Consider the following 46,952-nt stretch of genomic DNA (forward strand, 5'->3'; position numbering starts at 1 on the left):
CCACCTGGTTCTACCTGCCCGCCGGCGTGTTCTACGTGGTCCTGTTCCTCGTGCCGACGGCGGCCTCCCTCTACTTCTCCCTCACGCGGTGGACGCTGTTCGACTCGACCTTCATCGGTCTCGAGAACTTCGTCGAGTTCTTCCAGGACCCGGCGCTGACCACGGGCTTCGTCAACACCTTCATCTACGCGGCCATCACCTCGGGGCTGAAGATCGTGCTCGGGATGCTGCTCGGCCTCCTGCTCAGCTCGCAGATCATCGGGCGCGGCTTCCTCCGCAGCGTCGTGTTCTTCCCCGTCCTCGTGTCGACGATCGGCATCGGCATCACGTTCAAGGTGCTGCTCGACCCCTTCGACGGCCTGATCAACCAGGGCCTCGCGACGATCGGCGTCGCCGGCCCGGGCTGGCTGACCGACCCGCAGTGGGCGCTGCTCTCGGTCGCCCTGGTCGACGTCTGGAAGGGCGTCGGGCTGGCGACCCTCATCTACATCGCGGGCATCGTCGCGATCCCGCAGGACTACTTCGAGGCCGCCCGCGTCGACGGCGCGGGCGCCTGGCACAACTTCCGCCACATCACGCTGCCGCTCCTGCGCCCCGCGACGGTGACCGTGATCCTCCTCTCCCTCATCGGCGGGCTGCGCTCGTTCGACCTCATCTGGGCGATGACCAAGGGCGGCCCCGGCTTCACGAGCGACGTGGTCGCCTCGGTCATCTACAAGCAGTACCAGGCGGGCTTCTACGGTCTCTCGACCGCCGGCAACGTGATCCTCTTCCTCGTCGTGGCAGCGCTGATCTTCCCGCTCTCGGCCTGGCTCAACCGGAAGGACAAGGAGCTGTGACCACCACCCCGCTCACCCCGACTCCGCTCTCGACCGCCCCTCTCGAGGCCGACCCGCTCCGCGCCAAGGTGCGCCAGCGCGGTGTCGGCCGCGGCTCGCGCCTCTGGCGCTGGGGCGGAGGGATCACCGCGATCGTCCTCGCCGTGATCGTGTTCATCGTCCCCTTCGTCTTCATCGTCCTCACCGCGTCCAAGACGCAGCAGGAGGCGTCGCTGCTGGGCTTCACGATGCCGACGCAGTGGAACTTCGTCGAGAACCTCCAGGAGGTCGTCTCGGCCCGGAACTTCGTGCTGCTGCGGGCCTTCGTCAACAGTGCGATCCTGACGATCGTCTCGGTCGCGGTCATGGTGGTGCTGGCCGCCATGGTCGGCTACGTGCTGCAGCGCCGCCGCTCCAGGTGGAACCCGCTCGTCAACGGACTCGTCCTCGCCGGCCTCATCATCCCGCCCGCCGTCGTCCCGACGATCTGGGTGCTGCAGGGCCTCGAGCTCTTCAAGACCCTCCCCGGCCTGATCGCGGTGCACATCGCCTTCGGCCTCTCGTTCTGCATCCTCCTGTTCCGCGCGTTCGTCTCGACGATCCCGCGCGAGCTCGACGAGGCGGCGACGATCGACGGAGCCGGTCCGTTCCGCCTGTTCTTCACCGTGGTGCTGCCGCTGCTGAAGCCCGTCATCGTGACCGTGATCGTGGTGCAGGCGGTGACGGTGTTCAACGACTTCACCTACGCCCTGTACTTCCTGCCGGGCGACGAGAACGCGACCGTGCAGCTGACGCTGTACAACTTCTCCTCGCAGTCGGTGTCGTCGTGGAACCTCCTCTTCATGGACGTGCTGCTCATCACGATCCCGCCGCTGGTGATGTACATCTTCTTCAACCGCCAGATCGTGGCGGGCATGACCTCGGGAGCCGTGAAGGGGTGACCCCGCGCACGGCCGGGGAGATCCGCGCGCACGCGCGTGCGGTCTCCCCGGACCCGGCGCCCGGGCACGCCGCTCCGGCAGCCGGCACCGTCTGGCTCTACGGCCCGGCGCAGTTCGAGCTCGGCCTCCTCGAGCGGATCGTCGCCGAGGGACGGGCGGCGGGCCGCTTCGTCGACTACTCGGACGACCACGGGCGCCCCGACGGGCGGACCGCGTTCCGGCTCCGCGGAGCCAGTGCGGTGGAGCTGCTCCCGGGAGGCGAGTGGACGGCCGATGCGCCCGCCGCCGCCCTCCCCGGGGGGTGGTCGGCACTCGACGCCGGCGGGCGGGATCTGGTCGTCACCGTCAGGGCCGAGGGAGCCGCCGCGCTGGCGGTCGGTGACGCGACCGGCTGGGAGGTCCTCGACGGGGACCGCTGGGTGGCGGCGCGCGTGCGGCCCGGCGGCGCGACTCCTCCGCACCTCGACGACGAACCCGTGGTGCGGCTGCCGCTGGTGGCGAGCGAGGGACTGCTCGATGCGGGCCGCACCCTCCTCGGCCGACCGGTGCTCACCTACTCCGGCACTCCGCGCGTCGTCAGCGGGGAGTCGCGGGAGGAGGCGCTCTCGGACGCCGTGCCCGAGACGCGGCACGACGTCGTCGACCTGGGCGGCGGACGCTGGACCACGCGGCACCGGCTGGGCTTCCGCTTCCTCGCCGTGCACGACGCAGAGGTGACGGACGCCGCGGTGGACGCGTCGATCCGGCCCTCGCGACCGGCGGGTGCGTTCGCCTGCTCGGACGAGGGCCTGACGCGGATCGCGGCCGTCGCGTCCTGGACCCTGCGCACCTGCCTCCAGGGGCTCGTGCTCGACGGTGCCAAGCGCGACCGGATGCCGTGGATCGGCGATCAGGCGCTCGCCACCGCGGTGAACGCGTACACGGTCGCCGATCCGGGGATCGTGCGCGACGGTCTCGTCGCGCTCGGACGGCAGCGCCGCGGGTACGTGAACGGGCTCGCCGACTACTCCCTGTGGTGGGTGATCGGACAGGGGTTCCTGCAGCGCTTCTTCGGCGAGCGCGAGCACCTGGAGCGCGAAGCGGAGGGCGTCCACGCGTTCCTCGAGCGGCTCGCCGAGGAGGCGGGACCGGACGCCGTGCTGCGACCCCGGAGCCCGGGCGGCTTCTCGGAGGAGACCGGCCCGGTGCTGATCGACTGGGGTGTCGAACCGGAGCCGGGACGCGACTCGACCGCACTGCAGGCGCTCTGGTTCTGGGCGCTCTCGACGGGGGCGGATCTGCTCGCCCGCGTCGGCCACTCCGGCGAGCGCCGCTGGCGGGACCTCGCCGCGACCCTCCGCTCGACGCTCGAGGAGCGCGCGCGCACGCTCGGCGCGTGGAGCCGGTACCTCGACGACCCCCAGGAGCACCGCGGCGCACCGTGCGTCGACGACCCGCACACGTGCTTCCTCGGTGCGCTCGCCGGTCTGATCGAGCCGACGGAGCCGGTCATCGCGGCGATCCGCGCCGCCCGCCCGCGCACGCCCTGGATGGCGGCGTTCGCGCTCGGCGCTCTCGGGGCCGCGGGTCGTCGACGCGAGGCGGTGGCACTCCTCCGCTCGCGCTGGATGCCGATGCTCGACGCGGGAGCGACGACCTTCTGGGAGGAGTTCCCCGGCGACGGCGAGCCCCTCGCGATGTACGGCCGCCCCTTCGGCAGGAGCCTCGCTCACGCCTGGGGAGCCGGCCCCGCCGCACTGCTGCCCGAGCTGGTGCTCGGCATCGCACCGCTCGCGGACGGCTGGTCGCGGATCGCCGTGGACCCGGAGCTCTGCGGCCTCGACTGGGCGGCCGCCGTCGTGCCGACGCCGTTCGGCGACCTCGTGGTCTCGGCCGACCGGGAGTCGGTGGTGGTGGACGTCCCCGACGGCGCGGTCCTGGTGGCCGACGGCCGCGAGACTCCCGGCCCGGCGACGGTGGAGTGGACGCTCAGGGCCTGAGCTCATCCCCCGCTCCGATCGGCCGGACCGCGCTCCGTGCTCCGCGCGACGGCGTGGGGAGCACCGGGATCCGCGAGATCAGCGGGTCCGATCAGGCGGCGGAGCCACATCGGCCGCCGGGAACGCCGCAGCGCACGTGCCCAGCGGACGTCGGTGCGGGCCTCTCGGATCGGATCGACCGGACGGAGCTCCCCCGCCCGCCACTCCTCGATGAGGACGACGGACGCGGTGACGAGGTGCAGTCGCCGCGGCGGCTCGCGATCCGGGTGCGCGTGGCCGACGCGGGTCCGGAGCAGCTGCTCGAGGCGCTCCGGGTCGGGCGCCGACCAGGTGCTGACGCCAGTGAGCCCACCGGGCAGCGGGAAGCGCTCGGTGACGTGGAGCGGAAGAGGTGAGGGGGAGGTCATCGTCGCCTTCGAGTAGCGGGTGGAGAGGGAGGACCGGATCCCCGGCGTGCACAGGCGCCGGGGATCCGATCGATCAGGGTCGTGCGGCGGTCGAGGTCGAGCGGAGTCGACGGGCGAGGAGGAGCCCGCCGCCGGTCAGCAGGAGCACCCCCGCTCCCAGCACTCCCGCTCCGCCCGCGACACCGGTCGATGCGAGCGCACCGGTCGATGCGAGCACCGTCGGGACGACTCCCACCGGCGGCACGGCGACCTGAGCGCAGGACGCCGCCGCCTCATCGGCGCACGGGTGGCCGACGCCGGTCGGCGCGAAGCCCGCCGGCGGATCGTCGATCCGTGCGCGGTTCGGGATCGTCCAGGCGTCGACCCCGTCCGCCACGCGACCGGTGACACGGAACGTCGTCGAGGCGCCCGGAGCCAGGCTCAGTCCCTCGACCGAGAGGTCGCTGCTCGCGGGGCCGCCGTCCTGCGAGATCGTCACTCCGGACAGGTGAGCGAGCGTCGGCATGTCGACGAGGGTGAAGCCCTCCGCCGGGCGCGCTCCGGTGTTGCGGACCACGATCTCGAAGCCCGCGCGTCCTCCGTGAGCCACGGTGTCCTTCAGCGCGGTCTTCACGATCTCGAGACGCCCCTCGACTCCGGGCACGGGGATCTCGGCGCAGGAGGCGGTGGCGTCATCGACGCACGGGTCCTCGACGACGGGCGGCTCGAAGCCCGGCGGCTGCTCGGTGATCGAGGCGCGGTTGGGCAGGGTCAGAGCGTCGTAGCCGTCGGCCACGCGCCCGCTGACGTGCAGGACGATCCGCCCTCCGGCCGGGATGCTGAGGCCGGTGACCGGCTCGGTGGCCGGCTGCATTCCTCCGGTGCCGTTCTCGATCACGGCCTCGGCGAGGTGCTCGAGGGTCGGGACGTCCGTCACCGTCACTCCTGTGGCGTCGACGGTGCCCGAGTTGACCACGACGACGTCGAAGCCGGCCGTGCCGCCGTGCTCGGCCGAGGGCTGCGACGCCGTCTTCCGGATCCGGAGCTGCGCTTCGCCCACGGTGTGCGGCACGGTCGCGCACGGGTTCGCATCGGTGCCGACGGTCGACTCCGACGGCTGGAACGGGACCCCGGCGAGGCAGGCCGTGTTCAGGAGCGCCCGGTCGCCGTCGCCGCCGACGTGCAGCACGACGTCGAAGAGGAGTTCGGCGACCGTGCCGACCGGCAGCGTGCCCGCGGCCCAGTCGATGCGCCCGGTCGCGGGATCGATCGTCGCGGTGCCGTGGGAGGTGCGGATCGACGCCGCATCGAGATCGGCGTCGTCGAGGACCCCCTCGTCGAGGTGGTCGACGACCGCCGCGTCGACCACGTCGCCCGTGCCGTCCGAGGTGAGGGCGACCCGGTAGGGCACGCGGCTGCCCGGCGCGAGAGGGACGTCGGACGGCACCGACGAGGTCTTCGCGATCGTGACGTGGGGGCTCAGCGCTCCGAGCCCCGCCTCGGCGACCGCTCCGTCGGCCCCGTAGGACCAGTCGTCGATCGCACGGAGATCGCCGTAGGACCCGTGGACGGAGTCGTTGGCGTTCGGCGCACGACCGGCGCCGGAGTCGTCGCTCCGCCAGCGGTGCACGCCGCCGCGCGAGTCGGCCCCCGCGTCGCCGGAGACGGTCGGCGCGGTGACGGAGTAGCGCTCGGAGTTCGATCCCGTGAGGAGCGAGTCGTCCCAGTGCACGGAGGTGGGATCGCCGCCGCCGCCGCTGGAGCGCACGATCGAGACGCCGCCGACCGAGGTCTCGGCGTCGACACGCGTGAAGTGGAACTCGTTGGTGCGGCCGATCGAGGCGCGGAACCGGACGTCCGGATCAGCCGCGTCGACGGCGTCGCCCCGCGCGTCGAGGCCGTTCCAGTCGACGGAGAACGCACCGGGCCGGGCGAGGATCTCGGACAGGTGGACGTCTCGCTCCCCGTCGTAGGCGCCGTCGCCGTCGGCGTCGATGTCGACCGCCACGGTGCCCGGCTGGGTACCCAGCACCCCGGTGAGCGCCCCGGCGTTCGACCCGGAACCCGATCGGCGGTAGGCCAGCGACCCGATCGTCGGAGCCTCGTACGCCGGCGCGATCGACGCCGGCAGGTCGGCGGAGGGCGGGTCGAGGAAGAGCTTGTACGTCTGCAGGCCGTCGACGCCGGCGCGGCCCGACGGCTGCAGGTACTGCGCGCCGATCCCTCCCGCCTCGCTCGACTGCGGCATCGGCACCGAGAGGTACGAGGGGTCGGAGGAGCCGACCCGCACGTTGCCCTTGTTCGTCGCCTGCAGCGTTGACGCGACTCCGTCGTAGTCGCGCAGCGTCATGTCGTAGCGCGCACCCGTCTCGGTGACGGCGTGCAGGGTGAAGGAGGAGGCGCGCTGCTCCGGGCTCGCGTAGCTCTCGCGAGCACCGGACTGGATCCCGTACGACGTGGACCACACCCTGCCCGCGATCGCCGCGCCGGACGACGACGCGACGCCGACGCTCCAGACGAGGTTCACGGGGGTCGCCACGTCGTCATCCGTGACGCTCACGCGGAACACGCCCGTCCGCTCCGCGACGAAGGACCCGCCCGCCGTCGTTCCGGGCGGGGCACCCCGCGGGAACACCTGCGAGTCGAGCACGGAGCCGTCGGGTGCCGTGATCGCCGCCGTCCCGCCTCCCGTCTCGCCCTCGCCCGCTCCCGAGCCGCCCTTGAGCGGATGCAGATCGACCTGCAGCACCTCGCCGGCGCGGAGCCAGGCCGAGACCGTCGTGACCCCCTCGTTCGTCGCTCCGCCGTGGAGCAGGGTGTTGTCGATCGTGGTGCGCGGGGGCTCGCCCGCGGCCGAGGCGGGCAGCGCGAGCGCTCCCGAGCCCAGCAGCCCGCCGATGAGAGCGCATCCGGTCGCCGTCGCGGCGACCCGTCGGCGCCCCCTCCGACGGCCGGCCCGCCCCGCTCGTTCCGTTCTGCTCATCCGTAGTCCTCTCCTCAGCCGCTCGTGCGCATCCGCGCCGGCGACGGTCCGCTTCAGCCCCGTGGCAGGAGAGTAGTACCCATCCAGGTGTGGTGTCGGCGGCTCCCAGCCGACCTGTGGAGAACTCGCTCCACCGCGCGGAGGGGAGGAGGACCGCCGACAGCGACGCCACCGGAGGATCGTCCAGGCCCGCACCCGATCCGCCCATTCCTGAACGGCCGCGCTCCTCCCTAGCCTCGGCAGCATGGGATCCACCGCCGCCTCCTCCTCGCTCCTGCCCGCGCCCGCCGAGGCCGCCGCCGTCATCGCGGAGGGCGGCGCCGCCGTCTGGCAGACCGTGCTGACACTGCCCACCTGGGCGCCGGAGGAGCCGAGCCGGCTGCCGATGTTCCTCGACCGCCGCGTCTACCAGGGCTCGAGCGGACGCGTGTACCCGCTGCCGTTCATCGACCGCATCGCCGCGGAGCCCGTCGACCGCGACTGGAGCGCCGTCGTGCTCGAGAACGAGTTCGTGCAGGTCGTCGTCCTGCCCGAGCTCGGCGGACGGATCCACTCCGGCCACGACAAGACCACCGGCTACGACTTCTTCTACCGCAACGGCGTGATCAAGCCCGCTCTCGTGGGCCTCGCCGGCCCCTGGATCAGCGGCGGGGTCGAGTTCAACTGGCCGCAGCACCACCGCCCGGGCACCTTCCTCCCCACGCGGCACGAGATCGAGCGCGCCGAGGACGGCTCCGTCGTCGTCTGGTGCGGCGACCACGGCCCGCTCAGCCGCATGAAGGGGCTGCACGGCGTGCGCCTGCGCCCGGGGTCCAGCGTCGTCGAGCTCGACGTGCGCCTGCACAACCGCACCCGCGAGCGCCGCACCTTCCTCTGGTGGGCCAACGTCGCCGCGCGTGTGCACGACGACTACCAGTCGTTCTTCCCGCGCGACGTGCAGCACGTCGCCGACCACGCGCGCCGGGCGATCACCGCGTTCCCCGCGGCCGACCGCCCCTACTACGGCGTCGACTACCCGGCGAGGGCCGCCGAGGAGCCCGGCGCCGACCGCCTCGACTTCTACCGGAACATCCCCGTGCCCACCTCCTACATGGTGCTGCGCACCGAGGACTCGTTCTTCGGCGGCTACGACCACCGGGCCGGAGCGGGCTTCGTGCACTGGGCCGACCGCCGCTTCGCACCCGGGAAGAAGCAGTGGACCTGGGGCGACGCACCCTTCGGCCACGCCTGGGACGCGCAGCTGACCGACGAGGACGGACCCTACGTGGAGCTGATGGCGGGCGTCTTCACCGACAACCAGCCCGACTTCTCGTGGCTGATGCCCGGCGAGACGAAGACGTTCTCGCAGTACTGGTTCCCGATCAGCGGCATCGGAGTGGCGCACCAGGCCACCCGTGGGACCGCCGTGCACCTGGACGTGGAGGGCGGCCGGATCCGGATCGGAGTGGCGGTCACCCGGTCGCACCCCGGTGCGAGGGTCGAGCTGCACGCGGCGGGCGCCGTGCTCGAGTCCTGGACCGTCGATCTCGCGCCCGGAGCGCCGCTCGTGGCCGACGTCCCCACCTCGCGACCCGGGCCCGAAGGCCTCGCGCTGATCGTCCGCGCCGGGGGTGAGACCCTGCTCGCCTACGAGGTCCCGGAGTCGGCGGCCCAGGAGGAGCCCGCGACGGCGACCGAGCCCCCGTCACCCCGAGAGGCCGCGTCTGTCGACGAGCTGCATCTGATCGGCGTCCACCTCGCGCAGTACCGGCACCCGACGCGCTCCCCGCTGCCCTACTGGCAGGAGGCGCTGCGCCGGGATCCCGGGCACGCGCAGGTCCGTCTCGCCCTCGCCGACCACGCCTACCGCCGCGGCGAGTACGCCGAGGCGCTGGAGCACTGCGACGCGTCGCTCCGTCGTCTGACCGCGCTGAACGGCAACCCCGCCGACACCGAGGCGATGCACCTGCGCGGACTGGTCCTCGTGCGCCTCGGACGACTCCGCGAGGCCGCCGCCGCCTTCGGCAAGGCCGCCTGGGACGGGAAGTGGGCGCACGCGGCGCTCGTCGAGAGCGCGTGCCTGCTCGCCTCGGCGGGCGATCACTCCGCCGCCCTCGACGACCTGCGCACCGCCCTCCGCCTCGACACCGACGACCTGCGCGCCCGCGCACTCGCGACCGTCTGCCTCCGCGCCCTCGATCGCGACGACGAGGCGACGCGGCTGCTCCGCGAGACGCTGCGCACCGATCCGCTCGACCAGCTCGCCCGCACCCTCGACGGCCGCGACCCCGAGGACCCCTTCGAGCGGATCGACGTGGCGCTCGACCTGGCCTCGTTCGGCGAGGCGGCTGAGGCGGAGCGACTGCTCGCGTCGGTCCTGCACGGGGCGCCGGCACCGGAGGGGGCCGGCAGCGCCGCGGCGATCGCCGGCTACCTGCTCGGCCACCTCCTCGAGCGGCGCGGCCTCGCGGAGGAGGCGGCCCTCGCGCGCCGGGACGCCGCGGCGGCCGATGCCGTGCGCGCCTTCCCCGCCGGCCTCGATGCGCACGACGCGCTCACCGCGGCGATCGTCGCCGACCCCTCCGACCTCCGCGCGCGCTCGCTGCTCGGCATGCTCCTCTACGACGCCGGCCGCCGCGGCGAGGCGGCCGAGCAGTGGCGCCGCGCGATCGAGGGCGGCAGCACCGACGCGGTCACCCACCGCAACGCGGGGCTCTCGGCCTGCAACGACGCGGGCGACGACGACGCGGCGTGGTCCTCGTACCTCCGCGCGCGGGAGCTCGCCCCCGACGACGCCCGGATCCTCTACGAGCTCGACCAGCTCGCCGCCCGCCTCGGGCACGGGGACCGGCTCGAGCGGCTCGACCGCGAGCTGCCCCTCGTGCTCTCGCGCGACGATCTCACGGTCGGCTACGCGGAGCTCCTCACCTCGGCCGGCCGGGCCGCGGAGGCGCTGGACCTGCTCGAATCGCGGCGCTTCCAGCCCTGGGAGGGCGGGGAGGGGCGCGCACTCGCGGCCTGGGACGCCGCCCGCACCGCCCTGGGCCTTCCCCTGGGCACTCCCCCCGCGAGTCTCGGCGAGGCGCGACCGCAGTTCACCGCGCCCGCCGCCGTGCGCGAGGACGGCTCGACCGACTACTTCGCGACGAGCCTGCCCGAGCTGCTGCTGTTCCACCGCGAGTGAGCGCGGGAAGGGCGGACGGCCCTTCCCGCGCCGGCCCTACTCCCCCGCGAACAGCGCGTTGCACTCCATCTGCAGGGCGGCGTCGTCCCACATCGGGTGCTGCGGAGCGGCGTTGGAGCAGACGATCGAGCCCCACGCACCGACGCGCCGCGACTCCGTCATCGCCAGTCGGCAGTACTCGGCGCCGATCGGCCCCTCCTCGAAGCGCCCCTCGAGCGGCGTGTAGCCGACCCAGCCCTCGCCGAAGACGAGCGGAACGCCGCGCATCGCCGCGTGGTCGGCCGCGACCGCGACCCACTGGCGCAGCGTCGAGCGCATCTCGAGGTGGTGCCGGTCGTAGTGCTCCTCGAGCCAGCGGTCGATGGCGGAGGCGTCGCCCCAGTCGTGCGCGTAGATCTCGCCCCGGCCCACGATCGTGGCCGTCAGCTTCCACTGCGACTCGGGCGGCAGCGTCCACTCGGCGATCGGAGGGGCGCCGGGCAGCAGGAAGGCCCGCTCGGCGCGCTCCTGCTCGAACCCCTCGAGAGGCCCACGCAGGCCGAACTCGCGGATCATCTCGTTGAGCACCCCGTAGATGTAGGGGTGCAGCGCCAGCACGTCCGAGTTCCACGGGATCCCGCGCATGCCGCCGACGGGCACGTGCGCGTAGTTCACCGCGCACGGCACTCCCGGTGCGAGCTCGTGGAACCGGTCGATGCCGCGGGTCAGTCGCGGAGCGAGTGCGACGGTCGCCGCGTCGATGTCGGCGAGGTCGACGTCCAGCCCCTCGGTCAGATGACCGGCCTGCACCTCGTTGTGCAGCTCGACGTAGGCGATGCGGTCGTCGAGCCCGTGCTCCGCGGCGAACGCGACGAGGGCGGCCTGCGCCTCGGCGAGCCGCACGGCCCGATCCTCCGGATCCACCTCCATCAGGGCGTCGAACCAGTCGCGCTCGAGGGCGAAGGAGGAGGACTGCTGGTACTCCCACGACGACACGATCACGAACACGCCGTGGCGGAGGGCCGCCTCGAGCAGCGCGAGCAGGTGCGCGCGCCCGTCGAGCACCGTCTCCTCCTTCACGTCGTACCAGCGCACGCGCTGCGCGTAGTCGCCGCCGAGCGGGCCGAGCCGCAGCGCGCTCGTGTCGAGTCCCGAGCCGAAGAGGAGGAACGGCATCGCACAGATGCGGATCGTGTTGTACCCGCGCTCGAGGGCGCCGGCGAAGGCCGCGTCGAGGTCCTCGAACGGCTCGCCCGGCCCCGTCCGGACATACCAGGAGAAGTCCCAGAGCGTGATCGTGAGCTTCTCGGGCAGATGGGCGGGCAGCGGGACCGGCGAGTAGCGGGAGTCGGGGTGCAGGGCGGAGCTCGGAGCCGTCATGGCGCCAGCCTAGGCAGCGGTCCGCGCCGATCCCATGGCGGATCGGACGGGCCCTGCTGGACGATCCTCCGGTGCTCCTACACTCGGTGACGTGACGATGACGGACGGATTCCTCGGGCAGAGACTGCGGGTCCTCCCGGCCCCACTAGTGCAGCGGGCCCTGACCGAGCCGATCACCGACCGGCTCCTCGTGACGGATGCTGGACACTTCCCGCACGCACTCGCGCACAGCCGCAGCCGGCCGAGCGGGGCGGAGGAGGCGATCGTCATCCTCTGCACGGCCGGTCGCGGCCGGGTGCGGACGGGCGAGGCGACCTCCGCCGTCGCCTCCGGGCAGGCCGTCGTGATCCCGGCCTCGGTGCCGCACCACTACGGAGCCGACCCCGCCGACCCGTGGTCGATCTGGTGGCTGCACGTGCGGGGAGCGGACGCGCCGGCCCTCGTAGAGGCCGTCCTCGGCGGCTCCCCCTCCCCCGTCGTCCCCGTCGGCGACGCCTTCGCCGCCAAGGCCCTGATCGAGCAGGCCGTCCTCGCACTCGAGCGCGACGAGACCGCCTCGAGCCTGTACCGCGCGAGCGGAGCCGCGTTCCACCTCCTCGCGCAGCTCGCCGCCGACCGCTCCCGCGGCCCCGTCGAGTCCGGCGACCGCATCCGCCTGGCGCAGGAGCACCTCCGCGAGCACTTCGCCTCGCCGACGAGCCTCACCGAGCTCGCCGCCCTGGCGGGACTCAGCCCCTCGCACTTCTCGGCGCTGTTCACCCGCGCGACCGGCCTCGGCGCGGTGGAGTACGTGAAGCGGCTGCGCAGTGCGCGCGCCCGCGAGCTCCTCGTCACGACCGACGACTCCGTCGCCGAGATCGCCCGCGCGGTCGGCTACTCCGACGCCTTCTACTTCTCACGCCAGTTCCGCGCCGTCACCGGCACGAGCCCGTCGCAGTACCGGGCGGACTACCGCGCCCAGGAGTGACGCGTCCCCGCCGAGGGGACATCGACCCCCGGCACCTGGACATCGGCTGCCCGCAGTCCTAGCCTGCCCGCATCGGCGTTCCCGCCGTCGCGGTCGGAGAAGCGGACCGCTCGATCCGTCTTCGGCTCCGCCCGCACCCCGAGTGCAAAGGAGCACCTCGTGAACAAGCGCCACCTCATTGCAGCGACCGCAGCCGTCGCCGCCACCGCCCCCGGCTCCGAGATCGGCTCGGTCTCGGTCCGCGGCTCCACCGTCTACTACACCGAGGGGATCCAGGAGCAGGGAGTCGCACTGCTGAAGTCGATCCCGACCGGGGGCGGTGCGCCGACCGTGCTCGCCGACCTCGGCGCCTACGAGGCGAGCGCGAACCCCGACGCCGGGAGCACCTACGGCTTCGTCGACCTGCCGTCGGACTGCGCCGCGCAGCTGCCCGGGCCGGCCTCCTACTCGGGGGTCGTGGACGTGCACCCGTACGCCTCGACCGCCACAGCCGCCGGCGTCTACGTGGCCGACGCCGCCGGCAACGCGATCGTGAAGGTGGCGCCGAACGGAGCGGTCTCGACCGTCGCCGTCCTGCCGCCGACTGCACCGGTCGTCGTCACCGCCGAAGCGGCCGCGGCGAACGGGTTCCCCGCCTGCACCGTCGGCTCCCGCTACTCCTTCGAGCCCGTCCCGACCGACGTCGAGGTGGGCCCCGGAGGGCAGCTGTACGTCACCTCGCTGCCCGGCGGCCCCGAGGACGCGAGCCTGGGCGCCCGCGGCTCCGTGCTGAAGGTCGACCCGACCACGGGAGCGGTCCGCACCGTCGCCACGGGCCTCATCAGCGCCACCGGCCTCGCCGTCGACCGCGTCACCGGCACGATCGCGCTGACCGAGCTGTTCGGAGGAGCGCAGGGCACGGGCCGCGTCGCCCTGATCCTGCCGCGCACGTCGACGCCGATCACCGGTCTCGACGTCACCTCACCCGCCGCGATCGAGCTGAAGAACGGCGCTCTCTACGTGGCGCGCAACGCGTTCGTGATCTCGCCCGAGGGCGCTCCGCAGCCCATCGGAACCCTCACCGTCGCGAAGCTGACGGGCGCGGGAGCCCGCATGACCGCGGCCGACTGAGCACCGGCGGGTCCGCGGAGGAGTGGAGTCCCCCGCGGGCCCGCCGCCGATTCGCGGAGGGGCCGCCCGCCGTGTATAGTCGTACCTCGTTGCGTGCGCCCCCCGGGGCCACGCGATGGACTGCGCCCGTAGCTCAACGGATAGAGCATCTGACTACGGATCAGAAGGTTGGGGGTTCGAATCCCTCCGGGCGCACTCGGAATCCAGACCACTCGGTGGTTCGGAGCCACCGAGTACTGGTTGAGACAGTGCCACTCGCGAGAGTGCTGGAAGGCCCGCTTCGGCGGGCCTTTCGTGGTTCCGGGCGTACGTTTCGCGCCAATCGCAGAACGCCCTGTACTCCTCGGAGGGGACGAAGACGCCGCCGGGCATGCGTTCCGGGTCATCGGTCTCGCCGGTCAGGAACGCGATGCTCGTGTCGAGCGCCGCCGCGATCGCCTCGACGTCTTTGAGGTACCACCGCGTCTTCCCGTGCATCTTCTGGCTCAGGTACGTGCGCTGGATGCCTGACGCCCGCGCGAGGGATGCCATCGTCATGCGTCGTCGGAACGCCAAGAGCGTGATGCGCTCCGGGGTCGCGGCGTGGTCACCGCCCGGGATGCTGAAAACGTTGCTCATGCGCCAACCCTTGCTGAGAAAGTGAGGATTGTCCACCTTGGCGCTACCGTCTGGCTCATGCGTAACGAATGCTTACACCTAGGTCACAAGCAGAACGGTCAGCAGCCATCCGTCGATCGATCCCGAGCTCATCATGGCCGCTGAGTCCGAGTTCGTCCGACCGGAGTTGACCTTCGAGCGCGAGTTCGGCCAGTACCGAAGCTGGTGGACCCGCGACCGGCGGGTCGTCGGCAACGCCCTGAGCATCTATCTGTACCTCCTGAGCCACCGCCGCGACTACGCGATCACGCAAGCTCGCGCACAGCGGGACCTCGGGCTCGGCAAGGACGCGTTCCTGGCAGCGCGACGGCGGCTCGAGAGTGCTGGATACCTCCGGGCGGAGACCGTTCGCTGGCCGGCAGGGTCCGTCGATGAGGCCGGTAAGAAGATCGGCGGCCAGCCCCGGAAGCTCGTCTTCCACGTGCTGGACCCTGAACCAATTGCCGACCACCCCGGGGGCCACGCCAAGGAGGGAAACCCGACAACGGGTCGTCCTACGGATCTCCCGGTGGACGAGTCGGGTGAGTCGGGGACTGACAAGTCGACCGCACAATGCACCGACCACGACCTCGCGGCAGCCATAAGCCGAGGAGGAATACCCGCACACGGATCGACCGAAGTCCGGTCACCCGCCGCGAGGCAACCGACAACGGGCCATCCCGCTCTTAAGAAAGATCAATCTCAAGAACACCCCTCGATAAGAACTTCATCATCTCGACTACCGAAAACGCCTGCCCCCGCTCCGGATCACACCGACGAGACGGCCGAACTGCTACGTCAGTTGCACCCGAGGCTGGATCGATCGCGACTCGAGAACAGACTGATCGAGTTGCGTTCCGCTGGTCTTCTTCACAACGGCGTCCAGATGATCGATCTTCTTCAGGCTTCGAGCGCCATCCTCGGTCGAGCACGAGCGACCGTGGTCGACCCAGTCGCATTCGTGGTTGCGGGAATCGAAGCAAGCCCGTACGAGTGGCTTCGAGTGACTGACGACCGCGAGCGCCCTGCCCCTCGCGAGACGATGAACGCACTCTGTGCCACGAAAGGACACCTCTGGGAAAGGCACGGCTGGTGCCGACGATGCAGCGCTCAGTCCCCCTGGTGCGGCGGGTGCGACTCGACGACGCGACTGGTGCGTTCGGGTGACGTCTGGGTTCCATGCCCAGCATGCGAGAGCACCCTCGAGGGCCTTCAGGCGCGGGCCAACGCTGTCGCCGTGCACTGACGAAGTGCGGGCCGCCTATGGGCGGCTCGAGGACCGAACCGAATGCGGCCTGCAGTAGCTACCGCACTACTTGATGAAGGACCTACTGAAGTGAGTACTTGCACATGAACCACAAGACGCTGGCATTCGTCAACCTGAAGGGCGGAACGGGGAAGACGACGTCGACTGCTTTCGTCTCTCATCAGCTCGCCACCACCGATCGCGCCGTCCTCATGGTGGATGCTGACCCTCAGGGCTCTCTTCTTCGATGGAGCGAGAGTGCGGCATGGGCTATCCCGACGATCGCACTGCCGGTCCGGAACTTGGATTCTCGCCTCGGCGGCATCGTGCCGCCCGGCATCGAGATAGTCGTCGTGGACACTCCACCGACCGATGATCAGCGGGGGATAACAGCGGCAGCGATTGCCGACGTCCTGGTCGTCCCCATGGCGCCCACGTTGCTCGACTTCGAAAGGCTTAAAGACGTCTCAGCACTCATCGAGCTCGAGCGCGGTGACCGACCTGCAGACGCGAAGACGGTCGTACTGCTGAACAGAACAGTAACGAACGCTCGATCGACGCGGATGTACCGTGAAATCATCACCGAGCTCGGACATCAGGTTCTCGAATCGGAAGTAGCTCGACGAGAAGTGATCGCACAGTCCTTCGGGTCTCGTGTCGCATTCGGCTCTGTATTCGAAGCCGTTTCGCGCGAGGTCGCGGAACTCCTGGAATTGCCGTGAATTCGTCCGCGCAACACCTGGCAGAGCGGCTTCGCGACGCCGCCCGCACACCTTCCGGGACCGTCGAGCCGACGCGCGCAGTACCAGCAGGGCCTCCGATCCGGACTAAACCGATCAGGGTGACGGCGGATCTGCCGCCGAGTACCTATCGAACCTTGAACGCGCTGACGCACGATCTGGCGGCCGCGCTGGGTCGACCCCGAGTGCATCAAGTGGAGCTCATCCGAGCTCTGATCGAGCTCGCGGGCGACGGATCGCCGTTAGGTCAGCAGATACGCGATGCAGTAGTGCAGCAAGTCCGTAGATGAACGACCGCCGGCAGCTACTGTCCGGGTGGGCAACGACATCACGACTGCAGCGGAGCGGACCACTTCTGCAGGGCGAGGACCAGGACATCGAGTCGAGCGCGGTCCAGGACGTACTCCTGCCGATGCCAATCACCCGTCGAGGCTTGAAGTGCGCGTACGCGAAGAACGCCGAGGCTTCTGAGCCCGGCCAGGTGGAACTGGAGGGTCTTCAGATTGACGTTGAGCGCGCTCGCGATCGCGCCCCTGGTCGACGGTCCGCTCTGCACCAGGAAGTCGATGATCGCCAGCCGGACCCGGTTGCCGAACGCATCCGACGCCGCAAGGACGTCGTCGGGAAGTTCGAAGGAATCTCGGGTTGTCACACGCCAAGTTTCGCGGACGTTACGCAACGAGCGACGAACGACTCTAGGATATTTCTATGATCCTTGAATTTGCCCCCCGGTCGACCTGGACGCTCCCGCTTCAGACATCCTGATCCGGGCGGTGGTCCTCGCACCTCCTCTCCGCCTCGATTCGGGAGACTGGGCGTTCCCCATCGCGGCCGGTCGCTCCCGCGACGTCGTCCTCGGCGAGGTGCGAGTGGACGAGCGGCTGATGAGTCCGAGCCAGTTCGCCGAGCACGAAGAGTGGTGGATCGAAGGAGTCGTGGAGTTCGTGCGCAGCCGGAACGCGGCCGTAGACGAGGACATCGTCCCCGGGATGGTCACGATCTTCGCCATCGAGGCAGAGCGCGTTGGACTGAGCCCGATCTGTCCGGCCGGAGTTGACTCCGGCCGGTTCGAGGATCTCGACATCTGGAGCCAATGAATCGTGATGAGGATGGAACTGCCGCGGATCGCTCCGCGATCCTTGCCCTGCATCACTCTTCCGCCGCCTGAGCAGCCTCTCCGCCGGTTCACCAGTGAATTCTGTGGACGCAGCGACATTTTTGAGACGGCGCGTCAGCTCGCGGTCGCAGAGATGCCGGAAGGCTCGGTTAGTAACGTCGTCATGAAGCTGATGCCGTCGATGTTTGATTCGGCGACGGCCCACGGATCCCGCAGGACGCCATCGACGTGCATATGCGCGCCGATGTCATGCAGGGCCGGCCGGCGAGCGAGGCTGTCGCGCAGTCCGGTCGTGTGCACGTGCCGAAGATCAACCACGGACGTTCAGCTGCGCGCGCTCAATAAGGAAAAGCGGGATGACCGCGCGGCACCCCCGGTCCATCGCACCGGGGTGCGATCCGAGGGTGCCGCTTCTCAAGGAGATCAGGCTGCGCTGGAGGCGAGGTTCTCGCGGAAGAAGCGCTCGAGAGTGTCGAATGGGATCAGATCAGTGCGGTCGTAGAGATCGATGTGACGCGCGCCGGGGACGACGACGAATTCCGCTCGGCCACCGCTCTTCTCGAGAGCCTCGTCGCTGAACCATTTCGAATGGGCGATATCGCCGGTGATGAGAAGGATATTGCGAGGCGCGATGTCGGCGATGTTGCGAAGCGCGCCGAAGTTGACGTGGGAGGCATAGCTATTGATGGTGAATCCGCCAACAGAGCGAGGGTGCTCGCCTCGTTCCGTCATGTAGTACTCCCAGAACTCAGCCGTGTTCGCGTCGGGGGCGCCTTCGGGGGGCGTCTCAGCGGGGAAATCTCCCATGCGGACAGGCTCGTCGAGATCGAGGTCACTCCAACGCTGAGCAGCGACCATGTCGAGCATCGCCCTGCGGTCCGCATCGGTCCCGGCGTGCTGCCATCCATCGCGCACTGCGCCGCTGATGTCGTACATCGCCGATGTCGCGACCGCCTTGATTCGCGGATCCACGCTGGCCTGGCTGAGCACGAAGCCCCCGGAGCCGCAGATGCCGATCGCACCGATCTGCTCCCGATCGACGAAAGGAAGGCTGCCGAGCAGATCTACCCCGGCGCTGAAATCCTCGGCGAAAAGTTCTGGTGAAGTGAGATGACGAGGCGAACCCGAGGATTCTCCATTGTGCGAGGGGTCGAAGGCCAGCGCGACAAACCCGCGGCGAGCAAGCTCCTGCCCGTAGATGCCCGCACCCTGTTCCTTCACCCCTCCGTGCGGCGGACCAATCACGATCGCCTGATGGGACTGCGACGTATCAAGGTCGGCACCGTAGTACAGGTCGCCGGCGAGCGTGATGCCGTAGCGGTTCAGGTAGCGAACGGGAGTGCGGGTGATGCCCTCGTCGAGAGCAAAGGTGTAGCCCTCGAGCTGCTGGGGGCCGGTGACGCTCTGGTCGCGCAGGAGCGAACCCGGTCCGGTTCGGTCAACGGCAGCCTCCGCGGTCGGCTCCTGAGCGTCCGCGCCCGCGGTGCATCCGCTCAAGGTGAGCGCGCCAGCGGCCGCCCCCAGACCGGCGAAGTGCAGGAGGCGTCGCCGCCCGAGCCGCATACCGTTCGGAGTCTCAGCGTTCGTGGAGATCAGCTTGGTGTCAGTCATGACGTCTCTTTCAAACTCGGGAAAGTCGCGGATGGATGACATTCATCTAGCCAGTCCCGAGCGATGTCAGCCAGGTTCCACCAGGGCCTGCATAAGGACCGCTGAACGCTTCCCGATAGAACGCCTGGCCGATTGGACCTCCACACAGGCATCGCGATACCATCACTGACTACTTGAAGTGGCGGCTTTTATTTTCTCGCCTAATTGATAGTCAGTGACTACAGCCACAAAACCGATGACGGACGCGACGACCCAGATGGCTTGATCACGTCGTTGGAGGGGACAGACGCAGTCAATCCTTGTCGGCTACGCCTCCAAGAGGATAGGAAACGACAACAGGACCGATGCCAGCCGCTTCCGTCCCGTCGGCTTCTGGTGCGGGATGACGAAATCTCGATCAACTAGGTGCTCGTCGCGAAATGGTCGGCGGATCGGCCCGAGTCGCGGTCCCCGTCCGACGCCTTCGACCAGCGCCCGAGGTCCTGTCGGTCGCTCGCTTCGGCATGAGGAGGCCGATGAGAGCGTCGCTGCTAACGTTGTCATTCCAGGCGGACGGCAGCGACCGAGAGCGTAGCGAAGTGACATCGGGAGAACCAATGGCGAGGGCCCCGGGCATGGTGGATGTGGCTCGAGTGGCTGGTGTCTCGCACGTCACGGTGTCGCGTGTCCTCAACGGCCATCCTCCGGTGCGACCCGAGACCCGCGCGAAGGTGTTGGCGGCGATCGAGGAGCTCGGCTACCGCCGGAACAGCTTGGCGCGGGCGCTGAAAAGCGGCAGAACCTCCACGATTGGTGTCGTCATTGCGGGGTCGGAGCTGTTCGAGTTGCCGCGGATCCTTCTTGGCGTCGAGAGCGAGGCCAAGAGCGCCGGCTTCTGGGTGACGCTCGCGAGCTGGCAGGGGGGCGACCAGGGTGACTTGGAGGAGACGCTGAGCAGACTGTCCGACCAGGCGGTGGAGGGCATCGCGGTCATCGCCGACCGCCCGCTCGCGGTGGAGGCACTCGCCTCCGTTCACACCCGCGTCCCCACGACGGTGGTGATGTCGGGTCAGGTCGAGGGAACCGGGTTGAGCTTCGTGGAACTCGATCAGGTGCTCGGTGCTCGGCTTGCCGTCCGACACCTGCTCGAGCTCGGACACCCCTCGGTCGCGCATATCAGCGGTGCTTTGCGCACCTTCGATGCGCGCGCTCGCGTCGAGGGGTGGCGCGCCGAGCTGCAGGCCGCCGGTCTCGGTGAGGGCCTGCTTCTGGAGGGTGACTTCACGGCCGACAGCGGGTTCCGCCTCGCGACCGAGCTTCTCGAGCGCCACGAACCGCTGCCGTCGGCGATCTTCGTCGGAAACGACCACATGACGATGGGTGTCTTGGCCGCTTTCGCTCGTCGAGGCGTCAGAGTGCCGGAGGACGTGTCTCTGGTCGGCTTCGACGACATCGCGGGAGCGGGTTACCTCGTGCCGGCGCTGACCACGATCCGTCAGGATTTCGTGAATCTCGGATCGCTGTCCATTCGGATCCTGACCGAGATGATGCGTGGGGACTCGCCGCGCGTCGCGCGGATCCCCCCGGATCTCGTTCTGCGTGCGAGTACCGCCGCACCGCGGAGCGGTGAGGCCGGTCAGACCACCGGAGTCAGCCTCGCCGTGGACTCTGCGAAGGCGCTGCGCGCACCCTCCTCCTCGCTCACATCGCTGTAGCCGAAGTCCGAGAACCGCGCCAAGGTCGTCGACGGGCGTCCGTTCGCCGTCGCGTAGGGCCCCAGGAGAACCCCTACGAATCCGCCGGCCGTCTGCGTGCTGAGCAGTCGTCCGTCCGCGCAGCCGAGCCGCGTAGCGACCGGCTGCCCGGAGGGTCGGAAGGAGAACGTGTAGTCGAGACCTGTGCCGTTGACGAGGATCTCGACGTCGCCGTCCGGCAGGTGCGAGACGGCCGACTCCGATCGCACGCCGTCGGTGAACTCGGACAGGACCAGCTCGCGACCCTCAGGGCCGAGACGAACAGTCGCTGTGACGTGCCCTCTCTCCCCTTGGTGCAGGGCCAGGCCCGCCTCCTCCCCCGCTTCGAGCGGGGCGAAGTCGACGACGAGTCTCGCGGTGAAGTGCATCGACGTCTGCCTGCAACCGACGAAGGACGGGCGTCCGCGGTCGGCGAGAGTCGCAGATCCGGCTGGCAGCACCAGCACGCCGTTGTCACAGAGGGGCGGAAGTGCACGGAGGGAGAGCCACTCCGGGGGCAAGACGCCGCTGGCATCCTGACCGAATCCCGACCTTCTCATCTGATCCTGGGGCCTCAGCTCGACGGTCCCGTTTCCCGCCGACGCCCGCGGTCGGGTTTCCAGGCTTCGGACGCGTCCAGAGCCTGGAGCGAACACGGGTCCTGCAGAACTCCACGTCACGGGCACCAGGAACACCTCGCGACCGAGCACGTGATGCCCCTCGGTCGGTCGGGTGCCGAGCAGTACCGCCCAGGTCTCCCCCGACACCGTGTCCACCAGGTCGGCGTGGCCGACGTTCTGGATCGGCTCCTCCGGCACGTGATGACGGTGGGTCAGGAGGGGGTTCCGGGGGTCTCCGACGTACGGGCCGGTCACGGTCGCGGCTCGAGCGACAGTCACCGAGTGGTTCCCCTCGGTGCCCCCTTCGGCTGCGACGAGGAAGTACTCGTCGCCGCGTCGGTGGATGTGCGGTCCTTCGACCCAGGCTCCGCGGACAGCGCCGTGCCACAGGACGTGCGTCGGGCCTGTCAGGCTCAAGGTATCGAGGTCGAGCTCGCGCATCCACAGCTCACCCGGCCCGCCGACCGCGGGATGGAGCGTGTCGCGGCATCCGGTGAACCAGCAGCGCCCATCGTCGTCGAAGAAGAGGGACGGGTCGATCCCTTCCGCGTCGAGCGTGACGGGGTCGGACCAGGGTCCGGCGGGGTCGGTCGCCGTCGCGAGCAACGTGACGATTCCCTGCCGTTCGCGGGCGATGGTGGTCACGACGTAGAAGACACCGCGGTGGTGCCGGATCGTCGGGGCCCAGAGCCCGTCCGAGACGTCGAGGCCGTCGAGGTCGATGACGCCCGGGCGATCGAAGACGTGACCGAGCGGCGTCCAGGACACGAGGTCCGTGCTGTGGAAGACGGGGATGCCGGGAAGGTACGCGAACGAGGAGACGACGAGGTAGTAGTCGTCATCGACGCGGCAGACGGACGGGTCGGGATGAAACCCCGGAAGGACGGGATTGGTGAAGACGGCCATGGCTTCCCTCTAGGTGCGGCGCAAATGCGCTTGACAGATGACAACGTTAACATCAGCATAGGTCCGGGCACCAAGAGCCCCAACAGCACCGCACCGCTCCCGGGATCCACCGGGGCGAGTACACGTCGAAGGAGATGTGGGATGTCCGCAGCCCGTTCCGAAACAGCACACGCATCGGCAGCCACGCGCCGCCGCAAGCGAACGATCCGAGCGGGCGGAGTGCTCGCGACCGCAGTACTCGCGTTCTCGCTCACGGCCTGCTCCAGTGGAGGCGGCGCCGAGGCCGGCGGTCCGGTCGAGCTCGAGTTCTGGACGTACAGCCTCAAGGGTGGTGACCCCGCCGCTCAGGCGATCATCGACCGGTACAACGAGGAGAACCCCGACGTCACGGTGAAGCTCTCGGAGGTGGGCGGCACCGCCGAGACGGCCTCGAAGCTCCTCGCCGCCGACCGTGCGGACGAGGCGCCCGATGTCGTCCAGGTCGAGTACTTCGCCCTGCCGTCGCTCGTCGTCTCGGGAGCGGTGAAGGACATCACCGAGGACGTCGCCGACGCGAAGGGCGGCGTCGAGCAGAACATCTGGGACCTCACCACGTTCGGCGACGAGGTCTACGGGGTCCCGCAGGACATCGGCCCGATGATGCTGACCTACCGCGCCGACCTGTTCGAGCAGTACGGCGTGGCCGTCCCCACCACCTGGGCCGAGTACGCGGACGCCGCCGAGAAGATCCACACCGCCGACCCGGAGGCGTACATCGCCAGCTTCTCGGCCACCCAGTTCGAGTTCTTCGCCTCGCATGCCGCGCAGGCCGGCGCTCAGTGGTGGACGAACGACGGCGACTCCTGGTCGGTCGACATCGACAGCGAGGAGTCGCTGCAGACCGCCGACTTCTGGCAGGACCTGGTCGATCGCGACCTCGTCACGGTCGAGCCCCTGCTCACTCCGGAGTGGAACGCGAAGGCCAACAGCGGCAAGATCCTCAGCTGGGCCGCCGCCTCCTGGGCGCCGAGCGTCATCTACTCCGTCGCCCCGGACACCGCGGGCAAGTGGGAGTCCGCACCCCTTCCGCAGTGGACCGTCGGCGACGCGGCCGTGCCGTTCCTCGGCGGATCCGCCTACCTCGTTCCCGAGAAGTCGCAGCACGCGGAGGAGGCCGCGAAGTTCGCCGCCTGGCTCGGCGCGTCGGACGAGGGCTCGGAGCTGCTGCTCACCCTCGACATCTTCCCGGGCGGGAACGCCGGCCGAGAGGCGACGCTGAGCGCGGCGCCGCCGAAGCTGATGCCGCAGCAGACTGACTTCTACCAGGTCGCCGACGAAGTCATCGCGAACACGACGGTACCGGTCGTGTGGGGCCCCAACGTGAACGTCGCCGCTTCGACCTTCGGCGACGCCCTCAATGAGGCGGCTCTGAACAAGACCTCCTTCCGCGACGTCTACACGGCCACGCAGGACGCGGTCGTCGCCGACCTCGAGAAGCAGGGCTACACGGTCACCGAGTGACCACTGGGAGGGGCGGCGCCCGCCGCCCCTCCTTCCTCGCACCACTCCCCAGCACCACCGAGCAACGGAGCACGAGCCGCTGATGTCAGCCACCGTCGACAGCACCGCCCTGCGGGAGCGACCACCCGCCACCACCCGGCGCCGATCAGCGCGCAGCGCCCTCGTGCCGTGGATGTTCGCCGGACCGGCGATCGTCTTCTTCGTCGCCTTCCTGATCGTCCCGATCCTCTACGCGATCTACCTCAGCTTCCGCGGCTTCGTCGTCGACGGGGGCGGCGCCTTCGGCCGGCGCGTGGAGACCTGGGTCGGCTTCGACAACTACGTCGCCGCGCTCACCGATCCGGAGTTCGTCGCGGGCCTCGGCAGGGTCCTGCTCTACGGACTCATCGCGATCCCGAGCGTCCTGGGCCTGGCCCTGCTGTTCGCGCTCCTGCTCGACACTCCGCGCGTGAGGGCCCGAAGCTTCTCGCGGACCGTCATCTTCCTGCCCTACGCCGTCCCTGGCGTCATCGCGAGCCTGCTCTGGGGCTTCCTCTACCTGCCCAGCACGAGCCCCGTGAGCTGGATCACCCGGGCGCTCGGCGGCGGATCCGTCGGCTTCTTCGAGGGCCCCGCGCTGTACTTCTCGTTGGCCAACATCGCGCTCTGGTCCGGCGTCGGCTTCAACATGATCATCATCTTCACGTCGCTCCGAGCGATCCCCACCGAGATCTATGAAGCGGCCCGTATCGACGGGGCGAACGAGCTGCAGATCGCGTGGCGGATCAAGATCCCGCTCGTGACCCCGGCGCTCGTTCTGACCGGCCTGTTCTCGATCATCGGCACCATCCAGCTCTACAGCGAACCCGCGACCCTGCGGCCCCTGACGACGACCATCTCGTCGACCTGGGTACCTCTGATGAAGATCTACCGCGAGGCGTTCACCAACGACAACCTCGGAGGCGCCGCAGCCGCCTCCGTCGTCCTCGCGATCGGCATCCTCGGCTTCTCGCTGCTCGTCCTCCGCTTCTTCCAACGCCGCACCTTCGGAGAGAACTGATGAGCACCGCACTGCACTCCCCCGCCCCCACCGACGCACAGGAGAAGCGGACACCGTCTCCTCGAGGAGACCGCCGAACTCCTCCCGGGGCACCGCGCCGACCGCTCGGCTCGACCCTGGCCACCGTCGCGCTCCTCCTGGGTGCCCTCTACTGCCTCGTCCCCGTCCTCTGGGTGGTCGTCGCCGCCTCGAAGTCGCCGCGCGAACTGTTCACGACCTTCTCGTTCGCGCCCGGCTCGGGGATGCTCGACAACCTCGTCGCGCTCAGCGCCTACGGCGGCGGGCAGTTCTGGCAGTGGGGCCTGAACAGCGTCCTCTACGCCGGAGTCGGCGCCGTCGCCTCGACGCTCGTCTCGGCCATGGCCGGCTACGCACTCGCCAAGTTCCGCTTCCGAGGCCGCGACACGCTCTTCGCCGCGATCCTCGCGGGCGTGCTCGTGCCCGGCATCGTGCTCGCCGTCCCGCAGTACCTGCTGCTCGCGAGCGTCGGTATCGCCGGGACCTACTGGTCCGTGCTGCTGCCCGTCATCATCAACCCGTTCGGCATCTTCCTCTGCCGCGTCTTCGCCGCCGCCGCCGTACCGGACGACACCCTCGAAGCCGCCCGCATCGACGGCGCGAGCGAGATCCGCATCTTCGGAGCGATCGCGCTGCCGATGATGTCCCAGGGACTCGTCACCGTGTTCCTGCTCCAGTTCGTCGGCATCTGGAACAACTTCCTGCTCCCCTTCATCATGCTCAGCGACCAGGACAAGTACCCCATCACCCTCGGGCTCTACACCTTCCTCTCGAAAGGCGCCGGCGACTCCGACCTCTACCCGCTGGTGATCATGGGCTCAGCGGTCTCCGTCATCCCGCTGATCATCCTCGTGCTCGTTCTCCAGCGGTTCTGGCGAGCCGACCTCCTCGCCGGCGGTCTCAAGGGCTGATCGCTTCTTTCCCTACCGGGACGGCCGCTTCCGCCCCTCCTCCCCGCCGGCCGCCCCTCGCGCGCGTCGGCCGTCGAAAGGCACCCATGAAGTTCACCGATGGTTTCTGGCAGATGCGCCCGGGCGTCACTCCGATCCACGCTCAGGAGGCGTACGACATCGAGGCCGATGAGGGTGAGCGGCTCCTCGTCACGGCGCCGAGCACCGTCATCAACCGCCGCGGCGACACCCTGAACCGCCCCGTGCTCTCCCTCACCCTCTCGTCCCCCCTTCGGGGAGTGATCGGCGTGCGAGTCGAGCACCACACCGGCGGGCTCGACCCCTTCGGATTCGACCTCGTCGGAGCGGTGGAGGGGGCGGGCGAGGCGCAGATAGACGACCAGGGGCGAGGTGTCCTCGACGCCGGACCGCTCCGCGCGGTCATCGAGCCCGGTGCTCCGTTCTCGCTCCGCTTCGAGGCGGAGGGGCGCGTTCTCACTTCCGCTGCCGCCAAGTCGGCCGCCCACCTCCTGATCGCGGACGACGCTCAGGTCGACGGCGCACCTGTGGGAACCGCCCGGGACGGCAGTGCGCGGGCGCTCGCTCCGAGCTACACGCTGCAGCAGCTGTCTCTCGGTGTAGGAGAGCTCGTCTACGGGCTGGGCGAGCGGTTCGGGCCACTGGTCAAGAACGGCCAGACCGTTGACGTGTGGAACGCCGACGGCGGGACCTCGTCCGAGCAGGCGTACAAGAACGTGCCGTTCTATCTCACGAACCGCGGGTACGGCGTCCTCGTCGACCACCCCGGCCACGTCTCGTTCGAGATCGGCTCGGAGTCTGTCGAGCGCGTGCAGTTCTCGGTCGCCGGAGAGAGCTTGCAGTACTACATCGTCCAAGGGAGCACGCCGGCCGAGATCCTCGACCGGTACACGCAGCTCACTGGACGGCCGGCACAGGTGCCGGCCTGGTCGTACGGGCTCTGGCTGTCGACGTCCTTCACCACCAGCTACGACGAGGCGACCGTCACCTCCTTCATCGAGGGGATGGCTGAGCGGGACCTCCCGGTGAGCGTGTTCCACTTCGACTGCTTCTGGATGCGCGAGTTCAACTGGTGCGACTTCGAGTGGGACCCGCGCGTCTTCCCTGACCCGGAGGGCATGCTGGCGCGGCTGCACGACCGCGATCTGCGCGTGTGCGTCTGGATCAACCCCTACATCGGTCAGCGCTCACCCCTGTTCGCGGAGGCGCAGGACGCGGGATACCTCGTCCGGCGGCCAGACGGCTCCGTGTGGCAGTGGGACCTGTGGCAGGCGGGCATGGCCCTCGTCGACTTCACGAACCCGGCGGCCACCGCGTGGTTCCAGGACAAGCTGCGAGCTCTGCAGCGCCAGGGCGTCGACGCCTTTAAGACCGACTTCGGCGAGAGGATCCCGGTCGACGTCGAGTACTTCGACGGGTCCTCGCCCGAGCGGATGCACAACTACTACACGCAGCTCTACAACCTCGCCGTGTTCGAGGTCCTCGAGGAGGAGCGCGGGAAGGGCGACGCAGTGCTCTTCGCCCGCTCCGCGACCGTCGGCGGCCAGCGGCTGCCGGTGCACTGGGGCGGCGACTGCACGTCGACTTTCGAGTCCATGGCCGAGACGTTGCGCGGCGGGCTGTCGCTCGCGTTCTCGGGCTTCGGATTCTGGAGCCATGACATCGGCGGATTCGAGGGAACTCCCGATGCCGCCGTCTTCAAGCGGTGGACGGCGTTCGGCCTGCTGTCTTCGCACTCGCGCCTGCACGGCAGCACCTCGTACCGGGTGCCGTGGGAGTTCGACGGAGCGCTGGCAGAGGGCGAAGCCAGCGCCGTCGACGTCACGCGCACCTTCACCGAGCTCAAGCTCTCCCTCATGCCGTACCTCTACACCGCTGGGCTCGAGGCGACGCGGCGCGGGACCCCTGTGATGAGGCCGATGGCCCTCGCCTTCCCGGAGGACCGAGGTGCGGCGTATGTCGACACCCAGTACATGCTCGGCCCGGACCTCCTGGTGGCCCCGGTGCTCAGCGTCGACGGCGATGTCGACGTGTACCTGCCGGAGGGTGTCTGGACGGACTACTTCACCGGCCGGGTCGTTCAGGGCGGCGGCTGGAGACGGGAGAAGCACGGCTTCCTCACTCTTCCGCTCTACGTCAGGGCAGGGGCGGTCCTCCCGATCGGAGCGCGAGTGGACAGGCCCGACTACGACTACCTGGACGGGGTCACTCTGAGGGTCTTCCCCGGGGCGACCGGACAGGATCGCGTCGTGATCGTCGAGACTCCGGAGGGACGTCGGGCGCGGTTCGTGGTGAGCGACTCGGACGAGGGCCCCGCCGTGCTGGCGGAAGGAGTCGAGGGCTGGACGGTGGAGGTCGTACCCGCATGACCTCGCCTCGTGGTCCCGAGGATCGGCTCAGGGACAACGATCGCAGGTCGTGACTGGGGAGGCGTGGAAGAGGGAGTACTACGCCGGTGCAAGCGGGTCCGAGGGTTGCACCGACTTCCACCTCGCGCCGACAGGGCGACACGGCACCGGGTCGCCCTGGTCCCACCGGTGGAGCGGAGACGACCTTCTGCTGCGACCCTCCCGCGACCGTGTCGTCGGATCGGGTGCCCCCGCGCTCGTCGGGCGGTGTGCGGGAGGAGACGGTGCCGCCCTCGCCGCCACCGTGCGAGCGATGCCCGGCACGGCGTCGGAGACCGGACTCATCGCTTACTGGAGCCGCGATACCCACGCCTCCCTCTTCGTGACTCGCATCGCATCGGTCATTCTGATCGAGACCCGTTTCCTCCGAGGCGGACACGAGCTCCTTCTCGACCGGCGCCCGGGCGCAGGTTGGCAACGGATGGAGATCCGCAGTGATCGGCGACTCCACCAGCTCGGTACCGTCCTCGACGGCGTCTTCACGGCTCACGCCGAGATCCCCGCTCTCACGGGCGCACTGCCTCCGGGCAACGGAGCCGCGAATCCGCTCCTCGGCCTCTTTCATGTCGGAGCAGCGGGTGGCACAGCGGCACGGTTCGAGGACGTGAGGTTCTCGCCGGGGGCGGGGTAGCGCTGCGCGCTCCAGGCCGAGGTAGTGCAGCAACCGAAGCAGTGGCGACACTGCCGTCCCGACCTCCGACACTGCAAAGCCGACCGCCGCATCACCGAGAATCACACAGACTCCGAGCCCGTTCTTGGACCTGGCGCTCGGACATCGACGCCGAGTCCAACCGCTAGCGCGGCTAGGAACCTCAACCTTCATCGCTAGTCGCCGATTGTGATGTGGGGTCTCGATCCTGACTGGGACCCGTTCAAGAGCGTCTGGGTTGTGGGGTCATTCACCCTCATCTTCGCAGCCACTGGAGAGCGCCGGCCAGTAGAGCGAGGTGTCCTCGGGAGGTGTAAGAGGAGGCACTGTGGCCGAGCGCGTCGTAGACGGTGCGGCCTCCTCCGGAGCGCTCGAGCGCCCAGGCGATCGGATGATCCCGGCCTTCGTAGTGGTGGGTGGCGAGGACCCGCGAGGCGGGGTCCACGTCGAGTAGGCAGTAGCGCTCGTCCTCTACGTCGAAGTCGGTGACGTGCTCGATCACCGGATGCGGTTCGGTGGCGAGCCGGATCCGGGCGGGCCCGAAGTCCGGATGCATCGATGCACCGCGGATCCAGCGGCCGCCGAGGAGGGCCGGCCACTCCGGCGCGTCGATGAAGGTGGTCGAGCTGACGTGGATCCCGAGGACCGGGATCGCGGAGCGCTCGATGAGCGCGAACGCCGACCTGCCCTCCGGGGTCGGTGCGGGGCGTCCGTCCCGGGGGAGACCCGCGTTGACGACGAGCAGATCGGGCACCGTGACGCAGCCGGTCGCGATGTCCGAGAGTGCTCGGTCGACATCCCCTCGGACCTCGACTCGGTGGCCGCGTGCGGCGAGGAGCGCAACCACTGCGGACGTCGTCTCGGCGAACGGGTGCCAGGGATCGCTGTACCTGCCCTCGCCCGTCAGCAGAAGAGTCGTCACGAGGAGGCCCCGCGCGTCTCGCCCACCGCTCCGACCCTGATCCCCGGCGCATCCTCGCCGTTGCCGGGCTCCACGCGGAGTCGGAAGCCGGAGAAGTCGGCGGTGAAGGCCGCGTCGACCAGATCGAAGACGTCGAGGCCGGCGAACGCTCCGGTGAAGCGCAGCCGCGGACCGTGGTCGTCGGAGAGGAAGGTGATGTCCACTGCCTCTCCGATGCGGCTGGGCGTCGTGTGCGCCGGCCCGGCCGACAGGATCGCGAGGGGTCCGTCGAGGTCGGCGCGGAGGGTGACCGGCCCGGTCTCCGGGAGTGCGCGGACAGCGAGGACGGTTTGCCCGTCCGGGTCGCGTCGCGTGAGGACGAGGGCACGGTGGCCACGTCCCTCCCACTGCTGACCCTGCTGCGCCTCCCCGTCGGGTTCGCGCCAAGTGACGTGCAGAGAGAGGTAGGCGTCGGTGTTGTACCAGAGCACCAGACCCGCCGCCTGGGTGAAGGAGGTCGGATCCGCATCGACCGTGACGCTGACGGTCATCCGGTGCTCGGTGAGGGGCTGGCCGATCAGGCTGTGCTCACGGAGCGATTCAGGACCCTGACGCCCGCGCAGTCGGAGCCACCCGGGTCGTGCGTCCTGGTCGATCCAGTCCCGCGAGGCGGGCGTCCGCAGCGTCCGCCACGGCCAGGGCAAAAGCGAACGCGGAGGCGTCGGACCGGCAGCGGAGTGCGGGACGTCCGGCACCTCGAGTTCGATCCTCGGATGCCAGCCGCCTCCCTTCAGCCGGGGCCAACCGTCCCGCCACTCGATCTCCTGCAGGGCGCTCTCCCGTCCGAGGGTGTTGAACGCGCCGTCTTCCGTGCGGATCGGTCGGCTGACGAGGTGGCCGAGGTACCAGCGCCCCGACGGCGTCCGGATCAGTTCTCCGTGCCCGGCCTTCTGCAGGGGCAGGTCGAGAGCGTCGCGGGTCGTGAGCAGGGGGACGTCGTCGACCTCGTAGGGTCCGTGGAGTGAGCGGCTCCGGGCCATGAGGACACCGTGCTCGATCCCGGTTCCCCCCTCGGCGAGGGCGAGCACGAACCAGCCGTCGTGGTGGATGATCTTGGGTCCTTCGACGAGGTCGGGACGCTGCAGGAGGAGCGCGGTCGGCCCCGTCGTGCGGAGGACCCCGCCGAAATCGACCAGCTCGGTGAGGACGATGCCGTCGAAGCGGTTCCCCCCGGGGCGGTGGTCGTTCTGGATGTTCACCAGCCAGTGCCGACCCTCGTGATGGAACAGCGACGGATCGAACCCGAGGCCGCTCACGCGCTGCGGCTCGGACCACTCGCCGGGGAGACCGTCCACGTCCGGAGCGCGAGCGATGTAGGTCGCGAGGTTGAAGTACGGGCTCTGAAGCGACTCCACGATCGAGTAGACCACCCAGAACACGCCGTCCGCGTACGAGAGAGCGGGCGCCCAGATCCCCGCCGAGTCCGGGTAGCCCGTCAGCGACCGGCCGGGTGCCGCCGACTCGACCGCACCGTGGAACTCCCACGTCGCGAGATCCCGCGATCGCTGGATCGGGATGGTGGGGAACCACTCGAAGGAGCTGACCGCGAGCAGGTACCAGTCCCCGACGCGCAGGAAAGAGGGATCGGGCGAGAAACCGCGGACGACAGGATTGGCCGTTCTCACCATCAGGACCTCCTGTCGAGGTGGAGAATCCGGGCGCTCGGGCCGGGAACCGTGCGCACCTGCACCAGGCCGTCCGCGGAGCCGATGGCCCATTCGGCGTCACCGCGCGGGAAGGTGATCGTCGGGCTCCCGTCGACGCGGAGGGAGAACTCCGCGGCATGCTCGCCGCGATCCCAGACGAACAGCAGCACGTCGTCACCGTCACGGAAGCCGACGACGACGAGCTCGTCCTCCCATCCGGGCAGCCCGAGGGGCCAGAACGGCGTGGAGCGCGCCAGGAGCAGCCGGTGCTCCTTCGCGAAGGCCACCGCGCCGGCGACCAGCGCGGACTGCGACGGCCGCAGCCGGTCGAGGAAGCCGGAGAGGATGAGGCGCCCAGGCAGTCCCGTGACGAGGGTGAACACCGTCTCCTCCTCGGTCATCCCGGCGCTCGGATAGGCCCAGTTGCCGCTCTGCTCGGGGAGGACCGCCGCGGGTGATGCGGCGGCGATGACGGGGTAGCGGAGGAAGTCCTGCTGGTCCGACGTCGACTGCAGGTCGTTCTCGACGAGGTAGGCGTAGTCCATCCGCATCGCTCCGGAGGAGCAGTTCTCGAGGATCAGATCCGGATGCCGCTCGCGGATACCCCTCAACCAGCCGACGAAGGCCCGGCTGTGCGCGAGGAGGCCGTCGCCGGCCGCCGTGGCGTCCCGCTCGGTCCCCGCTCCCGGGTTGACGTTGTAGTCGAGCTTGAGGTATCCGATGCCGTAGTCGCGGACGAGTCCGTCCACGACCGCGTCGAGATGAGCTCGGGCGGCCGGGTGCCGGAAGTCGAGGTGGAAGCGCTCGTGCTCGAGGACCCGAGTGCCGAAGCGCTGGAAGAACGCCTCCTCGGGGAGGCTGCTCGCCATCGGACTCGTGACTCCGACCACCTCGGGCTCCAGCCAGGTTCCGGCGATCATCCCGGCTGACCGGATCTCGTCGAGGATCGAGAGGAATCCGCCGTCGAACCGGTCCGGGTTCTCAGCCCACTCCCCCACTGAGTTCCACCAGTCGCCGGGCCCGGCGAACCAGCCGGCATCGATGCAGAACACCTCGGCGCCCGCCGCGGCTGCTCCCGCGATGAGGGGCCGGAGCTTCTCGCTCGTCGGGTCCCCCATCAGCGTGTTCATGAAGTCGTTGTAGACCACCGGCAGTCCGCGGATCCCGCCGTGGCGGGCGACGAGCCACCGCCGGTAGCGCGTGAGTTCGGTCAGCGCCTCGTCTCTCGCTCCGTCGACGACGACCACGGCGGCCGGCGCAGCGGTGAACGAGTCCGCGGGGGCGAGGCGGTGGGCGAAGTGGTGCTCGAGGTCCGCGGGACCGGTCAGGCTCAGGAAGCCCCCGTCCAGGGTCGAGCCGAGGGACCACTGCCACGCCGTGCCCGATTCGATCTGCCAGGCGAGGCTCGACGAGGTGCCCGGATCGACGACGACGCCGAGCGGGAGGTGCTCTCCGGTCGGCCAGGCGCCATGACTGGTCAGGGCGAACCGGCCCCGGCCGTCCTGCGCATGGATGCCCAGCGAGAGCGCGGGGACGCGATCGCGGAGGCGGTCCTCGTACCAGCGGCTCTCGGCCAGCCACTCGCTGTCGGCCCAGGCGAGCACCATCGGGTCGAGGTCGGCTTCGGCGTGGCCGATGCCGACCACCGCCGACGTGACGGCCGTCAGCACGACAGGCGCTGAGCCGGCGTTCAAGACGTGCTGCGTGATCCGGAGCGCGCGCAGACCGTGCGGTCGGGTGAACGTGCTCACGACGCGCACCCCCGTCCGCGGGTCGGACTGAGTGAGGGTCACCTCCACGGCGTCCTCCCGCTCGCTCTCGACGAGGGAGTCCTGTCGGAGACGCTCCCCGACGGCGGAGCGGACGTAGCTCTGGCTCGTCCGGGCGCGCTGCTCGTCGGCGGTGAACACCTCGACGACGGGCCGCCAGGACACCAGCGAAGGAGCGGCGCCGGCGAACCCGCCGAACTCGACGGGGCCGTCGAGCCCTCCCCGAAGGAGGATCCCGGCATCGCTGCCGGCGGTGGCCGACGGTACGGACGTCTGCTTCACGGAGTCCTCTCTCATGCGATCGTCGCGAGCGACTCGGCGGCCACGGGGAACGCGGGCGGGAGTCCGTCGCGCAACCGCCTCGCCTCCTCCACCACGGCCTCCCCAAGAAGGAGCAGCTCGGTCCCACGGGACCCCGCGATGTGCGGAGTGACGAGCACGTTGGGGAAGGCGAAGAACGGATGGTCCTCGTTCAGCGGCTCGGGATCCGTCACGTCGAGCACGGCGTCCAGTCGACCGCTGCGCAGTTCCCCGAGGAGCGCGTCCTGGTCGACCAGCGCCTGCCTCGCCGTGTTGATGAAGGTCGCGCCGTCGCCCAGGAGGGCGAACTCCCGCCGACCGAGCAGACCTCGCGTCGAGGGCAGGTCGGGCGCGTGCAGGGAGACGACCCGGGATCGGTTCAGAAGCTCGTCGAGCTCGACCTTCTCGACACCGAGCACGGCAGCCTCTTCGTGAGAGAGATACGGGTCGGACACCAGCACCCGGTACGAGAACGGGCCGAGGAGGCGGATGAGATGCCGTCCGGTGCGCGACGCTCCGATGATCCCCACAGTGGAGCGGTAGGCGCCGATCTGCGGGTACTCGTTCTCGAGGTCGACGAAGGACTGGCGGCGGGCGTACTCCTGCGCGATCGGCAGTACCTTCTTCCCCGCGAGGAGGACCATCGCGAGGGCGTACTCGGCGACCGGGACCGCGTTCGCGTCGGCTGCGGTCGTCACGAGGATCCCTCGGTCCCACACCTCGGGGGTGGTCATGCCCTTCACGGAACCGCCGGCGTGCAGGATCGCTCGCAGCCGGGGCATGCGGTCGAGGACGCGGCCGTCGACCGCGGGAGCGAACCATCCTGTGACGAGCACCTCGATGTCGGCCAGGACCTCGTCGGGTTCGCTCGAGTAGTCCGAGACGGTCCGGGTCAGATCGATGTCGACGAGCCGTTCGAGCTCGCGCGCGAGCCTGTCGTCGAACAAGCGGTACTGCAGGTCGGGCTGCATCGCCAATGCCGCTTTCATGCGGATGCTCCTTGTCTTCCGACCGCGCAGGGACGGTCGTGATGGCTGAGTGAGGGGCGGACGGGTGCGGGGAGCGGAACGCGCTCTCTTGGTAGAATCCGCAGACGAACAAGGGACGAGTGAGGAATTCGATGCCGCACGAGGGAACCGCTATCCGCACCGGCCCCGCCACCCTGGAGGACGTCGCCGCTCTGGCGGGCGTGTCGAGGGCGACCGCGTCCCGGGTCCTGAACCCGTCCGCCCGGACGGTGGGCGCGGCGAACCGGAAGAAGGTGGAGGCCGCGGCGGCCGAGCTGGGATACGTGGTCAACGCCTCCGCGCAGACCATCGCGAGAGGCCGCTCCGACAGCATCGCGTTCGTCGTGAACGCGATCCCGGACGACTACCTCTCCCCCATCGCCGCCGGCGTCTTCCACGCCGCCGATGCCGCCGACCTCATGGTGACGATGGTCTCCACGAACGAGAGCGCGGCGCGTGCGCGGCGCATCGTCTCGGTGTTCCGCGGGCTGCGTCCCCGCCTCCTGGTCCTCGCCGGCAGTCGGCACGTCGACGACGCGGCCTTCGGACCCGTCGTCGACGAACTCCGGGCCTTCGAGGCCGATGGTGGCCGCGTCGTGGTCATCGGGCAGGTGGGGCTTCCCTTCGACACCGTCTCGATCGACAACGTCGGCGTCGGCCGGGCGATCGCCCGCGCCTTCCTCGACCTCGGCTACGAGCAGTTCACCGTCTTCGCCGGACCGGTCAAGGCCGTCACGCCGCGCGACCGGGCGGACGGCATCCTGGCGGAGTTCGCCGACGCCGGCATCCACCTTCCGCCCGATCGCATCATCACCGGCGCGTTCTCCCGAGAGGGCGGCTACGTCGCGGCCGGCGAGTTCCTCCGGCGCCGCAGCGACACGGAGGCGATCCTCGCGACAGCGGACGCCGTCGCCCTCGGTGCGATCGCCCGCTTGCGCGAAGCCGGCGTGAAGCTCCCCGGCGACGTCGCGATCTCCGGGGTGGACGACCTTCTCGCGCTGCGGGACGTGACGCCCGCGCTCACGACCGTCCGCCTCCCCTGGAACGAGGTGGGCGTGATCGCGCTCGAGCTCGGCCTCGAGCCGGCGCCGACGGACGGGCCCCGCACTCGCACGCTCTCCGGTCATGTCGTCCTCCGGGAGAGCAGCCCCCGCCTCGTCCCCGGCGGGTGACGGCTCGTGACGAGGCCCGGTGAGCGCGCTCCCGATGGCGACCATCGTCGCGCGGAGGTCCGCGCGGTCGCGGAGGGGCAGCGCACTCACCGGTCGCCTCACTTCGCCGCGAGGTAGGCGTTCGCCTGCTTCTCGAGCTCGGCCTGCACCTTGTCGAGACCGGCGGCCTCGACCGCCTTCTTGAGGTCGTCGAGGCCCTTGTCGACGTCGACCGCGCCCGCGTAGAGCGGATTGCCGTACTGCGCCAGCGCCTGGGTGATCTGCGCGTTCTCGGCCTCGACCGGGGCGAGGTCGGGGATGAACGAGGCGAACGGATCCGTCGTGAAGTTCTCGTAGTCCTTCGCCCAGAGGAAGTTCTGCTTCTCGGACTCGGCGATGGTGCTCGAGAGACGCTCGAGCGGGACGCGCCAGCTGAGGGCGTAGCCGGGGAAGTTGTTGTAGTCCGAGATCGACTCGAAGCTGTCCTCGCCCACGGCGTTCCAGTCCTTCCCCTCCACGCCGTACTCCAAAAGGTCGTGGTTCTCGGCGATGGAGACCCAGTCGAGCAGCTGCAGCGCCTGCTCCTGGTTCTTGCTCGCCTTGTTGACGACGACGATGTTGTCGGCCTGGAACAGCTGGTTCGGCTTCGCGGCGAGCCCCTCGGCGAAGGGCATGACGTCCAGCAGGGAGGCGCCGGGCACGGCCTTGAGCAGGCCGGGCAGGTTCGTGGTGGTCGCCGTCCCGTCCGTGATGGCCCACGTCGAGGCGGCAGCTCCGCTCTGGAACTGGGACTGGACCGTCGCCGCGTCGATGTTGAGCATGTCCGCATTGATGATGCCGTCGAGGTAGTACTGGCGGGTCGCGCGCAGGGCTTCGACGTGGGGCTCGTGCTCCCAGAACGGGACGAGCTTCGAGGACCCGGTGGCGGTGGCATCGGCGGCGGGGACGAACATGAGCGAGTCGGCCGAGAAGTAGACCGGGATCATGTCGGGCTTCTCCCAGCCCTGACGGTAGAACACGCCTGTCGGTGCGCCGATGGACGAGAAGGTGCTGAGCCGCGCCACGTAGGGGGTGATGCCCTCCTTCTGCTTGACGTCGTACCAGAACTTCTCGAGCGCGTCGTAGGAGTCGATGGTGCCGCCGGCGTACGTGTCCGCGAGGTCCCCGCGCACGCTGTAGTGGTGGATGCGTCCGGCCGAGTTGACCGCCGGCACCCCGTACAGCTCTCCGTCGCTCCAGCGGTTCGCCTCGAGAGCCTCGGTCGAGATCGTCGAGGCGAGGTTCGAGTGCGTTCCGGAAGCGAGCTGCGAGCTCAGACCGGTGAGGGCCCCGTCCGAGATCAGCTTGGAGATGTTCAGCCAGCGGGCGCTGAGCGCCGTCGCGAAGTTCTCGCCGGCGGTGAACTTGAGGAGCGACTGGTTGGAGTAGTTCTGCCAGTTGATGAACTCGGGCTTGATGGTGAAGCCCTGGTCCTTCTCGAGCTTCGTGTTGACCGCCGCGAGGACGGTGCTCCAGCCGGTGGGTGCGACGCCCGGCAGCAGCAGGCTGAGCTCGCTAGACGAGCCGGAGGAGCCGCCTCCGCCCGTGCAGGCGGCGAGGGAGAGCAGCGCGGCTGCGCCGGCTCCTCCCGCGAGGAAGCCGCGCCGGGAGAAGCCGCGACCAGCAGCAGTGGTGATCGGTGCCATGAGGAGTTCCTTTCGAATGTGATCGCCGGCTGCCGAGCGCAGGCTCGGTCGGCGGGCCTCCGTGAGGGGGAGGTCGCGTGGGTGGAGAGCAGTGCGAGGGGCGTCAGCCCTTCGTCGCTCCGAGGGTGAGGCCCTTCACGAAGTACCGCTGGGCGAAGGGGTAGGCGAAGAGGATGGGGGCGATCGTCACGACCGTCATGGCGAGGCGGATCTGGTAGGCGGGTGCCGTTCCGGTCTGCGACAGATTGTTGGCGTTGCCGATGCTCGCGATGAGGTTCTGCAGCACGAGCTGGAGCGGGTACTGGTCGACGTCCGTGATGAACAGCAGGGCGTGGAACCAGTCGTTCCAGTAGGTGACCCCGTAGAACAGGGCGATGACGGCGAGCACCGGCTTCGAGAGCGGAAGCACGATCTGGAAGAAGACGCGCAGCTCGCCTGCGCCGTCGATCTTCGCCGAGTCGAGGATCTCGACGGGGACGGCCCTGAAGAAGGACACCTGCACGAAGACGAGGAAGGGGGCGAGGGCGAGAGGCAGGATCACGGAGAAGAGGGAGTTCTGCAGCTGCAGCACCTGCGTCACCAGGATGTAGAGCGGGACGAGCCCTCCGGTGAAGAGCATGGGGATGTAGGCGAACACGGCGAGCGAGGTGCTCAGGCGCGGAAGACCGCGCGCGATGACCCAGCTGATGCCGGAGGTCGCCGCGAGCGCGATCGCGGTTCCGACGACGGTGATGAAGATCGACGCTCCGTACGCCATCCACAGCCGGCCCCCCGCGAAGAGAGTCGCATAGGCCTCGATCGAGAACGGGGTGGGCCAGAACGAGTACCCGGTGCGGGAGAGCACGGATTCGTCCGTGAAGGATCCAGCGACGACCATCCAGAACGGGATCAGGCAGGCGAGAGCGAACAGTGACGTCCCCACGTAGCTGATGATCGTGAACGTCTCCGGACGACGGCGGGGTCGACTCGGCGCGGTCGGCGGCGTCCCCTGGTCATCGGGGAGGGCCGTCGGGACATCGGGGGTCAGGACAGTGCTCATAGCAGCGAGGTCTCCTTGGCGTAGCGCCGCTGCACGAGCGTCGCGAGGACGACGAGGACGAATCCGACGACGGACTGGAACAGCCCGATCGCTGCGGTGGTCCCGAAGTCGCCCAGGGTTCTGAGGGAGCGGAAGACATAGGTGTCGATGACGTCGGTGGACGAGAAGAGGGTCCCGTTGTCACCGACGATCGCGTAGATGGTGCCGAAGTCTCCGTAGAAGATGCGTCCGACACCGAGGACGAGCAGGATCGCCGCGGTCGGCATGAGCAGTGGCGTGGTGATGCGCAGGGCCATCTGCCAGCGCGAGGCTCCGTCGATCTGGCCGGCCTCGTACACCTCCTCGGGGATCGCGGTGAGCGCCGCGAGGAAGATGACCGAGAGGTACCCGCCCTGCTGCCACACCTTGACGATGGTGAGGATCCAGGGCCACGGACCGGGCTCGGTGTACCAGCTGATCGACGGTGCTCCGAAGACGTTGAGCATGTCGTTGACCATGCCGCCGCGTCCGCCGACTCCGGCGAGATAGGACTGCAGGAAGATGCTGACCACGATGGGCGAGACGAAGTACGGGATGAAGATCACCGACTGCAGGAACTTCTTCGTCGTCTTCCCGCGGATCTCGTTGAGCATCAGCGCGAGGAGGATCCCGGAGAGGAGCGTCGCTGCGAGGAAGAGGACGTTGAGGAACAGGGTGTTGGCGAGGATCCGGCCGGCGTCACCCGAGGTGAAGAAGAAGGCGAAGTTGTCGAATCCGACGAACGGCGAGCCGAAGATCCCCGAGCTGACGGAGAAGTCCTGGAACGCCACGATCAGACCGGCCATCGGCGCGTAGGAGAACACCAGGAACAGGATGATCGCGGGCACCGCGAGGATCACCAGTCCGTAGTCCCGCGGCTGGCGTCCCCCGTTGCCGAGGCGCTTGGGCCGACGACCCTGCTTCCGGCTCACGGCGACATCCGCTCCCAGCGCCGACTGGTGACCGTCCGTGGTGATGGTGGTCGTCACCGCGCCCACCCCGCACCGGGTCCGCTCGATCCGCGCTCGTGGACGCAGCACGCGGAAGGCGGCCGTGTTGTCTTCAGCATCATTGCTCCTTGTGGTCCTGGGACGCCTACCGGTCGGATCTGCTCCGCCGGAATGCGTTTTCCAATAGTGGAGCCGCTCCGTTCCCGATGTCAAGGAAAGCCGCGTAAAATTGCGGCATGACTGATGGAGAGCGGTATCCAAACGCATCCTACGCCTCCCCTGTGAACTCTGTACCGGCGGAGTGGGTCCGTGCCGGCGGTGCGGCCCTGCGCGTCCACCGCTTCCCGGGCAGAAAGGGCCGCCGCTTCGTCCTCGTGCACGGATGGGGCTGCAGCTCGGCGAGCTGGGAGGAGTCGATCGAGGGGCTCCTCGACCTGGGCGACGTCGTCGCGCTGGACCTCCGCGGCCACGGCGGATCGGAGGCCGGTTCCGTCCGTGCCTCGATCCCGCGCTTGGCGAGGGACGTGCTCGAGGTCGTCGGCACGCTCGGTCCGGGCAGGGTCACGCTGATCGGCCACTCGATGGGTGGCGCGGTGGTCACAGCAGCCGCGGTTTCCGAGCCGCGCTCGGTCGACTCACTCGTCGTGATCGATCCCGCCTACGGGGCGGACAACGAGGAGATGGGCAGTGCGCCGGCGCGGCTGCACGAGTACCGGGCCGCCGGTCCCGGGAAGGCCGCGGCCGACGTCGGCCGAGCGTTCTCCTCCGATGCCCCCGAAGCCCTGATCGGCAGGGCGCGGAAAGACCTGCTGCGCGCGTCTCCCCGCGTCCTCGCCGACGCCTTCGAGTCGCTCTATCTCGCTCCGGAGTCCTTCGGCGCGGCTGATGCCGCCGTCGAGTACCTGCGGAGTCGACGCCGGCCGACGCTCGCGCTGTACCCGACCCGCGACCGCGCGGCGACGGAGCACCGCGCCGCCGACGGGAGCGGCCCGGTCTCGATCCGCATCGCCCCCGTCCAGAGCCACTTCCTCCACGAGGAGGCGCCGACGTGGTTCGTGTCCACCGTCCGCGACTGGACCGCTGGTGCAGACCTCCCACCTCCGACCCGGTGATCCGACGACGCTGCCGCTGCCGACGTGAGCGGATGCGCTCCATGCAGCAACGGCAGCGACGTCTCAGCGGGCAGCGCCGGTGAGAACGGTCTCGTACCCGCCTACCGGGCGTCGTACGGAGCCGTGAGGGTCCGATCCGCTTCACCGGGGCGCGTGATGACGACGGTCGCTGCTCCCGCGGGAACCGCCTTCTTCTTCGTGGGAATGGTCACGCTCTCGGTGGCGCCCGGAGCGATGCTCTCGATCGTCGTCGTTCCGTGGGCCGTCCGGACGACGGCACTCACGGCCGCACTCTCCGGGTTGGTGACGGCGACCACGAGGACGACCTTCTTCTTGACGATCTCCGTGTGCGCGGCCGCCGAGACCATCGGGGCTGCGGGCTTCGCGGTGACGGTCACCGTCGGAAGGGTGACCGAGATCCCGTCGACGGTCGCGGTGACGATCGCCTCCCCGGGTTCGGCAGCGGCAGTGAGTGGTGCGTACTCAGCGCGTCCGGAGGCATCGGTGGTGCCTGTCGATGTCGTTCCTCCGTCGGTGAAGCGTGCCGCGCCGTCGACGGTGAAGCGGACGTCGCGGCCTGCTGCGGGCGAGCCGTCGGCGCGGTGTGCTTCGATCCCTTGAGCGGCGATCGCGGTGCCCACCTCGACGGTCTGGGAAGCCCCCGTGCTGATGGCCGAGGTCGCCAGTGCAGGGTCGGGGAGGGGCGCGATTGCGCCGAACAACCGGATCTCGGCGATGTTGATCCAGGTGGTGTTGGCGATCCTCAGATACCGGAACGGAGCCGGGTCGGCGTCGGTCAGCGCCAACTCCTGCCAGGCAAGCGTTCCCTTGGCCGAGGTGGTGATCGTCGTCCAGGAGGTGAGGTCGGTCGAGGCCTCGAGGTGCAGACTCGAGGCTCGGCTGGTGCCGTTGGAGTCCTGGCGCACGAGCAGCTCGACGCGCTCCAGGTCGAAGTTCTCGTCCTCTCCCGCGTCCATCACGAGGTAGTAGGCACCGCCCACCGCGCCGATGTCCGAGAAGGTGCTCGCCACCGAGTCGGTCATGCGCTGCAGGTGCACGGTCTTCGCCGTCTCGGACGTGCCGGTGAGGCCGATCGTGGTGACCCGCGAGGGGAGATCCGAGATCAGACGGTCACCGGTGCTGACGGTGACCGTCGATCCGTCCGTGGTGGTGGTCGATGGTCGCCCTGCCGCTCCCCCAGCGGTGGTGTACTCGACCCGCGACGCGACCCTCGATCCCAGTGCGGCCGCGGCGGGGACGACCGCGGATGCACTCCACGCCGTTCCGGATCCGGTGACAGTGGCAGGGACTCCCGCGAGGGTGACGCGGACGCCGGCGAGGGGCTCGGTACCGGTGATCGCCAGAGTGACGGTGTCTCCGGCAACGGCGAGCTTGGGAACGCTGTTGCTGCTCGTGAGCGTCGAGGTGGCGATAGACGACGCCGGTGGCGCGACATGGGTGCCGAACAGTCGCAGTTCCGCGATGTTGATCCAGTCGCCGTTCGCGATCTTGAGGTAGCGGAACGCGGAGGTGCTGCTCACCGCGAGCGTCTGCCAGTCGAGAGTGGCGGTCGCGTTCCCCGTCAGCGTCGTCCACGTGGTGAGGTCGTTCGATCCTTCGAGGTGGAGGCGTCCCGCGCGGCTGGTGCCCCAGGAGTCCTGGCGGACCTGCAGCTCGACTCGCGAGAGCGCGATCGAGCCGCCCTCGCGAGTGTCGAGGATCGCGGCGAACGCGCCGTTGTCCTGCCCGATGTCGGAGAAGGTCGCGCGGTCGCCGTCGAACGTCTTCGCGATCTGGGAAGCGCGACTCGGGTCGAGCTCGCCAGCGGAGTTGATCGTGTCGACGATGCCGGGAAGCCCGCGGATCATCGTGGTCTCGTTCGAGAGGAACAGTGTGGAGCCGTCGGACGTCACGACGAGTGGATCGGCCGAGGTCCCGTCGGCGAGACGGTATCCGATGCTGAACGCGACCGGTCGCCCGGACGTGACATCAGCAGGCAGGACTGCTGTCGCGGTCCAGGAGCGCGGGCCGCCCGAGATCGTCGCCGCGGCCCCTTCGATCGTCCCTTGGACGTCCGTCACGTCCTGGGACGTGGTGAAGGAGAGCGTGACGGTGTCACCGTTCGCCGCCCGCCCCTTCGACGAGTTCGAGGACGTGATCGTCGCGGAGGAGACCGCGGAGGCCGCTTCGACCCGTTCGCCGTCAATCCGGAACTCGCCCACGCTGAGGATGCCCGAGAAGTTCGAGTCCTGGAGCTTGAGGAAGCGGAAGGACGAGTCCCGGTGCTCCTGGGCGACAGCGAGGGTCTCGCTCGCGTTCGTGTTCGTCGTCGAGGCAGGGGTCAGCTTCGTCCAGGTGACGTTGTCGTTCGATCCGTAGACAGCGGTACCTGCCAGTCGGCTCCCCCACAGGTAGCGGGCCTGGAGGCTGAACGCATCGGCTCGGAAGCGGTAGGCGGTTCCGAAGTCGAGCGTCATCGAGTCGACCGAGAGGTCCCCGGAGAAGGTCTCGGCGTCGAAGTCGAGCAGGTTGCCCAGCTTCGCGGACCCGATGGACGACGTAGCGATGTCGACGTAGTCGAGGGAGCCGTCGGAGGCGCGCGGGGAGAGCAGCGCCAGAGCGGCCGTCGCTTCCTGTAGTTCGAGCAGCGCAGCGTCGAACGCACTGCTGCTGCCGGAGGCCACGAGAGCGTCGGCGGTAGCGAGGGCGCTGTTGTAGGCCGTTCGCGTCGTCGAGGTGTACACCGCCTGTTCGTCGAACGCTGCTCGTGCACGGGCGATCGCGGCGGGCCGATCGGCGACGACGTCGACCGTCACCGCGAGGGCGGCTTCGGTGGTTCCGTCATCCGCCTGCACGACGAGGCGGGACGTGCCTGGAGCGTTCGGAGTCCAGGTGAAGGCTCCGGTCGAGCCGTTCAGCACGGCGCCGCTGGGCAGGTCGTGGCTCGTGTAGGCGAGGGAGCCTCCCGGATCCTTCGCGGACAGGTCGGCGCTCAGCGCCTGCCCCTGCACTCCGATCACCGTGGTCGACGCACCGCGGTCGAAGACCGGCGGGGTCAGAGTGTCGCCGGCCTGGACGTCGACCTTGTCCAGATCGATGGCGCAGTCGGCGTCGCTGCTCATGCAGCTGCTCGTGAAGGTGTAGTACGCGAGGTGGTTGTCGCCCATCTCGGGGAGAGGGACGACGGACTGATTCATGTCGTAGCTGATCCAGCGCCACTGTCCCTCCGTGTCGGGGATGGTGACCGTGTGGTACGGGTCGACGTCGGGGAGCCTGCTGACGGCGAGGGTGGCCGGCTCGGTGGTGCGCACGCGGACACCGACGGGGCTGTAGGAGGTCCGGGGGCCGTAGACGAGCGAGCGGACGGCGACGACCGTCCCGTCCTCTCCGGGCGTCACTCGGAGGACTGCTCCGGAATCGACGGCAGTCGCGTCACCCGAGGTGACCGATCCCTTCTGCTCGAAGGTGACGGGCGACCCGTTCTGAGGGGGGATCACATCGGCCGATGCGGCGTCGGGGAGCGCGAGCCAGTACTCGGCGCCGGGCATGCTGCCACCCCAAAAGGTGCGCCGGCCGTCGGTGTCGCCGCTGACCGCAGTTCCGATCTCGAGGCTGGGGAAGTTGTAGAACATCGCAGGGTCCTGCTGCTCGTGCTGCTGGGCGACGTACGGAGCGATGGTCGCGACATCGACGCCGAGCTCGCGCGCGTAGATGTTGTAGAGCTCGCTGAGCGAGTCGGACCAGCGACCGCGGTACCACTGCGAGAGCTTCGCCGGCCCACCGGTGATGTCCACGAAGGGGACGTCGTAGCCCATCATGAAGCCCACGAACTGGTTCACTCCGCGCAGGAGCCGGTAGTCCTTGAAGGCGTACGGAGAGACGGCGTCGGCCGTGGTCGAGACGGTTCCGTCCTCCGGGTCGACCTTCGTGCCTTGAGAGTCCACGACGCGGGCGAGCGCGGTGAGGATGTTCACATCGCCGCCGCCGTGCGCCTGATCGCGTGCCATCTCCTGGTGCTGCACGAAGGAGTAGCCGTACGTGTTGTAGGGCGCATCAGCCGGGATCTCGCGGAAGATGCCGGTCAGGGCTCCGTTGATCGCCGGGTCAGGGGCGGTCGAGTTGACGGTGAACCACTCGACGCTCTCGTCGTAGCGGGCCCTGTCATCGCGGAAGATGTAACCGGCCATGGCGCCCAGCAGCGGAATGCTGAACTGGTTCATGTAGTAGCTGTTGTCGTGCAGGATCGTCTCCGTCATGGGGACGATGAAGTTGTCGCTCAGCTTCGCCTGGTCCTGAGCGCTCCACTCGAGCGGGTACGACGACGCGCCCTGCGCGAAGGTGGAGGAGCGGATCAGCTCTGCCGCGGCGATGAGCTTGTAGAAGACGATGCCGGTCTTGATGTAGGAGTCCGGGTAGCGGACGTAGCCGGAAGGGTTCATGTTTCCCCATACCCGAAGGATCCGCAGCGCGTTCTGGCGATAGACCGCGTCGCCGGTGAAGTAGTAGAGGACTGCCTGGGTGTATGCGCCCTCCGCATCCGTCCAGAGGCGGCTCGAGTCCGACGCGTCGTCGTAACGAGCATCAGCCGGAGTGGTGTCCGAGGGTCCGAGGTTCGCTGAGCGCAGCGTCCGCGACGCGAAACTCGAGGACAGCATCGCCGAGTAGTAGTCGGTCCAGGGCGCCTGACCCGCGAGGAGCTTCGCGCGAGTGCTCTCCAGCTCTGGTGCGGTCACGCCGATCGCAGGGTGCTTGAGGCCAGTCGGTCCGGTCGACGCGACGAGGTCGATCGCCGTCGAGACGGGCGAAGCTTCAGCAGCGACGGCTAGCGGAGCAGTGCCGACGAGCCCTGCCAGAAGGGCGGCGAGCAGAACGAAGACGGACGGAACCTGCAGGATCCGTCGACGGCCGAGGGGTTTCATGCAGATCCTCCAGTGGATTGTGCGCGCACCTTCGCAGCGCGGTTAAGGAAAGCGCTCTCCAACCCTGGTTGTCAAGGCTTCAGCCACCCGCCACCTATGCGACTCCCACCTGGAACACACTCTCCAAGATTGCTACTGGGCAACAGAGGACGAGCCTGAACGTGGTTCACCCGATCAATGCAAGTGCGGAGCGTCAGCCCAAGGAGCAAGGACCGTGTCGACGCCGAACTAGGGCTCGTCCCCGTAGAGACCCACAGAATCGCCGGCCGGTGTCGATAATCACCCCTGCAGGTCCGGCGAAAACCTGCCTCGAGGCGGCTCGATGTCGGGAAGGATCTCGCCGGGCCTGTTCTCGTCGGTTGACGTAGCGAAGGGTCCCGTGTGGGAAAGCAGAATTGTCACGTGTGGGTCGAGGTGGCTGATCCAGTAGGTGCTGAGGTCCGCGGGGTTCGTACGGCCCCGCGTTCTCGAGACGAAGAGCGTGCCGTAATAGCCGTCCGTACGTTTTTGGGATAGCCATCTGAGGATGGGAGGAGGGCTATGAGCAGCATCGTCGGCTATGCGCGTGTCCCGCGGCGCCACCAGAACTCAGCAGCTCAGGAGGCCGAGCTGCACGCGGCCGGCGCCGTCCAGGTGTTCGTCGACCACGCGGAATCGAGTCGAATCTCGGATCGGCCGCAGTGGCTCGCCTGCCTCGACTCCCTCCGCGAGGAAGACACGTTAATCGTCCATCGGCTGGATCGCCTTGGCGGAACCGAGCGGATCGTGATCGAGACGATCACCGACCTCGAGCGCCGGGGCGTGAACATCCGCAGCCTCACCGAACCCGTGATCGACACGACCACTCCGACGGGACACTCGCTGTTCGAGATCGCCGCCGTGCTCGCGCAGCTGCGCGTGGCCACGGTCCGAGAGAACACGCGGGCCGGTCTGGATCATGCACGCTCTCAAGGCCGTGTCGGCGGCCGCCCGTCGGTGATGACCTCCGCTCGTCTTCGCGAAGCGCGACGGATGCGCGAGGCGGGTCGCAGCTTCGCCCAGATCGCCGAGGTCCTCGGAGTCGGCAAGTCCTCCGTCGCCCGCGCGCTCGGCAAGGAGACGCCGCAGACGACCGCGCCCGAGCGACGGGTCTTCTTCCGTGACGTCAAGCCGTACGAGATCCCCAGCACGCTGAATGAGCTGACCGGCCCGTCATCCGGGCTCCTCGAACTGCCCCATCACATCTACTGGGGGCCTGAGCCGACCGTCGATCTCGACACGACGGGCGGCGTGACGAAGGCATATCAGGCGCTACTCAACGAGGGCACCGCGGTAGACCAGAAGGCACTGCTGAACCGCGAGATCCTTCTCGCCGTCTGGCCCGTTCTGACTCTCCCCGACCGAGTGCGGCTCCTGTGGGAAGACCGATTCCCCGAGCTACTCGGCGAGAACCAGGAGCGCAGCGTGCTCCCGATCGGGGCCGGCCCGATCAGCAGCGACGGGTGACCTGGTCCTCGCTCGGCGTGCGGACGTCAGGTGCCGATTCTGCGTCAGCGACTACCGCGTCTCCTCACGTCGG

34 protein-coding genes and 1 tRNA gene are annotated in these 46,952 nt (G+C 69.2%); 18 read left to right on the forward strand and 17 right to left on the reverse strand.

All coding sequences use genetic code 11. The features are described 5' to 3' along the window. From IOC53_RS11910 to IOC53_RS18945, 3 genes are all read left to right on the forward strand, one after another. Positions 1-839 (forward strand): carbohydrate ABC transporter permease (locus IOC53_RS11910; protein WP_242683263.1); only part of this gene is annotated, 839 nt, incomplete at its 5' end. Positions 840-907: 68 nt separating this feature from the next. Continuing rightward, the gene (locus tag IOC53_RS11915; protein WP_207406046.1) at positions 908-1,759 is read left to right on the forward strand and encodes a carbohydrate ABC transporter permease; all 852 of its coding nucleotides are present in this window, start codon (positions 908-910) and stop codon (positions 1,757-1,759) included. Beyond that, entirely contained in the window at positions 1,756-3,738 is a 1,983-nt protein-coding gene (locus IOC53_RS18945) for an alpha-L-rhamnosidase C-terminal domain-containing protein (protein WP_207405989.1), read from the forward strand. Before IOC53_RS11915 ends, IOC53_RS18945 begins: the two co-directional genes overlap by 4 nt. A 2-nt stretch (positions 3,739-3,740) precedes the next feature. Here IOC53_RS18945 and IOC53_RS11925 read toward each other — a convergent pair whose 3' ends face one another. Together IOC53_RS11925 and IOC53_RS11930 are read right to left on the reverse strand one after the other, a co-directional pair. Beyond that, entirely contained in the window at positions 3,741-4,145 is a 405-nt protein-coding gene (locus IOC53_RS11925) for a hypothetical protein (RefSeq protein WP_207405991.1), read from the reverse strand. Positions 4,146-4,218: 73 nt separating this feature from the next. Then, positions 4,219-7,107: a DUF11 domain-containing protein gene (locus tag IOC53_RS11930; protein WP_207405992.1), complete on the reverse strand. Its 2,889-nt coding sequence runs from the start codon at positions 7,105-7,107 to the stop codon at positions 4,219-4,221. Positions 7,108-7,351: 244 nt separating this feature from the next. Here IOC53_RS11930 and IOC53_RS11935 point away from each other — a divergent pair, with 244 nt between their 5' ends. Continuing rightward, positions 7,352-10,270: a DUF5107 domain-containing protein gene (locus IOC53_RS11935; RefSeq protein WP_207405994.1), complete on the forward strand. Its 2,919-nt coding sequence runs from the start codon at positions 7,352-7,354 to the stop codon at positions 10,268-10,270. A gap of 36 nt (positions 10,271-10,306) precedes the next feature. On the opposite strand, the gene IOC53_RS11940 is transcribed toward IOC53_RS11935, so the two are convergent. Continuing rightward, positions 10,307-11,629, reverse strand: coding sequence for a cellulase-like family protein (locus IOC53_RS11940; RefSeq protein WP_207405996.1), 1,323 nt, complete (start codon positions 11,627-11,629; stop codon positions 10,307-10,309). Positions 11,630-11,726: 97 nt separating this feature from the next. Between IOC53_RS11940 and IOC53_RS11945 the strand changes: the two genes are divergently transcribed. The 3 genes from IOC53_RS11945 to IOC53_RS11955 all read left to right on the forward strand — a co-directional run bounded on the left by IOC53_RS11945 (position 11,727) and on the right by IOC53_RS11955 (position 13,901). Then, complete coding sequence (locus tag IOC53_RS11945; protein WP_207406048.1) at positions 11,727-12,596, forward strand: AraC family transcriptional regulator; 870 nt, start codon at positions 11,727-11,729, stop codon at positions 12,594-12,596. Positions 12,597-12,755: 159 nt separating this feature from the next. Further along, entirely contained in the window at positions 12,756-13,706 is a 951-nt protein-coding gene (locus tag IOC53_RS11950) for a ScyD/ScyE family protein (RefSeq protein WP_207405998.1), read from the forward strand. 122 nt (positions 13,707-13,828) lie between these two features. Continuing rightward, a tRNA-Arg gene (locus IOC53_RS11955) sits at positions 13,829-13,901 on the forward strand. Here IOC53_RS11955 and IOC53_RS19665 read toward each other — a convergent pair. Then, the gene (locus IOC53_RS19665) at positions 13,860-14,324 is read right to left on the reverse strand and encodes a helix-turn-helix transcriptional regulator (protein WP_207406050.1); all 465 of its coding nucleotides are present in this window, start codon (positions 14,322-14,324) and stop codon (positions 13,860-13,862) included. The two genes, IOC53_RS11955 and IOC53_RS19665, sit on opposite strands and share 42 nt — an antisense overlap. Positions 14,325-14,457: 133 nt before the next feature. Here IOC53_RS19665 and IOC53_RS11965 point away from each other — a divergent pair, with 133 nt between their 5' ends. Together IOC53_RS11965 and IOC53_RS11970 are read left to right on the forward strand one after the other, a co-directional pair. Further along, entirely contained in the window at positions 14,458-15,588 is a 1,131-nt protein-coding gene (locus tag IOC53_RS11965; protein ID WP_207406000.1) for a hypothetical protein, read from the forward strand. A 104-nt stretch (positions 15,589-15,692) separates the two neighbouring features. Continuing rightward, positions 15,693-16,310, forward strand: coding sequence for a ParA family protein (locus IOC53_RS11970; protein WP_207406002.1), 618 nt, complete (start codon positions 15,693-15,695; stop codon positions 16,308-16,310). Between the two features lie 346 nt (positions 16,311-16,656). Here IOC53_RS11970 and IOC53_RS11975 read toward each other — a convergent pair whose 3' ends face one another. Beyond that, entirely contained in the window at positions 16,657-16,980 is a 324-nt protein-coding gene (locus IOC53_RS11975; protein WP_207406003.1) for a helix-turn-helix domain-containing protein, read from the reverse strand. A gap of 121 nt (positions 16,981-17,101) precedes the next feature. On the opposite strand from IOC53_RS11975, the gene IOC53_RS11980 reads away from it, so the two are divergent. After that, positions 17,102-17,425, forward strand: coding sequence for a hypothetical protein (locus tag IOC53_RS11980; protein ID WP_207406005.1), 324 nt, complete (start codon positions 17,102-17,104; stop codon positions 17,423-17,425). 134 nt (positions 17,426-17,559) lie between these two features. Here IOC53_RS11980 and IOC53_RS11985 read toward each other — a convergent pair whose 3' ends face one another. Both IOC53_RS11985 and IOC53_RS11990 read right to left on the reverse strand, forming a co-directional pair. Continuing rightward, positions 17,560-17,745 (reverse strand): hypothetical protein, encoded by a 186-nt coding sequence (locus IOC53_RS11985; RefSeq protein ID WP_207406007.1) that lies wholly within the window; start codon positions 17,743-17,745, stop codon positions 17,560-17,562. A 123-nt stretch (positions 17,746-17,868) separates the two neighbouring features. Beyond that, positions 17,869-19,056: an alpha/beta hydrolase gene (locus IOC53_RS11990; RefSeq protein WP_242683265.1), complete on the reverse strand. Its 1,188-nt coding sequence runs from the start codon at positions 19,054-19,056 to the stop codon at positions 17,869-17,871. A 614-nt stretch (positions 19,057-19,670) separates the two neighbouring features. On the opposite strand from IOC53_RS11990, the gene IOC53_RS11995 reads away from it, so the two are divergent. Further along, positions 19,671-20,750, forward strand: a complete 1,080-nt coding sequence (locus tag IOC53_RS11995) for a LacI family DNA-binding transcriptional regulator (protein ID WP_242683266.1) — start codon at positions 19,671-19,673, stop codon at positions 20,748-20,750. On the opposite strand, the gene IOC53_RS12000 is transcribed toward IOC53_RS11995, so the two are convergent. Further along, positions 20,672-22,294: a glycoside hydrolase family 43 protein gene (locus IOC53_RS12000; protein ID WP_207406009.1), complete on the reverse strand. Its 1,623-nt coding sequence runs from the start codon at positions 22,292-22,294 to the stop codon at positions 20,672-20,674. The two genes, IOC53_RS11995 and IOC53_RS12000, sit on opposite strands and share 79 nt — an antisense overlap. A 219-nt stretch (positions 22,295-22,513) precedes the next feature. Here IOC53_RS12000 and IOC53_RS12005 point away from each other — a divergent pair, with 219 nt between their 5' ends. The 4 genes from IOC53_RS12005 to yicI all read left to right on the forward strand — a co-directional run bounded on the left by IOC53_RS12005 (position 22,514) and on the right by yicI (position 28,149). After that, positions 22,514-23,794: a sugar ABC transporter substrate-binding protein gene (locus tag IOC53_RS12005; RefSeq protein WP_307786177.1), complete on the forward strand. Its 1,281-nt coding sequence runs from the start codon at positions 22,514-22,516 to the stop codon at positions 23,792-23,794. Positions 23,795-23,876: 82 nt separating this feature from the next. After that, the gene (locus IOC53_RS12010; protein WP_207406013.1) at positions 23,877-24,833 is read left to right on the forward strand and encodes a carbohydrate ABC transporter permease; all 957 of its coding nucleotides are present in this window, start codon (positions 23,877-23,879) and stop codon (positions 24,831-24,833) included. After that, positions 24,833-25,762, forward strand: coding sequence for a carbohydrate ABC transporter permease (locus tag IOC53_RS12015; RefSeq protein WP_207406015.1), 930 nt, complete (start codon positions 24,833-24,835; stop codon positions 25,760-25,762). Before IOC53_RS12010 ends, IOC53_RS12015 begins: the two co-directional genes overlap by 1 nt. A gap of 86 nt (positions 25,763-25,848) precedes the next feature. Continuing rightward, complete coding sequence (gene yicI / locus IOC53_RS12020; protein WP_207406017.1) at positions 25,849-28,149, forward strand: alpha-xylosidase; 2,301 nt, start codon at positions 25,849-25,851, stop codon at positions 28,147-28,149. Positions 28,150-29,093: 944 nt separating this feature from the next. Here yicI and IOC53_RS12025 read toward each other — a convergent pair. The 4 genes from IOC53_RS12025 to IOC53_RS12040 are packed head-to-tail and all read right to left on the reverse strand — an operon-like array spanning position 29,094 to position 34,502. Then, positions 29,094-29,759, reverse strand: a complete 666-nt coding sequence (locus tag IOC53_RS12025) for a ThuA domain-containing protein (protein WP_207406020.1) — start codon at positions 29,757-29,759, stop codon at positions 29,094-29,096. Further along, entirely contained in the window at positions 29,756-31,426 is a 1,671-nt protein-coding gene (locus IOC53_RS12030) for a family 43 glycosylhydrolase (protein ID WP_207406022.1), read from the reverse strand. The genes IOC53_RS12025 and IOC53_RS12030 overlap by 4 nt, the downstream gene beginning before the upstream one ends. Then, positions 31,426-33,510 (reverse strand): glycoside hydrolase family 36 protein, encoded by a 2,085-nt coding sequence (locus IOC53_RS12035; protein WP_207406024.1) that lies wholly within the window; start codon positions 33,508-33,510, stop codon positions 31,426-31,428. Before IOC53_RS12035 ends, IOC53_RS12030 begins: the two co-directional genes overlap by 1 nt. Beyond that, entirely contained in the window at positions 33,507-34,502 is a 996-nt protein-coding gene (locus tag IOC53_RS12040) for a hydroxyacid dehydrogenase (protein WP_207406026.1), read from the reverse strand. The genes IOC53_RS12035 and IOC53_RS12040 overlap by 4 nt, the downstream gene beginning before the upstream one ends. Positions 34,503-34,633: 131 nt before the next feature. Here IOC53_RS12040 and IOC53_RS12045 point away from each other — a divergent pair, with 131 nt between their 5' ends. Beyond that, positions 34,634-35,692 carry a LacI family DNA-binding transcriptional regulator gene (locus IOC53_RS12045; protein WP_207406028.1) on the forward strand — a complete coding sequence of 353 codons (1,059 nt, stop codon included), beginning with the start codon at positions 34,634-34,636 and terminating at the stop codon, positions 35,690-35,692. 98 nt (positions 35,693-35,790) lie between these two features. On the opposite strand, the gene IOC53_RS12050 is transcribed toward IOC53_RS12045, so the two are convergent. The 3 genes from IOC53_RS12050 to IOC53_RS18950 all read right to left on the reverse strand — a co-directional run bounded on the left by IOC53_RS12050 (position 35,791) and on the right by IOC53_RS18950 (position 39,402). Beyond that, positions 35,791-37,356: an ABC transporter substrate-binding protein gene (locus IOC53_RS12050; RefSeq protein WP_207406030.1), complete on the reverse strand. Its 1,566-nt coding sequence runs from the start codon at positions 37,354-37,356 to the stop codon at positions 35,791-35,793. Between the two features lie 103 nt (positions 37,357-37,459). Continuing rightward, entirely contained in the window at positions 37,460-38,395 is a 936-nt protein-coding gene (locus IOC53_RS12055; protein WP_207406032.1) for a carbohydrate ABC transporter permease, read from the reverse strand. Beyond that, complete coding sequence (locus IOC53_RS18950) at positions 38,392-39,402, reverse strand: sugar ABC transporter permease (RefSeq protein ID WP_207406035.1); 1,011 nt, start codon at positions 39,400-39,402, stop codon at positions 38,392-38,394. Before IOC53_RS18950 ends, IOC53_RS12055 begins: the two co-directional genes overlap by 4 nt. A gap of 242 nt (positions 39,403-39,644) precedes the next feature. On the opposite strand from IOC53_RS18950, the gene IOC53_RS12065 reads away from it, so the two are divergent. Then, entirely contained in the window at positions 39,645-40,475 is an 831-nt protein-coding gene (locus IOC53_RS12065) for an alpha/beta fold hydrolase (protein WP_207406037.1), read from the forward strand. Positions 40,476-40,576: 101 nt separating this feature from the next. On the opposite strand, the gene IOC53_RS12070 is transcribed toward IOC53_RS12065, so the two are convergent. Both IOC53_RS12070 and IOC53_RS19670 read right to left on the reverse strand, forming a co-directional pair. Beyond that, complete coding sequence (locus IOC53_RS12070; protein WP_207406039.1) at positions 40,577-45,394, reverse strand: alginate lyase family protein; 4,818 nt, start codon at positions 45,392-45,394, stop codon at positions 40,577-40,579. 279 nt (positions 45,395-45,673) lie between these two features. After that, entirely contained in the window at positions 45,674-45,976 is a 303-nt protein-coding gene (locus IOC53_RS19670) for a DUF4913 domain-containing protein (RefSeq protein WP_207406042.1), read from the reverse strand. Here IOC53_RS19670 and IOC53_RS18955 point away from each other — a divergent pair. Then, the gene (locus IOC53_RS18955; protein WP_242683268.1) at positions 45,935-46,879 is read left to right on the forward strand and encodes a recombinase family protein; all 945 of its coding nucleotides are present in this window, start codon (positions 45,935-45,937) and stop codon (positions 46,877-46,879) included. The two genes, IOC53_RS19670 and IOC53_RS18955, sit on opposite strands and share 42 nt — an antisense overlap. Positions 46,880-46,952: the final 73 nt, after the last annotated feature.

The sequence above is a fragment of the Rathayibacter sp. SD072 genome, assembly GCF_017355185.1.
GTDB lineage: Bacteria > Actinomycetota > Actinomycetes > Actinomycetales > Microbacteriaceae > Rathayibacter.

What these genes read in the sequence shown, in the direction of transcription:
- IOC53_RS11925 (WP_207405991.1), bottom strand. Translation starts at nt 4,145, where the DNA reads ATGACCTCCCCCTCACCTCTTCCGCTCCACGTCACCGAGCGCTTCCCG.
- IOC53_RS11930 (WP_207405992.1), bottom strand. Translation starts at nt 7,107, where the DNA reads ATGAGCAGAACGGAACGAGCGGGGCGGGCCGGCCGTCGGAGGGGGCGC.
- IOC53_RS11935 (WP_207405994.1), top strand. Translation starts at nt 7,352, where the DNA reads ATGGGATCCACCGCCGCCTCCTCCTCGCTCCTGCCCGCGCCCGCCGAG.
- IOC53_RS11940 (WP_207405996.1), bottom strand. Translation starts at nt 11,629, where the DNA reads ATGACGGCTCCGAGCTCCGCCCTGCACCCCGACTCCCGCTACTCGCCG.
- IOC53_RS11945 (WP_207406048.1), top strand. Translation starts at nt 11,727, where the DNA reads ATGACGGACGGATTCCTCGGGCAGAGACTGCGGGTCCTCCCGGCCCCA.
- IOC53_RS19665 (WP_207406050.1), bottom strand. Translation starts at nt 14,324, where the DNA reads ATGAGCAACGTTTTCAGCATCCCGGGCGGTGACCACGCCGCGACCCCG.
- IOC53_RS11965 (WP_207406000.1), top strand. Translation starts at nt 14,458, where the DNA reads ATGGCCGCTGAGTCCGAGTTCGTCCGACCGGAGTTGACCTTCGAGCGC.
- IOC53_RS11970 (WP_207406002.1), top strand. Translation starts at nt 15,693, where the DNA reads ATGAACCACAAGACGCTGGCATTCGTCAACCTGAAGGGCGGAACGGGG.
- IOC53_RS11990 (WP_242683265.1), bottom strand. Translation starts at nt 19,056, where the DNA reads ATGACTGACACCAAGCTGATCTCCACGAACGCTGAGACTCCGAACGGT.
- IOC53_RS11995 (WP_242683266.1), top strand. Translation starts at nt 19,671, where the DNA reads ATGGTGGATGTGGCTCGAGTGGCTGGTGTCTCGCACGTCACGGTGTCG.
- IOC53_RS12000 (WP_207406009.1), bottom strand. Translation starts at nt 22,294, where the DNA reads ATGGCCGTCTTCACCAATCCCGTCCTTCCGGGGTTTCATCCCGACCCG.
- IOC53_RS12010 (WP_207406013.1), top strand. Translation starts at nt 23,877, where the DNA reads ATGTCAGCCACCGTCGACAGCACCGCCCTGCGGGAGCGACCACCCGCC.
- IOC53_RS12015 (WP_207406015.1), top strand. Translation starts at nt 24,833, where the DNA reads ATGAGCACCGCACTGCACTCCCCCGCCCCCACCGACGCACAGGAGAAG.
- yicI (WP_207406017.1), top strand. Translation starts at nt 25,849, where the DNA reads ATGAAGTTCACCGATGGTTTCTGGCAGATGCGCCCGGGCGTCACTCCG.
- IOC53_RS12030 (WP_207406022.1), bottom strand. Translation starts at nt 31,426, where the DNA reads ATGGTGAGAACGGCCAATCCTGTCGTCCGCGGTTTCTCGCCCGATCCC.
- IOC53_RS12035 (WP_207406024.1), bottom strand. Translation starts at nt 33,510, where the DNA reads ATGAGAGAGGACTCCGTGAAGCAGACGTCCGTACCGTCGGCCACCGCC.
- IOC53_RS12040 (WP_207406026.1), bottom strand. Translation starts at nt 34,502, where the DNA reads ATGAAAGCGGCATTGGCGATGCAGCCCGACCTGCAGTACCGCTTGTTC.
- IOC53_RS12045 (WP_207406028.1), top strand. Translation starts at nt 34,634, where the DNA reads ATGCCGCACGAGGGAACCGCTATCCGCACCGGCCCCGCCACCCTGGAG.
- IOC53_RS12050 (WP_207406030.1), bottom strand. Translation starts at nt 37,356, where the DNA reads ATGGCACCGATCACCACTGCTGCTGGTCGCGGCTTCTCCCGGCGCGGC.
- IOC53_RS12055 (WP_207406032.1), bottom strand. Translation starts at nt 38,395, where the DNA reads ATGAGCACTGTCCTGACCCCCGATGTCCCGACGGCCCTCCCCGATGAC.
- IOC53_RS12070 (WP_207406039.1), bottom strand. Translation starts at nt 45,394, where the DNA reads ATGAAACCCCTCGGCCGTCGACGGATCCTGCAGGTTCCGTCCGTCTTC.
- IOC53_RS18955 (WP_242683268.1), top strand. Translation starts at nt 45,935, where the DNA reads ATGAGCAGCATCGTCGGCTATGCGCGTGTCCCGCGGCGCCACCAGAAC.